The sequence below is a fragment of the Bacillus sp. LJBS17 genome, from assembly GCF_019334685.1.
Lineage (GTDB): Bacteria > Bacillota > Bacilli > Bacillales > Bacillaceae > Bacillus > Bacillus subtilis.
The window spans coordinates 4119366-4175577 of record NZ_CP079759.1 but is presented as its reverse complement, the minus strand read 5'-3'; the positions used below and the strand labels follow the sequence as shown (position 1 = coordinate 4175577).

Annotated in this window: 61 protein-coding genes, 4 tRNA genes and 4 pseudogenes (2 of these 69 only partly in view); 45 read left to right on the top strand and 24 right to left on the bottom strand. The window is 43.1% G+C overall.

Going from position 1 to position 56212, the window contains the following annotated elements:
* The 11 genes from KXZ66_RS21565 to KXZ66_RS21515 all read left to right on the top strand — a co-directional run.
* Nucleotides 1-970, top strand: the 3' portion of a protein-coding gene (locus tag KXZ66_RS21565; RefSeq protein ID WP_010886647.1) for a YkvI family membrane protein. It extends 47 nt beyond the left edge of the window; only the last 970 of its 1017 coding nucleotides appear in the window; the start codon falls outside the window, past its left edge; its stop codon occupies nt 968-970.
* 93 nt (nt 971-1063) lie between these two features.
* Entirely contained in the window at nt 1064-1270 is a 207-nt protein-coding gene (locus KXZ66_RS21560) for a DUF951 domain-containing protein (protein ID WP_003226838.1), read from the top strand.
* A gap of 50 nt (nt 1271-1320) precedes the next feature.
* On the top strand, nt 1321-3324 hold the full coding sequence (locus KXZ66_RS21555) for a molybdopterin-dependent oxidoreductase (RefSeq protein WP_015715077.1): 2004 nt from the start codon (nt 1321-1323) through the stop codon (nt 3322-3324).
* A 126-nt stretch (nt 3325-3450) separates the two neighbouring features.
* Nucleotides 3451-4551, top strand: coding sequence for a redox-regulated ATPase YchF (gene ychF, locus KXZ66_RS21550; RefSeq protein WP_003242727.1), 1101 nt, complete (start codon nt 3451-3453; stop codon nt 4549-4551).
* 110 nt (nt 4552-4661) lie between these two features.
* The gene (gene rpsF, locus KXZ66_RS21545) at nt 4662-4949 is read left to right on the top strand and encodes a 30S ribosomal protein S6 (RefSeq protein WP_003244064.1); all 288 of its coding nucleotides are present in this window, start codon (nt 4662-4664) and stop codon (nt 4947-4949) included.
* Between the two features lie 40 nt (nt 4950-4989).
* The gene (ssbA, locus tag KXZ66_RS21540; protein WP_003219228.1) at nt 4990-5508 is read left to right on the top strand and encodes a single-stranded DNA-binding protein SsbA; all 519 of its coding nucleotides are present in this window, start codon (nt 4990-4992) and stop codon (nt 5506-5508) included.
* Nucleotides 5509-5551: 43 nt separating this feature from the next.
* A complete protein-coding gene (rpsR, locus tag KXZ66_RS21535) occupies nt 5552-5791 on the top strand; it encodes a 30S ribosomal protein S18 (protein ID WP_003219224.1) in 240 nt (79 codons plus the stop codon).
* Nucleotides 5792-5855: 64 nt separating this feature from the next.
* A complete protein-coding gene (xth, locus tag KXZ66_RS21530; protein WP_064671669.1) occupies nt 5856-6614 on the top strand; it encodes an exodeoxyribonuclease III in 759 nt (252 codons plus the stop codon).
* A gap of 59 nt (nt 6615-6673) precedes the next feature.
* Complete coding sequence (ccpB, locus tag KXZ66_RS21525) at nt 6674-7609, top strand: transcriptional regulator CcpB (RefSeq protein ID WP_219144751.1); 936 nt, start codon at nt 6674-6676, stop codon at nt 7607-7609.
* A 55-nt stretch (nt 7610-7664) separates the two neighbouring features.
* Nucleotides 7665-8045 carry a VOC family protein gene (locus KXZ66_RS21520; protein ID WP_003244460.1) on the top strand — a complete coding sequence of 127 codons (381 nt, stop codon included), beginning with the start codon at nt 7665-7667 and terminating at the stop codon, nt 8043-8045.
* 15 nt (nt 8046-8060) lie between these two features.
* Nucleotides 8061-8615: a sugar O-acetyltransferase gene (locus tag KXZ66_RS21515; RefSeq protein ID WP_032722825.1), complete on the top strand. Its 555-nt coding sequence runs from the start codon at nt 8061-8063 to the stop codon at nt 8613-8615.
* 33 nt (nt 8616-8648) lie between these two features.
* Here the strand turns inward: KXZ66_RS21515 and KXZ66_RS21510 are convergent, their stop codons facing one another.
* Entirely contained in the window at nt 8649-10004 is a 1356-nt protein-coding gene (locus tag KXZ66_RS21510; protein ID WP_049140536.1) for an MFS transporter, read from the bottom strand.
* A gap of 225 nt (nt 10005-10229) precedes the next feature.
* Here KXZ66_RS21510 and KXZ66_RS21505 point away from each other — a divergent pair, with 225 nt between their 5' ends.
* Nucleotides 10230-11129: a CPBP family intramembrane glutamic endopeptidase gene (locus KXZ66_RS21505; protein WP_103803391.1), complete on the top strand. Its 900-nt coding sequence runs from the start codon at nt 10230-10232 to the stop codon at nt 11127-11129.
* Here the strand turns inward: KXZ66_RS21505 and KXZ66_RS21500 are convergent.
* The 5 genes from KXZ66_RS21500 to KXZ66_RS22735 form a co-directional block, all read right to left on the bottom strand.
* Complete coding sequence (locus tag KXZ66_RS21500) at nt 11126-13195, bottom strand: thioredoxin domain-containing protein (RefSeq protein ID WP_219144750.1); 2070 nt, start codon at nt 13193-13195, stop codon at nt 11126-11128. The genes KXZ66_RS21505 and KXZ66_RS21500 overlap by 4 nt on opposite strands.
* A 158-nt stretch (nt 13196-13353) precedes the next feature.
* A complete protein-coding gene (locus tag KXZ66_RS21495) occupies nt 13354-13962 on the bottom strand; it encodes a transglutaminase-like domain-containing protein (protein ID WP_103803381.1) in 609 nt (202 codons plus the stop codon).
* 261 nt (nt 13963-14223) lie between these two features.
* Nucleotides 14224-15096 carry a hypothetical protein gene (locus KXZ66_RS21490; protein WP_103803380.1) on the bottom strand — a complete coding sequence of 291 codons (873 nt, stop codon included), beginning with the start codon at nt 15094-15096 and terminating at the stop codon, nt 14224-14226.
* Between the two features lie 137 nt (nt 15097-15233).
* Complete coding sequence (locus KXZ66_RS22740) at nt 15234-15632, bottom strand: recombinase family protein (RefSeq protein WP_250622522.1); 399 nt, start codon at nt 15630-15632, stop codon at nt 15234-15236.
* A gap of 54 nt (nt 15633-15686) precedes the next feature.
* Nucleotides 15687-16094 (bottom strand): recombinase family protein, encoded by a 408-nt coding sequence (locus KXZ66_RS22735; protein ID WP_257475326.1) that lies wholly within the window; start codon nt 16092-16094, stop codon nt 15687-15689.
* Nucleotides 16095-16204: 110 nt separating this feature from the next.
* On the opposite strand from KXZ66_RS22735, the gene KXZ66_RS21480 reads away from it, so the two are divergent.
* Nucleotides 16205-16936, top strand: a complete 732-nt coding sequence (locus tag KXZ66_RS21480) for a hypothetical protein (RefSeq protein WP_153257174.1) — start codon at nt 16205-16207, stop codon at nt 16934-16936.
* A 71-nt stretch (nt 16937-17007) separates the two neighbouring features.
* Here the strand turns inward: KXZ66_RS21480 and KXZ66_RS21475 are convergent.
* From KXZ66_RS21475 to KXZ66_RS21465, 3 genes and pseudogenes are all read right to left on the bottom strand, one after another.
* Nucleotides 17008-17188, bottom strand: a pseudogene (locus tag KXZ66_RS21475) (DUF255 domain-containing protein); the annotation flags it as partial.
* Nucleotides 17189-17429: 241 nt separating this feature from the next.
* On the bottom strand, nt 17430-17996 hold the full coding sequence (locus KXZ66_RS21470) for a dihydrofolate reductase family protein (protein ID WP_219144749.1): 567 nt from the start codon (nt 17994-17996) through the stop codon (nt 17430-17432).
* A gap of 160 nt (nt 17997-18156) precedes the next feature.
* Nucleotides 18157-18513, bottom strand: coding sequence for an MmcQ/YjbR family DNA-binding protein (locus KXZ66_RS21465; protein WP_021481096.1), 357 nt, complete (start codon nt 18511-18513; stop codon nt 18157-18159).
* Nucleotides 18514-18910: 397 nt separating this feature from the next.
* On the opposite strand from KXZ66_RS21465, the gene satA reads away from it, so the two are divergent.
* Nucleotides 18911-19432 (top strand): streptothricin N-acetyltransferase SatA, encoded by a 522-nt coding sequence (gene satA / locus KXZ66_RS21460; protein WP_077670822.1) that lies wholly within the window; start codon nt 18911-18913, stop codon nt 19430-19432.
* 66 nt (nt 19433-19498) lie between these two features.
* On the opposite strand, the gene KXZ66_RS21455 is transcribed toward satA, so the two are convergent.
* Together KXZ66_RS21455 and KXZ66_RS21450 are read right to left on the bottom strand one after the other, a co-directional pair.
* A complete protein-coding gene (locus tag KXZ66_RS21455) occupies nt 19499-20101 on the bottom strand; it encodes a YczE/YyaS/YitT family protein (protein ID WP_072173947.1) in 603 nt (200 codons plus the stop codon).
* Nucleotide 20102: 1 nt separating this feature from the next.
* Nucleotides 20103-20543, bottom strand: coding sequence for a GNAT family N-acetyltransferase (locus tag KXZ66_RS21450; protein ID WP_125121021.1), 441 nt, complete (start codon nt 20541-20543; stop codon nt 20103-20105).
* Between the two features lie 119 nt (nt 20544-20662).
* Here KXZ66_RS21450 and KXZ66_RS21445 point away from each other — a divergent pair, with 119 nt between their 5' ends.
* The 3 genes and pseudogenes from KXZ66_RS21445 to KXZ66_RS22730 all read left to right on the top strand — a co-directional run.
* Nucleotides 20663-21115, top strand: coding sequence for a MarR family transcriptional regulator (locus tag KXZ66_RS21445; RefSeq protein ID WP_003226875.1), 453 nt, complete (start codon nt 20663-20665; stop codon nt 21113-21115).
* A 172-nt stretch (nt 21116-21287) separates the two neighbouring features.
* Nucleotides 21288-21950, top strand: a complete 663-nt coding sequence (locus KXZ66_RS21440; protein ID WP_125121022.1) for an MBL fold metallo-hydrolase — start codon at nt 21288-21290, stop codon at nt 21948-21950.
* Between the two features lie 7 nt (nt 21951-21957).
* Nucleotides 21958-22100: pseudogene (locus KXZ66_RS22730) on the top strand (LysR family transcriptional regulator); the annotation flags it as partial.
* Nucleotides 22101-22124: 24 nt separating this feature from the next.
* On the opposite strand, the gene KXZ66_RS21435 reads toward KXZ66_RS22730, so the two are convergent.
* From KXZ66_RS21435 to KXZ66_RS21425, 3 genes are all read right to left on the bottom strand, one after another.
* On the bottom strand, nt 22125-22604 hold the full coding sequence (locus tag KXZ66_RS21435; protein WP_219144748.1) for a DUF2798 domain-containing protein: 480 nt from the start codon (nt 22602-22604) through the stop codon (nt 22125-22127).
* An 82-nt stretch (nt 22605-22686) separates the two neighbouring features.
* Nucleotides 22687-23130: a GNAT family N-acetyltransferase gene (locus tag KXZ66_RS21430; protein WP_021481090.1), complete on the bottom strand. Its 444-nt coding sequence runs from the start codon at nt 23128-23130 to the stop codon at nt 22687-22689.
* A 13-nt stretch (nt 23131-23143) separates the two neighbouring features.
* On the bottom strand, nt 23144-24022 hold the full coding sequence (locus KXZ66_RS21425; RefSeq protein WP_161621085.1) for a LysR family transcriptional regulator: 879 nt from the start codon (nt 24020-24022) through the stop codon (nt 23144-23146).
* 187 nt (nt 24023-24209) lie between these two features.
* Here KXZ66_RS21425 and KXZ66_RS21420 point away from each other — a divergent pair, with 187 nt between their 5' ends.
* Nucleotides 24210-25424: an MFS transporter gene (locus KXZ66_RS21420; RefSeq protein WP_219144747.1), complete on the top strand. Its 1215-nt coding sequence runs from the start codon at nt 24210-24212 to the stop codon at nt 25422-25424.
* Between the two features lie 32 nt (nt 25425-25456).
* Here KXZ66_RS21420 and KXZ66_RS21415 read toward each other — a convergent pair whose 3' ends face one another.
* Nucleotides 25457-26296, bottom strand: coding sequence for a pentapeptide repeat-containing protein (locus KXZ66_RS21415; protein WP_041850277.1), 840 nt, complete (start codon nt 26294-26296; stop codon nt 25457-25459).
* Between the two features lie 145 nt (nt 26297-26441).
* Here KXZ66_RS21415 and KXZ66_RS21410 point away from each other — a divergent pair, with 145 nt between their 5' ends.
* Both KXZ66_RS21410 and KXZ66_RS21405 read left to right on the top strand, forming a co-directional pair.
* Nucleotides 26442-26831, top strand: a complete 390-nt coding sequence (locus tag KXZ66_RS21410; protein WP_015715064.1) for a YybH family protein — start codon at nt 26442-26444, stop codon at nt 26829-26831.
* A 67-nt stretch (nt 26832-26898) separates the two neighbouring features.
* Nucleotides 26899-27687, top strand: coding sequence for a hypothetical protein (locus KXZ66_RS21405; RefSeq protein WP_219144746.1), 789 nt, complete (start codon nt 26899-26901; stop codon nt 27685-27687).
* A 37-nt stretch (nt 27688-27724) separates the two neighbouring features.
* Here the strand turns inward: KXZ66_RS21405 and KXZ66_RS21400 are convergent.
* Nucleotides 27725-28461, bottom strand: a pseudogene (locus KXZ66_RS21400) (MerR family transcriptional regulator).
* Between the two features lie 160 nt (nt 28462-28621).
* Entirely contained in the window at nt 28622-29932 is a 1311-nt protein-coding gene (locus tag KXZ66_RS21395) for an MFS transporter (protein ID WP_032724981.1), read from the bottom strand.
* Between the two features lie 100 nt (nt 29933-30032).
* Here KXZ66_RS21395 and KXZ66_RS21390 point away from each other — a divergent pair, with 100 nt between their 5' ends.
* Both KXZ66_RS21390 and KXZ66_RS21385 read left to right on the top strand, forming a co-directional pair.
* Nucleotides 30033-30353, top strand: a complete 321-nt coding sequence (locus tag KXZ66_RS21390) for a hypothetical protein (protein ID WP_003226899.1) — start codon at nt 30033-30035, stop codon at nt 30351-30353.
* A gap of 11 nt (nt 30354-30364) precedes the next feature.
* The gene (locus KXZ66_RS21385) at nt 30365-30811 is read left to right on the top strand and encodes a DUF6376 family protein (protein WP_003226901.1); all 447 of its coding nucleotides are present in this window, start codon (nt 30365-30367) and stop codon (nt 30809-30811) included.
* A 32-nt stretch (nt 30812-30843) separates the two neighbouring features.
* On the opposite strand, the gene KXZ66_RS21380 is transcribed toward KXZ66_RS21385, so the two are convergent.
* On the bottom strand, nt 30844-31773 hold the full coding sequence (locus KXZ66_RS21380) for a manganese-dependent inorganic pyrophosphatase (RefSeq protein WP_014481484.1): 930 nt from the start codon (nt 31771-31773) through the stop codon (nt 30844-30846).
* Nucleotides 31774-31977: 204 nt separating this feature from the next.
* Here KXZ66_RS21380 and hypR point away from each other — a divergent pair, with 204 nt between their 5' ends.
* Nucleotides 31978-32355 (top strand): transcriptional regulator HypR, encoded by a 378-nt coding sequence (gene hypR, locus KXZ66_RS21375; RefSeq protein ID WP_003242487.1) that lies wholly within the window; start codon nt 31978-31980, stop codon nt 32353-32355.
* Between the two features lie 29 nt (nt 32356-32384).
* On the opposite strand, the gene cotF is transcribed toward hypR, so the two are convergent.
* The gene (gene cotF, locus KXZ66_RS21370) at nt 32385-32867 is read right to left on the bottom strand and encodes a spore coat protein CotF (protein WP_103803374.1); all 483 of its coding nucleotides are present in this window, start codon (nt 32865-32867) and stop codon (nt 32385-32387) included.
* Nucleotides 32868-33012: 145 nt separating this feature from the next.
* On the opposite strand from cotF, the gene KXZ66_RS21365 reads away from it, so the two are divergent.
* From KXZ66_RS21365 to rplI, 4 genes are all read left to right on the top strand, one after another.
* Complete coding sequence (locus tag KXZ66_RS21365) at nt 33013-33162, top strand: hypothetical protein (RefSeq protein WP_003226909.1); 150 nt, start codon at nt 33013-33015, stop codon at nt 33160-33162.
* Nucleotides 33163-33388: 226 nt separating this feature from the next.
* Nucleotides 33389-34318: a YybS family protein gene (locus KXZ66_RS21360; protein WP_003243969.1), complete on the top strand. Its 930-nt coding sequence runs from the start codon at nt 33389-33391 to the stop codon at nt 34316-34318.
* A 36-nt stretch (nt 34319-34354) separates the two neighbouring features.
* The gene (gene gdpP, locus KXZ66_RS21355; protein ID WP_003242517.1) at nt 34355-36334 is read left to right on the top strand and encodes a cyclic-di-AMP phosphodiesterase GdpP; all 1980 of its coding nucleotides are present in this window, start codon (nt 34355-34357) and stop codon (nt 36332-36334) included.
* A complete protein-coding gene (gene rplI / locus KXZ66_RS21350; protein ID WP_003226915.1) occupies nt 36331-36780 on the top strand; it encodes a 50S ribosomal protein L9 in 450 nt (149 codons plus the stop codon). The genes gdpP and rplI overlap by 4 nt, the downstream gene beginning before the upstream one ends.
* 36 nt (nt 36781-36816) lie before the next feature.
* On the opposite strand, the gene KXZ66_RS21345 is transcribed toward rplI, so the two are convergent.
* From KXZ66_RS21345 to KXZ66_RS21335, 3 genes are all read right to left on the bottom strand, one after another.
* Nucleotides 36817-38868 (bottom strand): ArnT family glycosyltransferase, encoded by a 2052-nt coding sequence (locus KXZ66_RS21345; protein WP_219144745.1) that lies wholly within the window; start codon nt 38866-38868, stop codon nt 36817-36819.
* 105 nt (nt 38869-38973) lie between these two features.
* On the bottom strand, nt 38974-40182 hold the full coding sequence (locus tag KXZ66_RS21340; protein WP_003226917.1) for a CynX/NimT family MFS transporter: 1209 nt from the start codon (nt 40180-40182) through the stop codon (nt 38974-38976).
* A 72-nt stretch (nt 40183-40254) separates the two neighbouring features.
* Entirely contained in the window at nt 40255-40395 is a 141-nt protein-coding gene (locus tag KXZ66_RS21335) for a YycC family protein (RefSeq protein WP_003242786.1), read from the bottom strand.
* A gap of 120 nt (nt 40396-40515) precedes the next feature.
* On the opposite strand from KXZ66_RS21335, the gene KXZ66_RS21330 reads away from it, so the two are divergent.
* Nucleotides 40516-40719 carry a hypothetical protein gene (locus KXZ66_RS21330; protein WP_003244312.1) on the top strand — a complete coding sequence of 68 codons (204 nt, stop codon included), beginning with the start codon at nt 40516-40518 and terminating at the stop codon, nt 40717-40719.
* 47 nt (nt 40720-40766) lie between these two features.
* On the opposite strand, the gene KXZ66_RS21325 is transcribed toward KXZ66_RS21330, so the two are convergent.
* Nucleotides 40767-40967, bottom strand: coding sequence for a DUF2188 domain-containing protein (locus KXZ66_RS21325; RefSeq protein ID WP_003226922.1), 201 nt, complete (start codon nt 40965-40967; stop codon nt 40767-40769).
* A 169-nt stretch (nt 40968-41136) separates the two neighbouring features.
* On the opposite strand from KXZ66_RS21325, the gene dnaB reads away from it, so the two are divergent.
* The 15 genes and pseudogenes from dnaB to KXZ66_RS21250 all read left to right on the top strand — a co-directional run.
* The gene (gene dnaB, locus KXZ66_RS21320; protein WP_003226923.1) at nt 41137-42501 is read left to right on the top strand and encodes a replicative DNA helicase; all 1365 of its coding nucleotides are present in this window, start codon (nt 41137-41139) and stop codon (nt 42499-42501) included.
* 120 nt (nt 42502-42621) lie between these two features.
* Entirely contained in the window at nt 42622-43041 is a 420-nt protein-coding gene (locus tag KXZ66_RS21315; RefSeq protein WP_070548306.1) for a VOC family protein, read from the top strand.
* Between the two features lie 205 nt (nt 43042-43246).
* Nucleotides 43247-44539 carry an adenylosuccinate synthase gene (gene purA, locus KXZ66_RS21310; RefSeq protein ID WP_003226929.1) on the top strand — a complete coding sequence of 431 codons (1293 nt, stop codon included), beginning with the start codon at nt 43247-43249 and terminating at the stop codon, nt 44537-44539.
* Nucleotides 44540-44763: 224 nt separating this feature from the next.
* A tRNA-Lys gene (locus KXZ66_RS21305) sits at nt 44764-44839 on the top strand.
* Between the two features lie 9 nt (nt 44840-44848).
* A tRNA-Glu gene (locus KXZ66_RS21300) sits at nt 44849-44920 on the top strand.
* Between the two features lie 81 nt (nt 44921-45001).
* Nucleotides 45002-45078, top strand: a tRNA-Asp gene (locus KXZ66_RS21295).
* 35 nt (nt 45079-45113) lie between these two features.
* Nucleotides 45114-45186, top strand: a tRNA-Phe gene (locus KXZ66_RS21290).
* A gap of 383 nt (nt 45187-45569) precedes the next feature.
* On the top strand, nt 45570-46277 hold the full coding sequence (walR, locus tag KXZ66_RS21285; protein ID WP_003244363.1) for a cell wall metabolism DNA-binding response regulator WalR: 708 nt from the start codon (nt 45570-45572) through the stop codon (nt 46275-46277).
* Nucleotides 46278-46284: 7 nt separating this feature from the next.
* Complete coding sequence (gene walK, locus KXZ66_RS21280; RefSeq protein WP_009968432.1) at nt 46285-48120, top strand: cell wall metabolism sensor histidine kinase WalK; 1836 nt, start codon at nt 46285-46287, stop codon at nt 48118-48120.
* The gene (gene walH, locus KXZ66_RS21275; protein ID WP_072175742.1) at nt 48110-49477 is read left to right on the top strand and encodes a WalRK two-component regulatory system regulator WalH; all 1368 of its coding nucleotides are present in this window, start codon (nt 48110-48112) and stop codon (nt 49475-49477) included. Before walK ends, walH begins: the two co-directional genes overlap by 11 nt.
* A complete protein-coding gene (gene walI, locus KXZ66_RS21270) occupies nt 49464-50306 on the top strand; it encodes a WalRK two-component regulatory system regulator WalI (RefSeq protein ID WP_003244037.1) in 843 nt (280 codons plus the stop codon). Before walH ends, walI begins: the two co-directional genes overlap by 14 nt.
* 21 nt (nt 50307-50327) lie before the next feature.
* The gene (locus KXZ66_RS21265; protein ID WP_003226939.1) at nt 50328-51122 is read left to right on the top strand and encodes an MBL fold metallo-hydrolase; all 795 of its coding nucleotides are present in this window, start codon (nt 50328-50330) and stop codon (nt 51120-51122) included.
* Nucleotides 51123-51203: 81 nt separating this feature from the next.
* On the top strand, nt 51204-52406 hold the full coding sequence (htrC, locus tag KXZ66_RS21260) for a serine protease HtrC (RefSeq protein WP_021481077.1): 1203 nt from the start codon (nt 51204-51206) through the stop codon (nt 52404-52406).
* A 19-nt stretch (nt 52407-52425) separates the two neighbouring features.
* On the top strand, nt 52426-52554 hold the full coding sequence (locus KXZ66_RS21255) for a hypothetical protein (RefSeq protein WP_003242634.1): 129 nt from the start codon (nt 52426-52428) through the stop codon (nt 52552-52554).
* Nucleotides 52555-52569: 15 nt separating this feature from the next.
* A pseudogene (locus KXZ66_RS21250) lies at nt 52570-52725 on the top strand (ATP-binding protein); the annotation flags it as partial.
* Here the strand turns inward: KXZ66_RS21250 and rocR are convergent.
* Nucleotides 52707-54092 carry an arginine utilization regulatory protein RocR gene (gene rocR / locus KXZ66_RS21245; RefSeq protein ID WP_219144744.1) on the bottom strand — a complete coding sequence of 462 codons (1386 nt, stop codon included), beginning with the start codon at nt 54090-54092 and terminating at the stop codon, nt 52707-52709. The pseudogene KXZ66_RS21250 and the gene rocR sit on opposite strands and share 19 nt — an antisense overlap.
* A gap of 240 nt (nt 54093-54332) precedes the next feature.
* Here rocR and rocD point away from each other — a divergent pair, with 240 nt between their 5' ends.
* Nucleotides 54333-55538 carry an ornithine aminotransferase gene (gene rocD, locus KXZ66_RS21240; RefSeq protein ID WP_219144743.1) on the top strand — a complete coding sequence of 402 codons (1206 nt, stop codon included), beginning with the start codon at nt 54333-54335 and terminating at the stop codon, nt 55536-55538.
* 222 nt (nt 55539-55760) lie between these two features.
* Nucleotides 55761-56212: the 5' end (the start) of an amino acid permease gene (locus KXZ66_RS21235; protein ID WP_133954122.1), read on the top strand. Its footprint extends 952 nt past the window's final position; the window shows 452 of its 1404 coding nt (coding positions 1-452); its start codon is at nt 55761-55763; its stop codon lies off the right edge, out of view.

The following is a 56212-nucleotide window of genomic DNA, read 5'->3' as shown; positions in this document are numbered from 1 at the left end:
CCTGATCGGGGCCGGATATGCGAGCGGTCAGGAGATATGGCAGTTTTTTGGGGCGGAAAGCGGACTTGCTATTGTGCTGTTTACAATTATGTTCATTTTCTCGTCTTATATTGTGATGAAAATCAGTTTTAAAGTTCAATCCACTCATTTTCTGCCGGTTCTGGAGCATTTAATGGGGCCATGGCTGGCGAAAATTTATGATGTCCTCATCATTTTTTATTTGTTTTCGACGACTATGGTGATGATTGCCGGAGGCGGTGTGACCCTGCAAATGTACAAGCTTCCTTTCTGGTGGGGAATCACGCTGATTTGCATCGTGACAGTGTGCTTGTTTTTGTGGGATGTGAAAGGAATATTATCTATAAATAGTATTTTGATTCCTGTGTTAGTAGCGGGGCTTTTATATGCGCTGATCTCCTTTCAGAGCACACATCACCATACGTGGACGATTGATTTGTCCCAGCAGTATAACTGGCCTGCGAGCATTACGTTTACCTCTTTAAACATCCTTTCAGTTGTTGCGATTTTATCCTCTGTTGGGAAAGAGATGAAAGGGCTCGGAGAAGCAAAAATCGCAAGTGTGGCAAGCGGTCTTATTTTTGGCGTGATCTCATTTGTTTATAATGAAACGTTGGTGGAGCTGGCGGGCTCCCTTTCTCAGTTTGAAATACCGCTGTTTGCCGTTCTGGAGGGTGCGCCTTATTTCCTTTTTTTATGTATGACGGCGGTGCTGTGCCTGGCGATTTACACGACGACGGTAGCAGGTTTGCTGGGGCTGTCCAGCCGGCTGATGGCGTTTATTCATATGCCTAGATGGATGATTGTGTTGATTTTGTTAGTGTTAATGGTACCTTTTACTTCTTTCGGATTTTCTGATTTGATCGCGTTCTTGTATCCGATATATGGGATGCTCAATTTGTATTTGTTAGTTTGTCTGCTCTTATATCCTATTTTGAGTAAATGGAAATAAGAGGATGGATTTCTTTTCGGGTATCTTGATTGCTCTTATGATCAGTTTTTTTGTACAATAGATACAGCAGTTTAGGAAAAGAGGTGAAGGGTCTTGGCGGATAAAGACTTTGGCCTGAATGATATCGTAGAAATGAAAAAACCGCATCCATGCGGAGCGAACAGCTGGAAAATTATACGCATGGGAATGGATATTCGAATTAAGTGTGAGGGATGCTCTCACAGTGTTATGATTCCGAGAAGAGAATTTGAAAGAAAACTAAAAAAAGTACTAGTCAAGCATGAGGAGCCTACTTCATAAATAGGCCGACACTCATGCTTTTTCATATAGAAGGTAAGGAGAAGACGGCGATGAGCAAAGTGCATCAGTCGGCATGTCCGCTGAATTGTTGGGACAGCTGCGGCTTTTTGGTGACTGTTGATGATGGAAAGGTAACAAAAGTGGACGGAGATCCAAACCATCCGATTACGGAAGGTAAAATCTGCGGCCGCGGCAGAATGCTTGAGACAAAAACAAATTCTCCTGATCGGCTTCGCTATCCAATGAAAAAACAAAATGGCGAGTTTGTGCGGATTTCTTGGGAGCAGGCACTTGATGAAATTGCCGATAAACTTCGGGAAATCAAGGAAACGTCGGAGACGACTGCTGTTTTGCACAGCCATGATTATGCGAATAACGGTCTGTTAAAAGCGCTTGATCAGCGTTTTTTTAATGGATATGGAGGCGTGACTGAAATCGTCGGAAGCATATGCTGGGGCTCCGGCATCGAGGCGCAAAGCTGGGATTTTGGCCGTTCGTACGGTCACGGCCCGCTTGATATTTACAACAGCAAGCATGTTGTTGTGTGGGGAAGAAATGTATCCAGAACAAATATGCACTTATACCATCACTTGCAGCAGGTGAAAAAGAAGGGCGCCACGATTACGGTGATTGATCCGATCTTCAACCCGACTGCTAAGCTTGCTGACCGCTATATCTCTGTAAAGCCTGGAATGGACGGCTGGCTTGCGGCAGCCGTTTTGAAGGTTCTGATTGAGACGGGAAGAACGGATGAAACGTTTATTTCTGAGCATTCTGTCGGTTTTGATGATGTGAAAGAGCTTTTGAAAACTGTTTCTCTGGAAGAGTTTATTGTGAAAACAGAAACTTCTATGGAGGATCTGGAGTATCTGGCCGGTTTGTATGCTGATGGTCCGGTGTCTACTTTTATGGGGCTTGGCATGCAGCGATATAAAAACGGCGGCGGAACGATTCGTTGGATTGATGCACTCGTTGCGGCAAGCGGAAATGTCGGAATTAAGGGCGGCGGCGCGAATTTCGGAAATGTCCAGATTGGCGAGAGCTTTGCAAAAACAAAGCTGACGCTGCCGGAATTAAAAACAACATCACGTTCTTTTTCAATGATGACGCAGGCTGAAGAAGTGTTGACCGCTGCTGATCCTGCGATTGAGATGATTATTGTGACGTGCGGAAATCCGCTGACTCAGGTGCCGAATACAAATAAGGTGAGACAAGCTTTTGAAAAGATTCCCATGACGGTTGCGATTGATTCCATTATGACAGATACCGCAAAGCTGTGTGATTATGTTTTGCCGACTGCCACTGTTTTTGAAGAAGAAGATATCTACTATTCCAGTATGTATCATCATTATGTTCAGTACGGGAAGAAGCTTGTGGAGCCGCAGGGTGAAGCGAAGTCGGACAGCTGGATCTGGTCAGAGCTTGCAAAACGCCTTGGATTTGGCGAGCTGTTTGAATACAGCACTCAAGAATTTTTAGAGATGGGGCTTTCTTCATTGGAAGCAGAGGGTGTGACACTCGAGCGTTTAAAAGAAAAAGGCCACCTCCCTCTTCCAGTAAAACAGGTGCCGTGGGATGATTATCAGTTTTTGACGCCGAGTGGAAAATTTGAATTTACTTCGTCGCTAGCTGAGCAAAAGGGATTTAGCGGCTCGCTTCAATTAAATGTGCCCGAAGAATCTGTTTTCCATAATGAGGAGTTAGCTGAAAAGTACCCTTATACGCTGTTATCCATTCATCCGCAGCGTTCCAACCATTCACAGCATGTGCCGTTTATTGAAAAGCTTCAGCACGTTCAGGTTGATATTTCTCCAGATATAGCGGCTGAGCAGAATCTTCAGGATGGAGACGAGGTTGTCATCTTTAATGACCGCGGACGCTTGAAGGGCAAGGTGAAAGTGATGAAGCAGGCTCATGCGAAGACGATTAATATAGATGAAGGCATGTGGGCGGCTTTTGGAGGGTCAGTCAATGCACTGACAAATGATACAAATTCTGATAATGGAATGGGAAGTACGCTTTTTGACTGTTTAGTAGGCTTGAAAAAAGCATAATCAAAGGGATTGGCAGGCTGAAAATGCTTTTTTGTCAGCTTGTCTTTTCCAGTGAACCTCCTTATAATTGCTCTAGGTTCAAAATACGCTCATACAATGACGGTTTTATATAGAGGAGATGAAAGAATGGCTTTAACAGCTGGAATTGTTGGTTTGCCGAACGTCGGAAAATCAACACTATTTAACGCAATTACACAGGCCGGTGCCGAATCAGCCAACTACCCGTTCTGTACAATTGATCCGAACGTGGGAATTGTAGAGGTGCCGGATGATCGTCTGCAAAAGCTGACTGAGCTGGTCAACCCGAAGAAGACTGTGCCGACTGCTTTTGAATTCACTGATATTGCAGGGATTGTAAAGGGCGCATCTAAAGGAGAAGGACTCGGCAACAAGTTCCTATCTCATATTCGCCAAGTTGACGCGATTTGCCACGTTGTCCGTGCTTTTTCCGATGACAACATTACACACGTTTCCGGAAAGGTTGATCCGATTGATGACATTGAAACGATCAACCTTGAGCTGATCCTCGCTGATATGGAAACGGTTGAAAAGCGGATTACACGCGTCAGCAAGCTTGCGAAGCAAAAAGATAAAGACGCTGTATTTGAGTTTGAGATTTTATCTAAACTGAAAGAAGCGTTTGAGAGTGAAAAGCCTGCTCGATCTGTAGAATTCACTGAAGAGCAGCAAAAGCTTGTGAAGCAGCTCCATTTACTGACTTCGAAGCCTATTTTGTACGTGGCCAACGTAAGTGAAGATGAAGTTGCTGATCCATCTGGCAATGAAAATGTAGCGAAGATTCGCGAGTACGCTGCCGGCGAAAACGCAGAAGTTATCGTTGTGTGTGCAAAAATCGAATCCGAAATCGCTGAGCTTGAAGGCGAAGAAAAGCAAATGTTCTTGGAAGAGCTGGGCATTCAAGAATCAGGTCTTGATCAGCTGATCAAAGCGTCTTACTCTCTTCTCGGCCTCGCAACATATTTCACAGCCGGAGAACAGGAAGTCAGAGCTTGGACATTCAAAAAAGGCATGAAAGCCCCTGAGTGTGCAGGAATTATTCATAGTGACTTTGAGCGGGGCTTCATTCGTGCTGAGACAGTTGCTTATGAGGATCTTCTTGCGGGCGGCGGTATGGCAGGAGCTAAAGAGGCAGGAAAAGTCCGCCTTGAAGGGAAAGAATATGTGGTCCAAGACGGAGATGTTATTCATTTCCGATTTAATGTATAGGATGCAGTTGTAAAGGGACAAGAGCTTTGGTATAATATAAAATTGTGAGTAATAGAATTATTGCTCCTTGCCCATTATGGGCCGCTTAGTCCAAAAGGAGGTGCAAACAGATGAGAAAGTACGAAGTTATGTACATTATCCGCCCAAACATTGACGAAGAGTCTAAAAAAGCAGTTATCGAGCGTTTCAACAACGTTCTGACTTCTAACGGTGCGGAGATCACTGGAACAAAGGATTGGGGTAAACGTCGTCTTGCTTACGAAATCAACGATTTCCGCGACGGTTTCTACCAAATCGTAAACGTTCAATCTGACGCTGCGGCAGTTCAAGAATTTGACCGTCTAGCTAAGATCAGTGACGATATCATTCGCCACATTGTTGTTAAAGAAGAAGAATAAGCAATTTTGAAATATATAATGGTAAAAGGTGGTCTTTCTTATGCTTAACCGAGTTGTATTAGTCGGAAGACTGACAAAAGACCCAGAGCTTCGTTATACGCCAAACGGTGCGGCTGTTGCTACGTTTACTCTTGCTGTGAATCGTACATTTACGAACCAGTCCGGAGAACGTGAGGCCGATTTCATTAATTGTGTCACTTGGAGAAGACAAGCCGAAAACGTTGCAAACTTCTTGAAAAAAGGAAGCCTTGCAGGCGTAGATGGCCGTTTACAAACAAGAAACTATGAAAACCAGCAAGGACAGCGTGTCTTCGTGACAGAGGTCCAAGCTGAAAGTGTTCAATTTCTTGAGCCGAAAAACGGCGGCGGTTCTGGTTCAGGTGGATACAACGAAGGAAACAGCGGCGGAGGCCAGTACTTTGGCGGAGGCCAAAATGATAATCCATTTGGGGGAAATCAAAACAACCAGAGACGCAATCAGGGGAACAGCTTTAATGATGACCCATTTGCCAACGACGGCAAACCGATTGACATCTCGGATGATGATCTTCCATTCTAATGTGATTATCGCCTAAAATGAAAAAGAAAGGAGGGAAATGACAATGGCAGGAGGACGCAGAGGCGGTCGTGCGAAACGCCGTAAAGTGTGTTATTTCACTTCTAACGGTATCACGCACATCGACTACAAAGATGTAGATCTTCTTAAAAAGTTTGTTTCTGAGCGCGGTAAAATTTTACCACGTCGTGTAACTGGAACAAACGCTAAATATCAACGTAAATTGACTGCAGCGATCAAACGCGCACGTCAAATGGCTTTACTTCCATACGTAAGCGGTGAGTAAGCTGATACGTAAAGAGCAAGGACCTTCGGGTTCTTGCTCTTTTTTATAGGGGGGAGGATGAAACATGAAGTTGATTTCATGGAATGTAAACGGCCTGCGGGCTGTGATGAGAAAAATGGATTTCCTCTCTTATTTGAAAGAAGAGGATGCAGATATTATATGTCTTCAGGAAACGAAGATACAGGACGGCCAGGTTGATCTCCAGCCTGAAGGCTATCATGTGTACTGGAATTATGCAGTGAAAAAAGGATATTCCGGCACAGCTGTTTTTTCTAAGCAAGAACCGCTGCAGGTCATCTACGGTATCGGAGTAGAAGAGCATGACCAAGAAGGCAGAGTGATTACGCTGGAATTTGAAAACGTGTTTGTGATGACTGTTTACACGCCCAATTCCAGAAGGGGGTTAGAGCGGATTGATTACCGCATGCAATGGGAAGAGGCTTTATTGTCTTATATTCTTGAATTGGATCAGAAAAAACCAGTGATTTTATGCGGTGATTTGAATGTAGCCCATCAGGAGATTGATTTGAAAAATCCAAAGGCGAACCGGAATAACGCTGGATTTTCAGATCAAGAAAGAGGGGCATTCACTCGTTTCTTAGAAGCTGGCTTTGTTGATTCTTTTCGTCATGTTTATCCTGATCTTGAAGGCGCTTATTCCTGGTGGTCGTATCGTGCCGGCGCCCGGGACAGAAATATTGGATGGCGGATTGATTATTTTGTTGTTTCTGAAAGCCTTAAGGAACAGATTGAAGATGCCAGCATATCAGCGGATGTCATGGGTTCCGACCATTGTCCTGTTGAACTTATCATCAATATATGATGAGATAGCAGTAAGGATTTTACACTTACTGCTTTTTTTATATGAAAAAGGAGAAAGAGATGGCAAATATAAAAGAGATCGCAAGACTGGCAAATGTATCTGTTTCGACTGTCTCGCGTGTATTGAATCATCATCCGTATGTGTCTGAAGAAAAGAGAAAGCTTGTTCAACAAGTCATGAAGGATTTGGATTATACACCAAATCGAACCGCAATCGATCTCATTCGCGGGAAAACCCATACGGTCGGTGTGATTCTGCTTTATAGCGATCATCCCTGCTTTGATAAAATCGTTAACGGAATCACTAAGGCGGCTTTTCAGCATGAGTATGCAACGACCCTTCTCCCCACCAATTATAACCCCGATATTGAAATCAAATATTTAGAGCTGTTAAGAACGAAGAAAATAGACGGTCTCATCATTACTTCCCGCGCCAATCATTGGGACAGCATTTTAGCTTATCAGGAATATGGGCCAGTCATCGCTTGTGAGGATACCGGAGACATTGATGTCCCTTGTGCTTTTAATGACAGAAAAGCTGCTTATGCAGAGAGCTTTCGCTATTTAAAGAGCCGCGGGCATGAGAATATTGCTTTTACGTGTGTCAGAGAAGCTGATAGGAGCCCGAGCACGGCTGATAAAGCTGCGGCCTATAAAGCTGTCTGCGGAAGGTTGGAAGACCGCCATATGCTGTCCGGATGCAACGATATGAATGATGGTGAGCTGGCAGCTGAACATTTTTATATGAGCGGGCGGGTTCCGACTGCTATTTATGCAAATAGTGATGAAGTGGCAGCTGGAATTCATCTATTTGCCAAAAAGAATAATTGGGATGTTGAAATCATAGGCGAGGGAAATACTTCTATCAGCCGTGTTCTTGGTTTTCCGTCGCTTGATTTGAATCTTGAGCAGCTCGGCATCGCAGCATTTTCTCTATTTTTGCAGGATGAACCCGCTGATATCAAAATTCAGCATAAATTTAAGAAAAAAGCTTGAACTGAAATGCATTTCATACCTTATAACTTCATTGAAGGCGAAGGAGGAGGAAGAAATGCAGATTGAACATACAGCGGTCTGGGTCAATGATTTAGAGCGAATGAAGTCTTTTTATGAATCGTATTTTAATGGCGAAGCGAATGATTTGTATCATAATGAGAAAAAAGATTTTAAGTCTTATTTTATTACGTTTGATTCCGGAGCAAGGCTGGAGATTATGAAAAAAGGGAATGTGACCGATCCGCCCTCACAAACAATGACAGGCTGGGCACATATTGCCTTTTCCGTTGGGAGCCGGGAGAAAGTTGACGAACTGACTGATCGATTGAAAGCGGATGGTTTCGCAGTAGTAAACGGCCCGAGGACAACAGGAGACGGCTACTATGAAAGTGTGATTGAGGATGATGAAGGAAATTTGATCGAGATTACAATCTGACATGGAGTGACTTAAATGCTGAGGACAGAAAAAGAAAAAATGGCAGCCGGAGAATTATACAATTCGGAAGATCAACAACTATTACTAGAACGCAAGCATGCAAGACAGCTGATTAGACAATATAACGAAACACCGGAAGATGATGCAGTGCGGACGGAGCTTTTGAAGGAGCTGCTCGGTTCGGTTGGGGATCAAGTCACGATTTTGCCGACATTCCGCTGTGATTATGGCTATCACATTCATATCGGAGATCATACATTTGTTAATTTTGACTGTGTCATTTTAGATGTGTGTGAGGTGCGTATCGGCCGTCATTGTTTGATTGCGCCAGGTGTACATATCTACACGGCCGGTCATCCTCTTGATCCGATCGAAAGGAAATCCGGGAAGGAGTTCGGTAAGCCTGTGACAATTGGAGATCAAGTTTGGATTGGAGGCCGGGCGGTGATTAACCCGGGAGTGACAATCGGTGATAACGCAGTGATTGCTTCTGGATCTGTTGTCACTAAGGATGTACCCGCTAATACTGTTGTAGGCGGAAACCCCGCAAGGATTTTGAAGCAATTGTAATGAGATCAGTGCGGCAGATCCGCACTGACTTTTTTAAATCTGTTTTGCATTCGTATTAGGACCGAAGAAGATTAACAGCAAGGAGCATGCGAGCCAGCAGCCCCCAATAAATAAGAAGACGCTGATATAGCCGAGCTGAACGGCAATAAATCCGACAAGCAATGAGCCAAAAATGTTTGAAAAACGGCCAAGACCATAGGCTAAACCGCTGCCAGACGAGCGGTATTCAGTCGGATAAGGTTCAGATGTATAGGCGTATAAGTTCGAGGTAAAGACCCGTTCTGTGATATTCACGATAAAACCAAATACAATGATCATGATGGGAATAAAAGTCATACCATATAAGAGCCCGGCGATGGCCGTCAGAAACGCACTCGCAGCTAAAATCCATTTTCTTTGAAATCTTTCGGAAATCATGGAGCCGAGCAGTGCGCCAAGTGGAGCGCCGACGGAATGCAATACGTTATACCATAATGTATTTTCCATGGTGACGCCATTGCTTTTTAGCAGGCTTGGAACCCATGAAGCAAATCCGTAAAACCCAAACGTTTCAAAAATCCATACAGCAGATAATACGATGGTGATTTTGAGGTTTCTGCCTTTCAATAAGCCTGCGTAACCTGCATGCTGCTTAACAGTTTCGCTTACTTTAGGCTGGGATGCTGCCGGAAGCGGGCCTTTCTCCTTTTCAACCTGTTCCTCAATTCGGTTGAGGATCGCATCGGCTTTCGCATATTCCCCGCGATTTTCGTGCCAGCGAGGTGACTCTTCCAGACGGCGGATGAAGAAAAAATAAATAAGGCCGACGGCACCCCATACAAATACTAGCCTCCATCCCCATGAACCAAGAGGAATGACAAAGGCAGACACAATGTTGGTGATCGGAACCCCGATCAATCCAATCATGGCACAAAAAGAAATATATTTTCCACGTACACTTGAAGGGAAAAATTCCGCCAAATAGCTATTCGTAATGACCATGGCGGCTGCAACGCCAAATCCGGTGAGGAAACGGAATGTCATTAAAGATGGAATGTCCCATGCCGCAGCATTGCATAGCGATGCGATTGAGAAAACAAAGACAAATAGATTTAAGGCTTTTTTGCGGCCGATTCGATCGGACAGCCGTCCGCCCAGTGAAGCGCCTAAAAACATGCCTAAAAACGAAGCAGCCGTTACGTTAGCAATAGTTGAAAGCGGGATGCCCCAATGCTCGATCAGCGCCGGCGCTACATTGCTGAGGGTAAATAAATCTGCGAGATCAAAGAAATAAACAATGCCGAGAGCGGTTAACACTTGGAAATGAACGCGTGAAATCGGAAGGCGGTCTAAACGATTCGCTGCGTTTGAGAAAGGATGTGTATTCTTTTGTTTGAAGATCGTATTCATAAAAAACCCCCTTTTGAGTAGTAAGAAAAGACTGAAAATTCCCTCTTGGGACTATTATAAGTATCTTGGTTCATTGGCAACAGAGTTCAAATCACTAGATGGAAGAACTAAATTCACACTTTATATTTTAATTTTGCTTAAAAGATTTCCAAAACAGTAGATTCATAGACCAATTTATGCAAATATATAGTAATATTCTCATTGAAAGGAAGAGACATAGAAGGAATGAATTCATTTATCCGTCCTATAGAAGGAAACAATACGTTGTGGAGATATTTTTTCGCTTTTTTGGTGATGGTAGGGTTATATGTATTCGGGAATATAGCTTACCTTTTCGCTATATTGTTCACGGTTATTGTGAATCCCAATATCACGTTTGATTTGGATGAAGCTGTGCTGAGTGATCCCCTCGTAGATCTTTATTTGTCCCATGTGATTTATTTATTCGCCATTCCGGGAGTTTGGCTGGCTGTGCGCTTTATTTTGAAGCGGCCTTTCCGAACTGTGATTACACCAAATTCAAAGATGAATTGGCGGAGAATTTCCTTTGGTTTTATTGCTTATTTCTTGCTGATGATCGCCGTACAATTGATTGATTTTGTGATTCATCCAGACAATTATTCAATGCAAGCCTTTGATGCATCACGATTTATCTGGCTGCTAGCGGCTGCCCTCATTTTGGTTCCGATTCAGACATCAGCTGAGGAACTGTTTTTCAGGGGATTTTTGCTTCAAGCTTTCGGGAGATTGACGAAAAATCCTCTATTTTTGACACTGATTGTCGGAGGATTGTTTGGCGTATTGCATTTTGCGAATCCAGAAATGAACAACGGCGCTGTCTGGGCAGGGATTGAGTATTTAACATTTGGTTTTGTGTGGACCTATTACACGATTAAAACTGGAAGCATCGAAATATCACTTGGCGCCCATGCCGCGAATAATATGTTTTTGTGTACGTTTATTACAGAAAAAAACAGTGTGTATGGAGGAATTCCTTCTCTGTTTACCGTTACGCGGGGGAACCCGATGTGGGAGGCTTTCTTTACGATAGCGGTCAACCTTGTGTTTGCGGGGATCGCTTTATGGTACCATAAGAAATCAAAAAGTAAGCAGCAAGGGTCTTAATCCCTGCTGCTTATTAATGTGTGGATCGCTTCTTCAATATTTGTTGTCGGCTGCTGGCAGGCGAAGTTTTCACAAATATACACGGTTGTTTTGCCGTCTATGATGCGGTAGTCTGCTGCAAATGGCGCAATGTCTTTGCATTGCTCGGGCTGCTCTGCCACCAGAATGGAGTCGTTGGGCTTAAAGGCTTTTTGAAGCTCCGCTATAATTTGTTTTCTGGCTGGATCGTCTGCGCTGCCAAAAATCACGATTTCTTTTTTAGGCATTAGATGCCTTAACACACTTTGCATAAAGAAAGCATGGCCGCTTGGATACGCGTCTATGTCTGGCTTGAACACGGAAAACATTGTTTCCGCTTTTTCGATCAGTGATAAGTCGCCTGTGACTTGCCCGAGACGCAGCAGCTGAACTGCTGCCACACTGTTTCCGGAAGGCACGGCGCCGTCGTACACTTCTTTTTCCCGTACGATTAAGGCTTCTGCATCGTGTCCGGTGAAGTAGAATCCGCCATGCTCCTCATCCCAAAATAAGCTGATCATATCGTCTGTCAGTTTCTTCGCTTTTTGTAAATAAGAAAGATCAAACGAAGCTTCATAGAGATCCAGATAAGCCCATAGGAGAAAAGCGTAATCGTCGATAAAGCCTTTGTTTTTCACTTCGCCATCACGATATCGGACCATCACACGGCCGTCGATGATTAATTTGTTTTCAATAAATGTGATGGCGTCTTTCGCTAGGCTGAGATATTTCGGCTCCTGGTATACCTTTGCCGCTTTCGCAAGACCCGCGATCATCAGCGCGTTCCATGAGGTCAGCACTTTATCATCGACATGCGGATAGGTTCTTTCCTCGCGTGTCTTCAAGAGCTGCTGTCTTGCGTCTTCGAGTTTGAGGCTGAGCTCTTTTTCGGTTAACCCGGCATCCTCTTTGATTTGTTCTCGCTTTGTGTGAATGAGGTTAGGAATATTTTTGCCTTCAAAGTTTCCTTCTTCAGTGATGTCATACACTTGGCAATACAGCGTTCCGAGATCGTCTCCGAGCGTTTTTAGAATCTCTTCCTTTGACCACACGTAGTACTTTCCTTCTTCTCCTTCTGTGTCCGCGTCCAAAGCCGAGAAAAAGCTTCCGTCTTCATGAGTCATTTCCCTCTGAATGAACGTAATGATCTGCTCACAAATCTCTTTATAGCGGCTGTTTTGCGTGACCTGATAGGCTTCTGTATAAGCGGTCAGCAGCAGCGCATTGTCGTACAGCATTTTTTCAAAGTGGGGAACGAGCCACTCGTCATCGGTCGAATAGCGGGCGAACCCATAGCCGATATGATCGTAAATGCCGCCATTCGCCATGCTGTCCAGCGTTTTCGTCACGTTGTATAGAGCGTTCTCCTGCCCCGTATTGTGATGATAACGAAGCAAATACATCAGCATATGGGGCATCGGAAATTTCGGTGCCTGCCCGAAACCGCCGTAGATCGTATCAAACCCGCTGGCAAGCTGCTGGAATGTCCGGTGAATCGCTGACTCGCTAAGGCCTTCGCCTGATTTGGCGGCTGTTTTGGTCTGCAAATGTTTAGCGGCGTTCTCCGCAATATCCTCGACATGCTCGCGGTCGTTCGCAAACGTCTCAGACAGATGCTCAAGCACATCAACAAAACCGGGACGATTGAATTTGCTCGTCTTTGGAAAATATGTACCCGCGTAAAACGGCTTTTGATCAGGCGTGATAAACACATTCAGCGGCCAGCCGCCCTGCCCGGTCATCAGCTGGCAGATTCTCATATAAACAGAATCCACATCCGGCCGCTCTTCCCGGTCGACTTTAATCGCCACAAACCGTTCATTGAGAAGACGCGCGATTTCTTCGTCTTCAAAGCTTTCGTGGGCCATCACGTGGCACCAATGACAAGTCGAATAACCGATGCTGACCAGAACCGGCTTGTTTTCGCGTGTTGCTTTTTCAAATGCTTCTTCTCCCCAAGGGTACCAGTCCACAGGGTTGTGGGCGTGTTGGAGGAGATATGGTGACTTCTCAGCGATTAATCTATTGGGCTTATTGTTAGTGGGCATGGGATCACCTTCTTTCATAAAACAAATGATCTTTTCGAATTTATTTTTCCATAATATGATGTATTTTATTCTTTTTTGATTTCGTGAAAGGCTTCATTAAGTATAGAAGAGGAATTCTTCAGGAATCTGAAGCCCTAAGGTCTTAATATAATAAACAATTATATTCTTTCGGGTAAATGATATTTATACATCTCGATGGCATCTTTATGTTCTTTTAAAACTGCAATTGTTTTTGGATGTGGTCTTACATAAATCAAAGGATAGTCAATTTCATCAAATTCTTGTCGAATTGGGAATGCTAATCTCTCTTTATCAAGTGAAAATTGAGCGTCAATTCCTATTTTATTACCGCGAGAATCTAATCTAATCCATTTATTAAGTGAATGAAAAAATACAGCATTTAATGCGTGAATACAATATCCTTTATCTGGCGTATTAAACAACATTAAACGCTGATAACAAAAGCCTGTCGGTATTCCTTCTGAGCGCAATAGGGCAGCTAATAGGTTTGACTTTGCATAGCAAATTCCCTCTTTAAAGGTTAATACTTCTGAAGCATTACAAGTTACTCGTTTTGATTGAGTATCCCAAGTATGGGAAATTTCATCTCGAACAAATTCATAGGCTATTCTTACTTTTTCTATTTCTGTCTGCAAAGGATTGAAAAGTTCATTTGCAAGTGCACAAATAATAGGATTAGAATAATCAACTTCATTTAGTTCAAGTAAATAATCATCAAAGTTTTTTGATTCACATGTCAAATTCATTTCTTCACTCCCCATATTGTAACGGATGATACTACAGTATAGAACATGATTGGAAATATATTAAGAAGAAAAAAAGAGATTACTAAAAAGCATAGTTTGAATATTTATAGAGTGCATTTAAAAAAGTGAAATACAAATTATGATTAGTTCTCTGCCTTAAAATATGTAATGACATCAATAGCTAGCTTGGGTAGTTACACGCACATGCTTCTTTCATTTTTATTAATTAGTGTAATGTCTAGTATACCTTTTTATACTTTTTTAATAACCTGTTTGATAATCTTTGTTAGTGTCTGATGTAGCATTTAAATTAGTTATGGGCTGAATCGCTTTAACAAATTTTACCCAAACCTCATATTCCCATTCATATAGATCAACAAAATCTTTGCCGATATCAATGAGTGTTTTACATGTTCTTATATTTAAATTATGACGGGCTTTCTTGGTTTTAACTTTTGAGTATTGTAGGTAGAGTTCCATAACCCTTATAAGATATTTATCTTTTTTATCAATACTAGATATTGCATTAAAAAACCAAGGTAAAAATTCCACAAACACTCTAGTACCACCAATTGCGGTGATTAGTGTTTCTAATCTGGATAATAGCAAGGATCCCTCAGTGGAAGTTTCCATTGTTTGTGAGTATACGCCGAGTTCTTTACTTAGGTTAATATAATCTGAAATAAATACACCGCAAAAATATAAATGAGTCCCACAATGACCTTCAAATGCTTCCGTTCTTTTAGCAATTGATAATGTTTCTTGATACTCCCTTATAAGTTCTAGACTTCCGTACTTTAAGTTCAAACCTACAATTTCTAAAATTTCTTTGAATTCTATGCTTGGGTTATATAATTCATCATCTTGATATCGCTCAATAAACTCTGTTTCGTCCAGTTCCTTGATAAACATAATGTTTTGTTTTTCTCTTTCTAACTCTAAATAATTCAATATTTTGAAAACTACAGGGGAGTATAGATTTTGAAAACTTTCTTTCTTTTGTTTAATTTCTTCCCTTTTTTGAGAGTAACGATGAGAAAAAACTTGTCCTAAAAAAGCGGCGGTGAGTGTGCCGGCAACTGTAAAAATGGTTCCCCATTGAATGCTCCAATCAAGCCCAACAAGCCAAATCATATTGAAATACACCCATTTCCTATTTTATGAATTAAGAACTATTAATTTGTTTTCGGTTAAATGCATTTCTGGTGATAAAAGATTCAAGTGTTTTACTTTATGCTCTACAACAAACAAAGGAAGTTGGAAAAAGGATGCTATTTGATTAAGTGACCAGCTTTGTTTGCTTTGTCCCATGTATCTTCGTCTATAATGCAGGGTTTAACAGCATCTTTAACAACAATCCACTGATCTTGTGGTCTTATTTTTCCGTTTGTTTTATTTCTTCCTTTCAACCGATTAGCAACAATCCATCCTTTATATATCTCGGATCGAATCATTCTGACAATGCTTTGACCGTGAAAAAACTTCCCATTGTTTGTTCTGTATCCCAATTTATTTAATTTTACTGCGATATTATCAGCACCTATGCAGTCAATAGTCATTTGAAATGCAAGCTTTACAGCTTTTGCTTTTTCTTCATCAATTTCCAATTTTCTTTCCAAACGGTTATAAATATATCCGTAGTTGGGTTTGCCATTTGACCAGCGCCCCATTTTTGCACTGTCCTTTTTTCCTTTTCTTAGTTGGGCTTTTATATTCTCGTACTCCTAATTGTTAACGAACCCTGTAAATTTTAATGCTTGCCAGTCCTCTTGTACTTCAAGATCATAAACTCTTTCACTATCAGTGACGAAGAGTATGTCATCTTGGCGTAAAAGGTTCATGAATTTAGGTGTTTCTGCATCATCCCTTGTAACTCGTGCTAAGTTAACTGACAAAACAGCGTCAAATATGCCATCTGTGAGTTTGTTAATCATCCTTTGGTATTCAGGTCGCATTTCATCCATTGAACTCCCAACTTCTTGGAATATTTCATACTGCCAATTGTTTTTATGAGCAATATCAAGAAGTCTTTTTCGATGTTTTGCCAAGGTTTCTTCTGTTTCTTCGCCCTCTTTATTTCGTGACTTTCTTAGATAAATGGCTACTCGCTTGATTTTGTTTTTTAGTTCCACAGCATATCACCCTATTATTCCTATAATGTCATATAATACTATAATAACGAATGATAAACTGTGTAGCTACACGAACTTGGCATAAGTGAATAATAATAGGAGGTATACAATTGATTGGTTATTGTGGAAAAGAAAACTTTGATTGGGTAGCATCTTTAATATCTTTATTAGCGGTAATTGTTGCAATCGCATCAATTTGGATTCAAATTCATCAATTTAAAAAACAACGAGAACCAGTAATTGCACCTGGAATTAAACCCCTTGACTTAAAATTACCTAGAATTACTTATGATTGGGTAGATGACAAGAGGCTAGATGACAAATTTGCAGATACGACTTTACCTATTTTCAACTATGGGAGTACATCAGCAATCAATATAATGTATAGTTATAAACTTATTGATAATGAAAAAGTTAGAGAAAAGCTAGAAGAGTTAATAGATGAGAAGAGAGAAATTCACCTTAAATTAACTGATAATCATTTAGACAAACATTTGGGAATTACTTATGATCTGTTGGATGTAAATGATGATGGCTCCTACAGTGGTTTTTTTCGAACGACACCATATATAAGGCGAAGTGATCTAATCTTGCCTGGCGAAAGTATAGGCATTAAATTACCAAGTTATTTCTTGATTATGATCAATTATTTAAGTCGCCTTGAGGAGCAAGACTGTTTTCCTGAGTTAGAATTAAAAATAACGTATAATGATACTAACTTTAAAACCTGGGAAACAAAATTTATTATTAAAGTTGATCAAATTAGTAAAATAGAGATTTCAAGTTTTTATAAGTTACAGACTTCATTGGTATATGAGTTTATCAGCAAAAATAAAAAATAACTGCAATTAATATCAAGACAAGATAATCAAATTTGAAGATTGTCTTGTCTATTTTTAAAGGTAGCTATACGAACATGACACCAATGACATGTCGAACTACCGATGCTGACCAGAACCGGCTTGTTTTCGCGTTTCGCTTTTTCATATGCTTCTTCTCCCCAAGGGAACCAGTCCACAGGGTTATGAGCATGTTGAAGTAAAATAAGTAGATTTCTCAGCGATTAATCTATTGGGTTTATTGTTAGTAGGCATTGGATCACCTTCTTTCGTTTTTTTATAAATACAAAACTTAGCCGATTACTTAAAAGAGGGAGAAGAAAATATACTATAATGCTTAATGATGTTAATTGAGGAGACATCGTCCTTTTCAATCCTCTTTTATTACAGAAAATTTGATATTGATAATTCCATAGTATATTAAGGGGAACCCATTATTTATGGATTCCCCTTTAGTTCAATAAGAAGGATTACTGTCGAGTGTTACTTTACAATGTTAGCCATTCCAATGAAAAACGATTTGCACAACGCCAGAGGAAAATGTTCTTGTATTCACCATTTTTAAATTTATCCTCTGTTTTACATCAATAAACAACGGTTTTCCTTCTCCCAAAACAACAGGGTGAATAGATAATCTAAATTCATCAACAAGCCCCAAATTTATAAAAGTTGTAATGAGACTCGCTCCACCATATAGCCAGATGTCTTTACCAGGATTTTTCTTCAATTTATTTACTTCTTCAAGGATATTATCATTTATAAATATGGCTTGATTATCAATCTCATTTTGTGTTCTGGAAAAAACATATTTCTTTTTACTATGAACCAATTTCCAAAGTTCCTTTTCTGTATCAGGGTCTTCATTTTTTGGGATATATTGTCCCCATAAATCGTAGCTTTTTCTGCCATATAAAATAGTATCAATTTGATTTAAAAAATCAGTAAACCCCATATCAGGGTCCATAATGCACCAATCAACTTCTCCATTTTTCCCTTCAATAAAACCATCTAAAGTAACTGCTAAATCTAAAATGATTCTTCTCTGTTTTAAGTTATTTGTCATAACTATTCATCCTTTTACTTAAGAAGTTGGTTGAAATTCTTCTCCCACTCTCGCACCAGATGAACTAAGTTGGCGTTTGTGGACAGAGTGAAGAACAGTATCCTAAAATGAAAGTGCCCACTACTCTTCGCAGCTTGATTAGCAGGAACACTCTTTATCTTCACTTGGTTAAATGAAAGCTCTGCTCGATTAAGTTATAGATTTCGCCTTCTGGATCTGTCCGTTCTAAAACAATTGAAATCCAATGTTCCTTATCCATATGATATCCGGGTAAGATATTTTCCCCGTTTCTTAAGCTATCACTTATTTCAGGGGGACATTTTAGATTTAGAATATCTATTTCGCCATGACCATCTAAGCCTAATTTTTCTGGGAGAACATTCATGATAAGACCGTACCATTTTTTGTTTGATGTATGTCTCAAAGAAGCATAGTTTGGGTATTTCTCCCACGGGTAATCAGGCGATGTACCGTATTTTTCTTTGACGTGTTTAAAGATATCTTCTCTTGTTAACATACTCAATCACTCCTTTATTCACTCTACTTTCTTCTTGAAAAAGTCAAAGAGCGATCCTTGGTTGTCCTTTGGATACTTCAATAGAGATGTCATCAATGGCAGAAGCTGTGTCAAAGCTTCCTCTCTCCACGGATACTAGTCAACAGGGTTGTGGGCGAGTTGAAGGAAGTATGATATTTCTCATTGAGTTTATTGTTAGTGGGCATAGGTTCATCTTCTTTTCTCTTGTTTCTATTCCTTTTTACTGTACCACAAGCCTCTGTTGAAATACCTCATTAAGATAGTGAAATATATAAGGTAATGGATGCCTTACCTAGTGCTGTTCTCTTTTGGAAGCTGTTATTGAATAGTATCGAAACGAGTTTACTAAATATTATCTCGATTGGCGGGGATTGATATGATCATTAAAATGACTAAATTGAATATGAAAGATTTCAATAAACCAAATGAACCTCTCGTTGTTTTTGGGAGAATGATACCTGCTTTTGAAAACGGTGTTTGGACATATACTGAGGAACGATTTTCTAAACCTTATTTTAAACAATATGAAGATGATGAAATGGCTGTTAGTTATGTTGAAGAAGAGGGAAAAGCGGTTTTTTTATATTATGTTGAAAACAACTGCATAGGCCGGATTAAGATTCGTTCTAACTGGAATGGGTATGCACTAATAGAGGACATTGCCGTTGCAAAAGACTATAGACAAAAAGGCGTTGGAACAGCATTATTACATAAAGCGATTGAGTGGGCAAAGGAGAATCGCTTTTGTGGTCTTATGCTTGAAACACAAGATATTAATGTTTCAGCTTGTCATTTTTATGCCAAACATCAATTTATAATAGGTGCAGTTGATACGATGCTTTATTCCAATCTTCCAACAGCAAATGAAATTGCGATTTTTTGGTACTATAAATTTTAATTTATCATAAAATTATTGAACGAAACGTAGCTTGTTTTGCGTTTCGTTTTTCAAAGAAGAGGTTTTTTAACCCCTTCTATTCTTTGATAAGAATTGTTTTTCCACAATAGGCATAAAAACGTGAAGGAGCATTCCTCCCAAACAGACGGTTAATAGGGTTCCGATGCCGATAGGGCCTTTAAAGACGATGGCTAATACTAAGAAAAGAGCGTATACCAATGTTCTTGAAAACAAGATTGTTCTTTTGGAGAGATCTCGGATAATGAGTGTTAAATGATCGATTGGTGTTGATGCGAATTTCGTCTGAAGATAGATGGCTGTTCCAAGACCGATGAGCACCAAACCAATTCCGAAACAAATCAGTTTGCTTAATAACGCGTTTAGATAGAGAGTGTTTTTTACAACAAACAACCATAGGTCAATGCCTATTCCAGTAATGAATGCTGTAATCAAGCCCAGCAGAATAGGTTTTTTTCTCGTTAATATAGCGTTACAGATTAAGAGGATCACAGAAATAAGGACCTCCCAGCTTCCTACGGTAAGACCGACTTCTTTTGACAGACCAACCAAAAGGGCATCGAAGGGTGATGTGCCCAGTCCTGATTGTATGGTTAAGGAAATGCCCAAACTTAATATAAGTATGCCTAATCCGTAAAAAATATATTTCATGTTAAATCCGCGATATTTCTTTTGTCATCAGGACGTGAGGGATGCCGTCTTCCATAAATTCCTGTGAAGAAATCTGGTAGCCCAGTTTTTGATAAAAGCCTGCTGCTTGTGTTTGACCATGCAGCTTACATGCAGTCAGTCCTTTTTCTTTTATGATTTCTTCTAACCCGCTTACGATGACTTTCCCCAATCCGTACTTACGGTAAGGTTTTAGGATGCAGATTCTTTCCAGCTTTGCTGTATGGCCAACGATGCGCACACGGCCCGTGCCGACAGGCTGATTCTCATGATATACCAAGACATGCTGGCATTGTTCCTGGAGCGTATCAAATTCATCAAACTCTTCGGATTCCGATACATGTTGCTCCTCAATGAAAACCGTCTTTCTAATATTCAAAGCTGCATGTAAATCAGCTTCAGTTGTTATTCTTTTTATATTCATTATGAATCAATCCTTTTCTGATATTAGTCTGGACTGTACAGCATGCATGTGGTCTTATAATAGTAAGGTTAAAACATTTTTGTTGTAATTGCAACAAAAATACGTGAGGGGTTTTAGGAATGAATGATATTTTGCGTGAGATCGGCATGATAGCAAGAGCGTTGGATTCCATAAGCAACATCGAATTTAAAGATTTGGACTTAACAAGAGGGCAGTATCTCTATCTCGTACGTATATACGAAAATCCGGGAATTATTCAAGAAAAATTGGCGGAAATGATAAAAGTGGATCGGACAACGGCCGCGCGGGCCATTAAGAAGCTGGAAATGCAGGGATTTATTCAAAAACTGCCGGATGAGCAAAATAAAAAAATAAAAAAACTGTTCCCGACTGAGAAAGGGAAAAAGGTATATCCATTGTTAAGAAGAGAAGGAGAACATTCCACGGAAGTGGCCTTGTCCGGTTTTACTTCAGAGGAAAAGGAAACCATTTCTGCACTCCTTCATAGAGTGAGGAAGAATATAGAACGTGATTGGGAATATGTGAAGAAGGGGAACAAAAGGGATTATTAATGGACAACGTTAACAAGTTGAGCTGATGCTGGCGAAAATCGGCGTCTCCTCCTCAAGAATTCCAGTCCGCTGGAGTGTGGGACAATTTTCAAGATAATCTGCCTTGAAAATCGGCCGTTCACTTCTGTTTTCTTTTGAACTATCAAAAAAATCTCCAAAGGGAGTGGTTTGCGTGAACTTGAGACAACTATCAGAACATGTCTATCAATGTGAATTTGAGCTTGATGTGCCTCTTCGTATTCCGGTTCATACTTGGTTTATCAAAGATGGTGATGATGTTTATATTGTTGATACGGGAATAGAACGTTTTGCTGATGCTCAAATTAGGGCAGCGTTAGCGATCGGCGATCCAAAAGCCATTTTGCTTACCCATGGCCACAGTGATCATATCGGAGGTGCATCAAAATGGTTAGAGAGATTTGATATTCCGATTTATGCCCACCAGAAAGAACTAAAGTACATCAATGGGGAAGAGCCATATCCGAACAAAAATGAAGTGGAGAACACAGGGGTAGCCCATATTGTCCAGTCGATGACGGAGCAAACGCTTGCTCACCTGCCTCTGAAATACCATTTAACACCTGGCCATTCGCCGGGGCATGTCGTGTATTATCATAAAATCGATCGTACGCTATTAACGGGCGACCTTTTTATCACAAGTAAGGAGGATTTACACCCACCTATAAGAAGATTCAGTGTTGATATAAATGAGAACATCGATAGCGGCTCAATCATAGATCAAATCAAACCAACGCTCATTTGCTCTTCACATGGCGAAGAAATCCTTTATAACGAAGAATTGTATAAAAACTATGTGGTAAGGTATAGGGATTAATGGAAGTGAAAAACATAAGCTGAAAAATCTCCAGCATGTTGAAGCCCTCGATCCGATTTACTCACACCCAAAAAGAAAAAATGGCAGCTGCCTGCTGCAGAGGCTTTTGCGGAGCTTGTTATACATTCGATTCATGAGCAAAAGGAGTGAGTGTCAGGCTCACTCCTATTCTATTTAAATTGCGGCTGTGAGCTTTGGTTTTACAAATTTCATGAAAATCCCTCTGACTAATGGGCCCATAATCAGTAATTGCAATGGATAGGCCAGGATGAAATTTTTCAACACAATCATAAGATAAGCACTGAAGAGGCTGTCCCTGTTCAGCCCATTTGCTAGAACCGCTGTCACTAAACCGAACACAGACATACAAAGTACCATGCCAATCACCATACAAGTTGACATGGCAAGGATGACATAAATTCTTTTAGTCTTGTCGAACGGCATGCGGAATGCAATCTTCTTGGCGAGGGGGCCCACTAACAGTAAATCGAACAGGAGGGCGACCATAAAACCGATGACCATTTCAAAAACGGTCACCAGTGAAAAATCATGAATGGCTCCGTTGATGATGGCATTGTAAATCGACATGACGCAGACCATTCCAAAACACATCATCACGCCAAATATAAGACCCTCTTTTTTATTTGCTGGCATACAATCATTCCTTCTCTCCATAATCGGTGATTAGTATACCAATGAACCGTTCATGCTCATAAGTGACAAATTTGTGAACAATCTATAAAGCAGAATCGTCTTGTTTTGTCATCAGCACATGCGGAATGCCGTCCAGCATAAATTCTTCTGATGCAGTCTGATAGCCGAGCTTTTCATAAAAGCCTGCCGCCTGTGTCTGGCCGTGCAGTTTGAAGGCAGAAATGCTTTGTTCTTTCACAATACGTTCTAATGCATCGACGATCACTTTTCCCAAACCGAATTTGCGGTAAGGCTTCAGAATGCAGATTCGTTCCAGTTTCCCCGTGTGGCCAACGATACGGACACGTGCAGTGCCCACAGGTACATTCTGATGATAAGCCAGGATGTGCTGGCAGTCACCGTGGAGTGTATCGAACTCATCGAATTCATCCGAAATGGGACAGCCTTGTTCCTCTACAAATACTGCCTTTCTGATTTCAAACGCTGTATGTAAATCCTGTTCTGACGTGATTTTTTTGATATTCATGCTTGAATCCTCCCTACTCAGAAAAATGGCTGATCACATATTGTTTAAAGGTCTCAGCAACCGGTGATAAAAACCTGCCTTTTATCCAGGCAATTCCTATGACACGCTGACATTCCGGCCAGCTGACGCGGATTTTGGTGATTTTGCTTTGGTCTAAGCCTTTCAGGTCTGGGAGAATAGATATGCCCAGACCGGCTGCCACAAAACCTGCGGCAGTAGCTGCTTCTTCTCCTTCAAACATAATGTTCGGCTGTATATTGGCCTTCTCAAACAGCTCATCGACCGTCATCCGAAGCGCGTAGCCTTTTTTCAATAAAATAAAACGCTCCCCGGAAATCTCATTCAGGGTAATGCTTTCGCGACTGGCTAATGGGTGATCATTTGGCACAAATACAAAGAGTTCTTCACTCCACAGCTTGATCCATTGGATCGGATCTTCAGGCTTAATCGAAGCGAGGAGACAGAGGTCCAGATCCCCGGATTTTAATCGTTCAAGCAGCCAATAAGAGTGGTTTTGCTTCAGCTGGAAGGCAATGTTGGGGTATTCCTGCTGAAAGGAGCCGATGAGATCGGGCACGAGCGTGGTGCCTAATGTATGTAAAAAACCGAGAGAGACTACGCCTTGGTCTGGCTTTAATAAGGCTTGGATTTCTTCTTTTCCTTCGGTGTACTCCTTCATCATCGCCTGAACCCGCCGCAAAAAAATGTGTCCGTATTGATTTAAGCTAATGGATCGTCCTTGCCTGTCAAATAGCGGCACACCCAAATGATTTTCCAGCCTGGCGATAGAGCGTGAAAGCGCAGGCTGTGTGATGGAGAGGCTTTTTGCGGCTTTCGTGACGTGCTGCATTCGGGCCAGTGTTTGAAAATATTCAAGTTGTTCCCATTCCAATTATCATCCCTCCTTTATTACATATAAGCATGAAAATGATATTTTATATGCATTATACAACATATATCAACGGTGCTAAGATAGTAATATAAACAGACTCGAGGATGTTTGAATTCGGAAGAAATAAAGGATGGTTGTTTATGAATGGCAGTGCTCCACAACATGATGAGGGACCGATAAAGTCCCGATGACATACATTCAAAAAGGCACACCGGTTTTTCGAAAAATTACGTTTGCTTTCTTCGCTGCGGGTTTCAATACATTTGCGATTCTATATTGCGTACAGCCGCTCATGGAGGAATTCACGCGGGAATTTGATGTAACGCCTACTGCGGCGAGTCTTTCTTTATCTGTTACCACAATGCTGTTAGCTGTGAGCATGCTTGTCTTTGGTTCATTATCCGAGGTGTGGGGGCGCAAGCCGATTATGGGTATTTCCATGCTGGCCGCATCGGTTCTCTGTCTGGCATCGGCCTTTAGTCCGAACTTTCATACGCTGCTCGTATTGAGAACCATTCAAGGCGTTGCGCTCGCAGGCCTTCCGTCGATTGCGATGGCTTATCTCGGGGAAGAAATTGAACCCGGAAGTCTTGGGTCGGCGATGGGGCTGTATATCAGCGGAAATGCAATCGGCGCCGTTTTCGGAAGGATCGTTTCCGGGCTCCTGAGCGAGTACTTGAATTGGCATATGGCGATGGGATCAATTGGTGTCATTAGTTTGATTGCTAGTGCTATATTTTTTATAAATTTGCCGCCATCCAGGCATTTTACGCCAAGAAAATTGAAGCTCGGGAAATTGGGAATGTCTCTGATCGGCCACTTGAGGGACCGTAAACTATTCAGCTTGTTTCTCATTGGTTTTTTGCTGCTTGGAAGCAATGTTGCCTTGTTTAATTACATTGTGTATGTGCTGTTGGGCCCGCCGTATTCGCTTAATAAAGCATTTTCCAGCTGGATATTTATTGTGATGATTGTAGGCATTTTCAGCTCGTCTTTCATTGGAAGAATGGTTGATCAATATGGCTATCCAAAAATATTGGTGATGAATATTTTCATCGTCATTGCAGGTGCGTTATTTACGATAAACAATATGCTGGCAGTGAAAATTCTGGGGATTGCCCTCTTTACATTCGGTTTTTTCGGAGGGCATTCAGTTGCCAGCAGCTGGGTGGGCAGGAGAGCCCTTCTCAACAAAGCACAGGCTTCATCGCTGTATTTGTTCTTTTATTACGCCGGTTCAAGTGTTTTCGGAACAATCGGAGGGCTATTCTGGTCTGCTTTTCACTGGCTGGGCGTTGTCGGTATGATCACCTTCATGCTGCTGGTTGCGTTATGGCTGTCGGGATACTTGGCAAGAAGTGTGAAAATGCCGGATAAAAGGAACGAAAAAGGATTGAATTGATCAGTAAAAAAGGACCGTTAACGGGTCCTTTTTTATTCCCAATGGGCAGGGATTCGTAAAGACAGCGGCAGCTTTGTGTTCGAATCGCCGTTGGCGGCGTTCACCTGTGCCTGTGTCAGAAAGATGCTCCCGGTCAGGTCGGCGCCGCTGAGATCAGCGTCTCTCATATCTGCACCGATAAAGTCTGTCATTCTCAAATCGGCATTTCTCAGATCGGCGGCTATGAGCAGCGCCCCTCTTAGATTTGCCCCTCGCAGATCAAGCCCTTTCAGTTTCGCGCCGATCAGGACACTTCCCCGGCTGACTTTTTTCGGGAGTTTTGGATGGCGGACTTGGGCACGCACCAGCTCACTCGTTTTTAACAGCCATTCATTGACCTCAGCACGATGCTCGTCCACCTGCAGTGTCAGCAGGCGTTCTTTGCTGAGTCTGGTGAGCTTTTCTATTTTTTCGAAACTGGTTCTCAGTTCGGGATGAATCGGCTTGGCTATATCTATAGAAAGAGCTTCATGTAAATACCAGAGCATTTCGTGCAGCTGCTGCATGATAGGAAAAACGTCAAACATCTGGTTGGCCGTTTCGGGGCTGCTTCGCCAATCCTTTCCCTCATAAGTGATTTGGGATACTTTTTGGCCGGCGCCAAAGCATTCATATGCAGAGCAGCCTCGAAATCCTTTTTCTCTGAGATCTTTATGTATAGAACATTGATAGTTTGATTGTAAGTTGCGGCAAGGCGTGCCCCCGTCTTTATCAAAAGCAAAATCTGCCGACTTCGCATAAGGCAAGGCGACACAGCACAGGCCAAAACAGTGCTGGCAATCCGCACTTAAATCATGATGTATATTGTCATGTAACGTTACTTCCGCAGACAATAATGTTCACCCCTTCACTTGGGTACTTTGTTAAATATATCTATTTGATTATATAGGAAAAAAGGATACTTTTCATTTTGTTTTCACGGTTTCAGTGGTCTAGCAATGTATAATATATCCAATCATGATGATTGGGGGAATTCATTTGGAACAGCAATTGAAAGACATCATCTCTGCGTGTGATTTGGCAATCCAAAATGAAGATTTTGATACACTGATGAATTATTATTCGGAAGATGCCGTGTTAGTTGTGAAGCCGGGCATGATCGCGCGAGGCAAAGAAGAAATCAAAAAAGCGTTTATCACGATTGCGAACTATTTCAATCATCATATTGTCCCGACACAAGGGGAAATGATCATGCTGGAAGCAGGTGACACGGTACTCGTCCTTTCTCAGACACTGCTTGATTCGGATAAAAAGGACTCCGAGTATGCGATGGAAAGAAGGGCGACCTATGTATTTAAGAAGAATGCGCAAGGCGAGTGGCTTTGTGTAATCGATAACTCATATGGTACGGATTTAATTGGTGTGTAAGATATGTCTTTGATGTGCCATTCCTGCATATAATGATTCATTCAGCTGATTAGGGAGGGTGACACAATTGAATGTGTATGACATCAGAATGGCTCCTTATTGGTTTTATGAAGGCAGAGGACTTGTTCAACATCCATACGTATTTCGGCAGCCTGTCTCCTCACGTGCAATCATTGTATCTACCCGCGGCGATGTAACGGGAGACGGCGTTATTGACGAGGTCTTTCTAACTGGAAATCAAATGCCCGGCAGCCCGTTATGGAGAAATATCACATTGGTGATCCGTGATGGCAGAACCCATCAGGAGCAGCGGATTCAGCTTCAAAACAATATGGGATACAATCCGTCACTTTTTCTGGGGGATATGACAGGCGACAAGATTGAGGATGTGGCAGTAGTAATGGACACAGGGGGAAGCGGCGGAGCTATTTATGCATATGTGTTTGCCTATCTAAACAGGCAGTTTCGGCGAATTTTCAATTCAGATGTATTGAATGATGAATTAAAGTACAGTGTGAGGTATCAAAATCAATATAAAGCGAGCGTCATCAGTCATCAGCAAAACGAAATGTATATCCTCGACCTTACTTACAAAGGCAGGGAATATTTGAATGAGATTTATAACAGCCAAGGTGTGTTAAAAATGCCGATAGAAGGATGGGTGAATCCTTTATCGGGCTTGTATCCGGTTGATTTTGACAGAGACGGCGTATACGAATTTTTGGCGTACCAGCGGATAGCGGGAAGGTATAACGCCGACTCATTGGGATATGTTCAAACCGTATTAAAATGGAACGGACGGCGTTTTGCCGTTGACCGGCAGAATGTTTCGATTGTTGGCGGTGCTGTCTCGTAATCCTGATGGCTGTCACCCTATAAAGGGTGACAAAACACTACAGGTGTTCTGCAACGACAACCCAATAATAAGATAAACCGGCTTGCTGCTCTTCTAACATTCCTCTATGGAAATCATCTTGCATAAAAAAACGTGTTTGTTTTACGTAATCTTCTTTACTTGTCGGATGCCCGTTCTGATTTAGGAACTTAAGATGATTCATGACATGCTCTTGCACGGAAGGGTCATGATACGTTACACCATTTCTTAAAAATCAGCCATCCTATCAAGAAAATGTTTAGCCTCTATTGCCATTTTGTTCATTTCATCGACATTGATTGTATGTGTATCCAATTCAAAATCGTAACGCTCTTTTAAATACCCATTTTGTTCTGCTAAAGATTGTTTCCATTCTTCAGCGCTTTCAAATCCTTTAAACATTACCTTATGATCCATGTTTTCGCCTTTTCTCGTGTATTCTAAAGATGTGTTGACTGTTTGAATGAGACGCTGATACTTTTCAATTTTCTTTTCAAACAGCTTTTTTTGTTTTTCTAATGTACTTGTTCTTTCAGCATCCTCTTTTAGTAATGTTTTGATTTCTGACAAAGGAATATCTAATTCTTTGTAAAAAAGGATTTCCTGCAGTCTTTTTAGTTCTTCAGCACCATAGTACCGATATCCTGCTTCGCTTATTTCCTTTGGGGCTAGCAAGCCGATTTTGTGGTAATGATAAAGCGTTTTGATTGTGACATTCGCAATATTGGATAGTTCTTTTACTGTTAATTTCACCATCCGACTCCTCCTTTCTTCTTTCACTATGAGGCCTTACCTTTGGTTGGAGTCAAGGATAAAATGGTGGTGGTTTTCGTCCGAAGACAGCCTAGTGAATGTGGGAGAAAGAAAATAACACCTGGCGGATTCAAAGAAAAGAGTGCTTTTCAGTAAGCACTCTTCATTCCAGTTTAATTCGTTTTACATCCCCTAATACAAACACATAAAAAACCAATCCCAGCAAAAGCACAAAACCAGCTACCAGAAAGCTGAGCGTAAAGGAGCCTGTCACATCAAACAAATACCCTGTCAGTGACGCAGCAATAATGCCTCCGAACAGGTTGTTTGCGAGATTCACCATGGAGCTCAGCATGGATACGGAACCGATCGGCGCGAGTTCTGCGGAGATGGACCAGCCGACCGGAGCGGTTGCGGAAATTCCGGCGAGTCCGATGGAAATGCAAATAATGGCTACGGTAATATTGTTCGTCAGAATGGATCCTAAAAAGAAAAAGCCAAAGCTCATTCCGACTATGATTACGGTTCGGTACACCTTGGTGTTAGGATAGCCTTTCTTAATAAAATAATCGACGAGCCAGCCGCCGACGGCAATTCCGGAAATGGTTGAGATCAGCCACGGCACTGCTGTAAATAAACCGGACGACATGAGATCCATACCGTATGTATGTTTAAAGAAAGTCGGAAGCCAGGTGAGCAGCAGGTTGAATGTATACCCGTACCCTGTAAATCCGATCATTAAGCCCCATACTTTCCGATTGGTGAAAAGCTTTTTTAAAAGCGGGCCCGTTTTGTAAGGGATTTGCTCTGTTGTAATGGCATTGTGTTTTTGAATATAGTTTAGTTCACTTTTAGAAATGCGTTTGTGCCGTTCAGGCTGTTCATAATACTGCCAGAAAAAGATCGTAAACAGCACATTGATGCATCCAATCGTCAAAAAAGCGACACGCCAGTCAAATGTTGTGACAAGAAAGGCGACCAATGGCGCGCCGATTACATTTGAAAACTTGGCGGCCGAATCGAACAGTGAGTTTGCCAATCCCCGCTCACTTGGAGGAAACCAGAGAGCGGTTGCTTTAGAGGCAGCAGGGAACGCAGAGGCGCTCGTCAGCCCAATGAGAAACCGGAACAGATACAACAGCAATTTTCCTTGCAAAAAAGCAAAAAGGATCGTTAAAAAGCTCCATATTGTCATTCCAACCCTCGTGACCCATGCGACCCCAAAACGGTCCAGCAAACTTCCGACAGGCAGCTGCATCAGTGTATAGGAATAGGTGTAAATGGAAAACACGATGCCGAGTTCAGTTGCAGTAAGGTGAAACGAATCTTGTATCGCAGGGGCCGCTACCGAGATGGCCACTCGGTCAAAATAATTAAGAATAATAATGCCGCTAAGTAACGAAGATATGTACCATCTGGTATGCCCAGGCCGTTTCACGCGCTCTTGACTCATGATGAAAACCTCCTCTGTCATAGCATGATCTCCTGATAGAAAAACCATTCAAATTTTAAATACCACAGCGCGCTTTTATATAAACGGCAGGAATTTGACTGGAACAGATCGGTGCTTTAGAATGAAAGTAATAAAAATGAACACTCCAAAGGGGAGTAGCTTTCACAGTAAAGTCGTCATTACGGGACAAGGTGTCCTCGGCTTTGCTGGCAATCTCATTGTTAGCGAGACCTTTGCCAAATCTGATTTGGTGAAGGTCTTTTTGTTTCAGGAACTTCACCAAATTGGTGGAGTTTTTTCATTTTTATCAAAAAGGGAGAGGAGCATCAGAATGTCTAAGCTGAAAAAGTGGCTGAAGCGTGAATTGGTGAGGAAAGGGCTGCCGTTAGCGAAAGAGAAATTGATTCCGATCTTAAAAGAAAAAATGAAAAAGAAACGATGAGGGGGCTGAAGATGAAGATTATTTTGACAGTACTTGCCGGAGTGGGACTTTTGAGTGCAGGCGGATGCGGCATGCTTGATCAGGTGAACGACGGATTGAACTATACGAGTGAAGCAGCTGGTTATGTGGAGAAGGTGAAGACATTTGCAGAGGAAGCGCCTGAATTGGCTGAGAAAGCTGTAAATGACACCGAGGCGAAAGAAAAACTTGAAGCGCAGCTTGAGTCGATTCAGAAGGCTGCCGCTGATTTTAATGAATTAACGCCGCCTGATGCCGCAGCGGAGATTCATCAAACCATTCAGGAACATAACAAAACCTTGCAGAAAAGCGCTGAAGATGTGTTGAAACAAGCCGAGGAAGGCAAGGTATCGCTTAAAGAATTGGAGCAGTCAGACCTGGTCCAAAACGCAAAGCAAATTACTGATGTGATGGGACAAATTGAGAAGCTGGGTGAATAAGAAAAAGCATCCCGACGCGGGATGCTTTTTGCTTATTCAGCCATTGCGTCTGTTAAGACAGGAACGACTTGTTTTTTACGGGAAACAACGCCTTTTAAGAGGGCTGTGTTGTTTTCTAATGTAACGTTGAACGCTTTTTCCACTTTCGCTGCTTCGTTACCGATTGCAAGAGCAAGTGAATCATTTTCTAAGATATCTGTGATAACGAGAAGGAACAGATCAAGATTCTTCTCAGCCACAACTTTTGAGATCACAGCTTCTAATTCAGCTTGGCGTTTTTTTACATCTTCAATGTCCACTGTGTTTACTTGTGCGATTTCGACTTTCTTGCTGCCGAGTGTAAATTCTTTCGCATCAAGAGAAATGAGCTCTTCCACTGTTTTTTTGCTTAGATCAGCGCCTGCTTTCAACATGTTCAAGCCGTATTCTTCAGCATTTACTCCAGCGATCTCCGCAAGCTCTTTTGCTGCTGCTACGTCTTGGTCCGTGCAAGTTGGAGATTTAAATAACAGGGAATCAGAAATGATCGCAGACAGCATAAGGCCGGCAATTTCTTTCTCGATTTTCACGTTATTCTCTTTGTACATTTTGTTTAAGATGGTAGCCGTACAGCCTACAGGCTCAGCACGATAGTAAAGCGGCTCAGCTGTTTCAAAGTTAGCGATGCGGTGATGGTCGATAACCTCTAAAACCTGAACCTCTTCAATGTCTTTGATGCTTTGCTGGCGTTCGTTATGGTCAACCAGGATAACGCCGTTTACTTCGTTTGCAGCTGTTTCAACAAGACGCGGGCTTTCTTGTTTGAAATAGTCAAGCGCGTATTGTGTTTCGCCGTTGACTTGTCCGAGGCGGACAGGCTCAGCATTGAAGCCGAGTTTGTTTTTCAAATCAGCATAAGCAATCGCAGAACAAATCGTATCTGTATCTGGGTTTTGGTGTCCGAAAATAAGTATCTTTTCCATGATAGCTCCTATCCTTTTTTAAGTAGTGTAATCTTTATATAGTTTAACACGTCTTGCTGCAGGTGTAATCATGCAAACCCTTAAAAATTGATGTGAATAAGAAGCATTTTCTTTGAGCTAAGGAGAAAAGGTGTGTAAAATACTGGGTAGCTTAGTTGCAAAATGTAATGTAGTATCAAAAAAGGTACTATTGGAGGGTCAAGAATGAGTGAAAAAAAGAATATATATCCGAACAAAGAAGGCTGTCCAGTTGAATTCACTCTAGATGTCATTGGCGGAAAGTGGAAAGGAATTCTTTTTTATCACATGATAGATGGCAAGAAACGATTTAATGAGTTTCGGCGAATCTGCCCGAGTATTACTCAAAGGATGCTTACTCTCCAGCTGAGGGAGCTGGAAGCGGACGGCATCGTGCACCGTGAGGTTTATCACCAGGTGCCGCCCAAGGTAGAGTACTCTCTGACGGAATTTGGGCGCACGCTTGAACCGATTGTTTTGCAAATGAAAGAATGGGGAGAATCCAACAGAGACGTGCTGGAATCTTATCGTTCGAACGGCTTAGTGAAGGATCAGCAGAAATAGCAGCAAAGGGAACTCCTTTGCTGCTTGTTTTATTTCATTGAAATGGCTCTGTTGGCGTTTCTGACATCGTTTTTCAACAGTTCAGAAAGGTTGTAAGACGGATAATATCCATGCTGATACATGTATCGATAAACTTGGGCGTGCAGCTGGATGGCAGCATTCAGCTGTTTGACCAGTACGTTTCTTAATTGAGGTGTTGCTGTTTCTGTAATTGCGATGGCATAGCTGCGGACAGATGTTTTGGCAAAACCGAGCAGGTCACCGCTGTAAAATGGGTTATCTGCGCGTTCTTCTTCTTCATCCTCTCTGTGCGGAGCCTGTGGAAAGAACGGAAGAAGCTCTCTTAAATTTTGCTCAACGCCCTGAATAGACACGGTATAAAGCTGTCTGAGCTGAGGGTCTTTTACTTCTCTTATCATTTTCTTCAGTTTAATGAGTCCGTTTGATTGAAAAGCAACCAGCTCGTGCATTTCTAATGTTTCATGCCAAGCCAATGTTCTGCGTTCATCCATGTGAAAATTCTCCTTTATCGATCAGATTCCATATCAGCATATGCCCAACGCTCAATGTTGTTCATGATGTTTTGAAGTTTTTAAAAAGGGAAATTCACCTTATATAGGATACGGGTTGAGAACATGCACAAAGAGGTGAAACACAATGTGGGACATGATAAAGAACTTTTTCTTGTTTAGCAGCGGCGTTCTGCAAGCGACAACCCTTTTACTGGTGATCTTAATTTTTATGTATGTCAGAAAAACGAAAAAGAAAAACAAGGAATCTTCTGGCTTTATGGATGATAAACATTAATTGTGATGGGCATTCTTTTCAAAGAATGTCTTTTCCTTTTTCATGTTTCACATGAAACATTAGCGTCATTTTACTTGCGATTTGGACTTATGTTAAAATATAAAAGTAAAATTTAGAGATGATATAAAAACATTCGGTGCAAAGCATGTTGCAGCGATGAAAAAAAGAGCAGTCGTTTATGCTGCTCTTTTCTATTCGTATGTTCAGGATGATACGAGGTGACTAAGTGAAACAAACGAGAGCTTTAATGGAAGGTGCTATTTTAATCAGTCTGTTTGCGATCATTACGCTTCTGGTCGTTTATGTTCCTGTGATTGGAACAATTCTGTTATTTGCACTGCCGCTGCCAATGATCTTGTATACGATCAGACATGGATTGAAGCTAGGGATATGGATGGGCGCTGTCAGTCTTCCGGTTGTTTTTATTGTCGGGTCCTTTAACGGGCTTATTGTAGCTTTTATGTCAGCTTGCGCCGGCATTGCCATGGGACATTTTTTCAAAAGGAAAGAGCCCGGGCACGCCATTATTTCGGGCGCTCTTATTTATATGCTTAGTATTGTCTTCTATTTTGTGATAAGCATTCAGTTTTTGGGTATCAATATCATTGATGAGGCAATGACACAATACCGGCAATCTCTTGATATTGTAGAAACTGTAGCGAAGCAGTCGGGCAATGCTGGGCAGTTTGAGAAGCAATTAAAACTGATGGAAGAACAATTGGGTATCGTTCAATATCTTTTTCCAACAGCTATTGTGATGGTAGGAGTTATTTTTTCTTTCCTCAGTTACCTTATCGCTAAGCCGCTCTTAAGGCGATTCTCCCCCGATATTCCTAATCTAAAGCCTTTTAGAGAGTTGAAGTTTCCGCAAAGTGTTGTAGTACTGTATTTGATTATTGTCATGCTTTCATTTTTGCCTTTAGAAAAAGGCCAAATGCTGTACTCTATCGCTTTAAATGGGGAGTTTATACTCGGGTTTCTGATTTTCATCCAAGGTTTATCATTTATCTTTTTCTATTGCCATAAGAAACAATATCCAAAGGCTGCGGCTGTGATTGCTGTCATACTTGGGTTTGTGCATCCGGTCTTCATGGCAGCCATTCGCATTTTAGGCGTTTTAGATATGGGCTTTCATATAAGGAATAAGGTGAAGTGAACATGAGTTTTACTCACATGGTGGGGAGTGATAGAAATGCCAAGCTTTTATGAAAAACCGCTGTTTCGGTATCCCATCTATGCATTGATTGCTCTGTCAATTATTACAATCCTCATCAGCTTTTATTTTAACTGGATATTAGGAACCGTCGAAGTGCTGCTGCTGGCAGTTATTTTGTTTTTTATTAAGCGTGCTGATTCTCTTATTCGACAAGAGATTGATGCTTATATTTCTACGTTGTCCTACAGGTTGAAAAAAGTCGGTGAAGAGGCATTGATGGAAATGCCGATTGGAATCATGCTTTTTAATGACCAATATTATATAGAATGGGCAAATCCGTTTCTGTCCTCTTGCTTTAATGAAAGCACTTTAGTGGGGAGATCACTTTACGATACTTGTGAATCGGTAGTGCCGCTTATCAAACAAGAGGTGGAGTCGGAAACGGTTACATTGAATGACCGCAAGTTTAGGGTTGTCATCAAACGGGATGAGCGTCTCTTATATTTCTTTGATGTAACAGAACAAATTCAGATTGAAAAGCTATATGAAAACGAAAGAACCGTCTTGGCATATATTTTCCTTGATAACTATGATGATGTGACACAAGGATTGGATGACCAGACGAGAAGCACGATGAACAGCCAGGTGACATCTTTGCTGAACGCTTGGGCGCAGGAGTACGGGATCTTCTTGAAAAGGACGTCTTCAGAACGCTTTATCGCTGTACTTAATGAACACATCTTAACTGAACTCGAAAATTCGAAGTTTTCGATTCTTGATGAAGTGCGGGAAAAAACCTCATTTGACGGTGTAGCGCTGACGTTAAGCGTTGGTGTCGGGGCTTCAGTCTCTTCCCTGAAAGAACTTGGCGATTTGGCGCAATCCAGCTTGGACTTAGCACTGGGACGCGGCGGAGACCAGGTAGCCATTAAGCTGCCAAACGGCAAGGTGAAGTTTTACGGCGGTAAAACAAACCCAATGGAGAAACGAACAAGGGTGCGGGCCCGCGTGATTTCTCACGCCTTAAAGGAAATCGTCACCGAAAGCAGCAATGTGATTATCATGGGGCATAAATTCCCTGACATGGATTCTATCGGCGCAGCGATCGGGATTTTAAAGGTGGCTCAGGCAAATAACAAAGATGGTTTTATCGTGATTGACCCAAATCAAATCGGATCAAGTGTGCAGCGTTTGATTGGGGAAATCAAAAAATATGAAGAACTGTGGTCAAGATTTATTACGCCTGAAGAAGCAATGGAAATTTCCAATGATGACACACTGCTTGTGATCGTTGATACACATAAGCCGTCACTCGTCATGGAGGAACGGCTGGTCAATAAAATTGAACATATCGTGGTCATCGACCATCACCGCAGAGGTGAGGAGTTTATCAGAGATCCGCTGCTCGTTTATATGGAACCATACGCTTCTTCCACAGCGGAATTGGTGACAGAGCTGCTTGAATATCAGCCGAAGCGCTTAAAAATCAATATGATTGAAGCAACAGCCCTATTAGCTGGTATAATAGTGGATACAAAGAGCTTTTCTCTCCGCACGGGCTCGCGGACTTTTGATGCGGCTTCTTATTTAAGGGCAAAAGGCGCCGACACGGTGCTGGTGCAGAAGTTCCTGAAAGAAACCGTTGATTCCTATATTAAACGGGCGAAGCTGATCCAGCATACGGTCCTCTATAAAGATAACATTGCGATTGCTTCTCTTCCTGAAAATGAAGAGGAATACTTCGATCAAGTGCTGATTGCGCAGGCTGCCGATTCGCTGCTATCGATGAGTGAGGTTGAGGCTTCATTTGCGGTAGCGAGACGGGATGAACAAACGGTTTGTATCAGTGCGCGGTCGCTTGGCGAGGTAAATGTTCAGATCATCATGGAGGCCCTGGAAGGCGGAGGGCATTTAACAAATGCGGCGACTCAGTTGTCCGGCATTTCAGTTTCTGAAGCGCTGGAACGGCTGAAGCACGCCATAGATGAGTATTTTGAGGGAGGCGTACAGAGATGAAGGTTATTTTCTTACAAGATGTAAAAGGAAAAGGAAAAAAAGGCGAAGTCAAAAACGTAGCAGACGGTTATGCGCATAACTTTCTAATTAAAAAAGGCCTCGCGGTTGAAGCGAACGCGTCAAACATCAGCGCGTTAAACGGACAAAAGCAGAAAGAGAAAAAAGAAGCCATTGCTGAGCTTGAGCAGGCTAAGAGCTTGAAAGAGACATTAGAAAAACTGACTGTTGAGCTTAGCGCAAAATCAGGTGAGGGCGGCCGTTTATTTGGTTCAGTGACAAGCAAGCAAATCACTGAACAGCTCCAAAAAGACCATAACATTAAAGTAGATAAGCGGAAGCTTGAACTGCCGGACGGCATTCGTGCATTAGGATATACAAACGTGCCTGTGAAGCTGCATCCTGAAGTGCAGGCTGTGTTAAAGGTACATGTAAAAGAAGAAGCTTAATAGAAAAGAGGCTTGGATTCATCCAAGCCTCTTTTTTTATTCCACGAGATAAAGAGTTTGCTGGCTTTCTCCGCCAGGTCCTCTTCGCATTCCCTGCACGCTGTTTGTGCTGCTGGAGGAACCGCTGTACCCGTCAGATGTTATTTCTTTTCCGTTTTTCTTAATCCAGGAAACAAGTTCGCTGTTGCCTGAGTTGTTTTCTGACAGAAGGAAGTATTTCACTTTGCCTTCTTTGATCAGTTTTTTCAGTTCCGACACAGTCAGAATGGGATCCGTGCCGTTAAACCCGCCCATTGCCATAACAGATTCATTTTCGTAAATGATGTATGGCGCAGCTGTTACGGTTGTCAAAGTAGCAAATAAATATTCTTCGCCGGTATTGTGTTTTCTCAGATAGGACAGGAGCCCGCTGTCGACCTCTGAAGAGAACATGTTCCCGCCGTTTGCTGAGCCTTTGAGCTGCGGGCCGGATTCAGGAAGGACGCTGTTGCCACCGTATAGAAGCGGCGTTGCTGACCAGTAAACTGGTGTGAGAAGCAGAACGCACAAGCTGATGATGGTCAGCAGCTTACTGAACGGATGGCTGCGTTTAAGCATCAGAAGTGCAAGGGTGATGCCCAGTCCTAAGAGCCCCAGGACATACATCCATACACTGCCGATTTGGCTTGTATAAGCGCTCAGAATATACATCTGAAACACGGCTGTGATCAAGACGGCTGCCGGCAGAAGATAGCTGGACCAGTCTTTATTATTTTTGTATAAGCGGTGCATCGTATACCATCCGATACCAGAAAGGGCGGCAATCGGCGGTGCCAGCATAATCAAATAATACTGGTGGAAGAATCCTGCGATGCTGAAGAAACCAGCCACGGGAACAAGCCAAGCCGCCCAGAATAGCGTTTCTTTCATTTTAGCAGCATGTCCGCGGCGATCACGGTACCAGCTGACGATTGCGCCCAGTAATCCGATCAATGAGAATGGAAGCATCCAGCTGATTTGGCCGGAAAGTGCTGATTGGAAAAGACGAAGCGGGCCAGGATCACCGGTGCCGAACATATTCATGCTTTTTCCGCCGCCAGGCCCTCCATTTCCAGGCCCGTTGCCACCTGTGGGAGGTGTGCCTCCGCCTCCATTGAGAGCGCCGGTTTGTCCGTTAGGCGGCTGAGGCGCCTGTGAATGGTTTCCGAATGATTGATTTCCGTTCTGAGAAAAAGATGAACCGTTGCCATTTGGCGCTTGCATGTTGTCTTGATTCTGCATGTTCCCTCCGCCAGCAGCATTCATATCACCCTTTGCAAGGCCCGTAGTTTGCCCAAGCAGACGCTCTGTGCCGTTGTAGCCAAAGGCCAGTTCTAGCACTGAGTTAGTCTGGCTGCTTCCTACATAAGGCCGGCTTGAGGAAGAGGCTGAATCCACTGCAATCGCCCATGAGAGTGAAAGGCCTGTCAGAAGGACAAGAGACAGAAGCAGGGACCCGATTTTTTTCTTTAGAGAAACCCGAGATGCAACTAGGTAGAATAACACAAATGCAGGCAATACCATAAACGCTTGCATCATCTTCATATTAAAGGCGAGCCCAATTAGGGCAAATGCCATCAGCAGCCAAACCAGCTTGCCTTGTTTTACTGCCCTAAGCAGACAAGCTGAACCGAGCAATAAGGTAAAAACAAGCATGCTGTCGATATTGTTTGTCCGGCTGACAGCTACTGCGATAGGGGTCAGTGCCATGACAAGTGCGGCAATGCGGGCCGCTCCAATTCCAAAAGTCGGCTTAATCATTCTGTAGAGAAGGAATACAGACCCAACTCCGGCAAGAGCCTGGGGAATGATGACACTCCACGTGTGAACACCGAAAATCAGTGCGAAAATCGTTTGAATCCATAACACGACAGGAGGCTTATCTACTGTCACAAATCCAGAAGGGTCAAATGACGCATAAAAGAAATTATGGAAGCTTTGCGTCATGCTTTTTACAGCCGCCAAATAGTACTGGTTCGCTGTGTCCTCCTGCCAAATGTGATACGTATTCAAAAAAGCTGCTCCCAGCAAAATAAAAATAAGGGCTGCGTCGAATCGTTTGGTTTTCATCGTTTTTCACCTCTTTATGGTGTCTAATTGTAAAAAACAAATATGAAAAACTTATGAATAAACCATAAATATTCAAAGAAAAAAGCGGAGATATTTTCCCCGCTTTTATGCTGAATTTCTTTGTTTTTCTGACTGAAAAATGTATCGATCTCGTCCGGCTCCCTGTCCAGCTGCTCCCATTACGATCAGGGCAGCAATGAGAAGCACAATCGGCATCGTCCAAGAATGCGTCTGGTCAAAGAGATAGCCGACAAAGATTGGCCCGACTGCTGCCAGCAGGTAGCCGAATGACTGAGACATGCCTGACAGCGCAGCGGCCTGTTGGGCATTTTCACTGCGGAGACCAATCAAAGTAAGGGCCAGACTAATGCTGGAGCCTTGCCCGATACCGATAATGATCATCCAGATGGCAAGCAATGTATGGCTTCCGCCCGCTAATAATCCGCAGAGGCCGATCAGATAAACTGAGGCCAGCGCCGCAACGATACCGCGCTGCTGTTTCACACGGTCAGCTAAAACTGGCGTCAGAAAAGTGGAAGGCAGACTCGCAAATTGCATGAGTGATACCATCCATCCGGCTGTTGCCGTATCAATCCCGTGTGAACGGAGAATTTCAGGAAACCAAGCGATGCTGCTGTAAAATAAAAACGATTGCAGGCCCATAAAGATGGTGACATACCATGCCATTTTGGAAGCCCAAATGGAACTGGATTGCAGCTTCATTGTCTGGTTTGCCGTATCTCGATGGCGCAGCTGAGGTATCCAGATCAGCAATGCAAGCAAAGCCAGCCCGCCCCATAAGAGAAAGGCTTGTTTCCATCCGCCATTCATCTGGGTCGCTAAAGGAACGCTGACACCCGATGCTAAAGCTGCGAATATATTCATTGATGTCGTATACAGGCTGATCATGATCCCTGGCTTTTCAGGGTATTTATGTTTGATTAAGCTTGGCAAAAGTACGTTACCAATCGCAATCCCGACGCCGATAAGTGCCGTTCCGAAAAACAAAGCGGCAGTATAGCCGGTAGAACGAGTCAGAACACCGATCAGCAGTATCACGAGACCTAGCCATAAAGTTCGCTCATTACCGAGGCGCTGTCCAAGCTTAGGTGCAAGTGGAGAAAGAACTGCAAACGAAAGCAGCGGCAGTGCGGTCAAAAAACCGGCTGCCCCATTGGACATGTGCAGCTCTGCCCGGATAGAGCTAATGACCGGACCGACTGAAGTGATCGCGGGCCGTAAGTTAAAGGCGATAAAGATAATGCCGGTGATCAGCCAAAATGATTGGATTTTTTTATTATGTGGATGTGGCAAAGCAGTTACTCCTCTTTTCTAACATATACATGATATTATCCCGAAACAGGTAAGCAAGTATGTGAATGAAGGCTATGATTTGTCCTCTTTTTGCAGTTCAGCCATTTTGGCAAGCAGAATATGCTGAGGCATATGCATGATCTGTTCAAGCGGCAGATTCAAGGACTCTGCAAGCTTTTGTGCAGTTTCGGCAGAAATTTGCAAAGGTCTCACAAAAGATCCCTCCTCTCTTCTGTCCATTGTACAAGAATCAGATGTGAAATGTAAGAAGATGTCACAAAGGAATAGAGCAATCGGAAAATGACCGTTATAAAAGAGGTAAGGAGGGTTCTTATGCACGCACCGTTATCCTTATTAAAACAAATGCTGAAGGAACACCAAATAGACACTGAAAAAGCTGTCACTTTCGAAGAATATATAGCAATGAGGTTAAAGCTTCAGGAGCTGATGGGGAAATTTGCTTCGATCGGGGAGTGGGATCTGTATCAAAAAGCGGCAGATTTGATGATGCACATAGGCATCCAATGGATGAAATAAACCGATAACCGCTAAAAAACCCTCGCTGCAGCGAAGGCTTTCATTCATTAAAATGAGTGTTCTTCTTCCACATTTTTAAACTGGTCATAAATTACAAGCTTAGACGGACTGTTTTCCTTAGCCACCTGTTTGGCCTTTTCAATAGCGGCGTCTTTAGACGTATACAAAGCTGTCGGCGCTACATTCTCCACCTCAATAAACCAGCCGTCCGCATCAACATTAGGCGTAATCGCATATTTCTTTATCATCTTTCATTCCTCCCTCATGTTTTATTGCATTTTTCCCGCCTTGTTACTGTCCGAAACGATCCAATCTGCTAACTGAAAAAAACAGGAAACAGACAATTTTTCTATTTTTTTTCTGTAGAAATGGTAGAATGGAGGTTGGAGATTTTTTAATGAGAGGACGGTGCTTAGCATGACAGACCTTCTGAATGACCGGCTTCCTCCGCAAAATATAGAAGCCGAACAAGCCGTGTTAGGCGCTATTTTTTTACAGCCGTCTGCTTTAACACTGGCTTCAGAAGTATTGATTCCAGATGATTTCTATAGAATGTCCCACCAAAAAATCTATAATGCGATGCTGGTGCTCGGTGACCGAGGTGAACCGGTTGATCTGGTGACAGTCACATCAGAGCTTGCGAACACAGACCTGCTGGAAGAAGTAGGCGGCATTTCATATTTGACAGATATCGCAAACTCGGTGCCGACAGCGGCTAACATAGAATATTACGCGAAAATCGTTGAGGAAAAATCGATTCTTCGCCGATTAATCAGAACTGCGACAACGATTGCTCAAGACGGGTATACCCGTGAGGATGAGGTCGAGGATTTACTCAGTGAAGCGGAAAAAACGATTATGGAAGTGGCACAGCGCAAAAACACGAGTGCCTTCCAAAATATTAAGGACGTCCTTGTCCAGACCTATGATAATATCGAACAGCTTCACAATCGAAAAGGTGATATCACGGGAATTCCAACAGGGTTTACGGAGCTTGACCGGATGACTGCGGGTTTCCAGCGCAACGACTTGATCATTGTGGCTGCCCGTCCTTCAGTAGGGAAAACAGCCTTTGCCCTGAACATCGCACAAAACGTGGCGACGAAGACCGATGAGAGCGTAGCGATTTTCAGTCTTGAGATGGGTGCCGAGCAGCTCGTTATGCGTATGCTCTGTGCCGAGGGAAATATCAATGCCCAGAATCTCCGTACAGGTAACCTGACCGAAGAGGATTGGGGCAAGCTGACGATGGCAATGGGAAGCCTATCGAACAGCGGGATTTACATCGATGATACACCGGGTATTCGAGTGAGTGAAATCCGTGCCAAGTGCCGCCGCTTGAAGCAGGAAAGCGGGCTGGGCATGATTTTGATCGATTACCTGCAATTGATTCAGGGAAGCGGTCGTTCAAAGGACAACCGTCAGCAGGAAGTATCTGAAATTTCCCGTGAACTGAAGTCGATTGCGAGGGAGCTGCAAGTCCCTGTTATCGCGCTTTCTCAGCTTTCCAGGGGTGTTGAGCAGCGTCAGGATAAACGTCCGATGATGTCTGATATCCGGGAATCAGGAAGTATCGAGCAGGACGCGGATATTGTCGCGTTCCTTTATCGTGATGACTACTATGACAAAGAAACCGAGAATAAAAATATTATCGAAATTATTATCGCCAAACAGCGTAACGGCCCGGTAGGAACCGTGTCTCTTGCGTTCGTAAAAGAATACAACAAATTCGTCAACCTGGAACGGCGTTTTGATGACGCAGGCGTTCCGCCCGGCGCATAAGCCCCAAGAGCTGCTCTTGGGGTTTTTTTCATTCGAAAGATGGAAGAAATGACGTTCGCTCAGCGGATGAAAATTTGAAAGCGTTTTAATAAAATGGTGCAAAAAGGAGATGGTAACAATATGGGAAAGCGTTTTTCGTCTTTTCACGCAGCACAAATCCGAATTGCGCGTCCTACGGGCCAGCTTGATGAGATTATTCGTTTTTACGAAGAGGGACTGTGTTTGAAACGAATAGGAGAATTTTCACAGCATAACGGGTATGACGGTGTCATGTTCGGCCTTCCTCATGCCGATTATCATTTGGAATTCACCCAGTATGAAGGGGGAAGCACTGCCCCCGTTCCCCATCCCGACAGCCTTCTTGTTTTTTATGTGCCGAATGCAGTTGAACTGGCAGCGATCACTTCAAAGCTAAAGCACATGGGCTATCAAGAGGTCGAATCAGAGAACCCGTACTGGAGCAATGGGGGCGTGACGATAGAGGACCCGGACGGCTGGCGGGTCGTTTTTATGAATTCAAAAGGGATATCAGGCAAGTGATTCTTTCTTATGCTAAAGGATGAAAGTTTCGCAAGCTTTTTATGACAAAACCGTGAGAAAACGCTTATAAAACGAATGGAAGCGAACGAATATAGATTTACAATAATTTAATGTTCGGATTTACAATTGACTTTCTGTTTCTTCACTGATAAACTTGATTTGTTTGAATAGAATCGTTTTGAAAGGTTAACGGAGGTGCACGGACATGTCTTCAGTAGTTGTAGTAGGTACGCAATGGGGCGATGAAGGAAAAGGTAAAATTACAGATTTCCTATCAGAAAATGCAGAAGTGATCGCCCGTTATCAAGGCGGAAATAACGCAGGGCATACAATCAAGTTTGACGGAATCACATATAAGCTTCACTTAATCCCGTCTGGAATTTTCTATAAGGATAAAACGTGTGTAATCGGAAACGGAATGGTTGTAGATCCGAAAGCATTAGTCACAGAGCTTGCGTATCTTCATGAGCGCAACGTGAGTACAGATAACCTGAGAATCAGCAACAGAGCTCACGTCATTCTGCCGTATCATTTGAAATTGGATGAAGTGGAAGAAGAGCGTAAAGGGGCTAACAAGATCGGCACAACGAAAAAAGGAATCGGCCCTGCTTACATGGATAAAGCAGCCCGAATCGGAATTCGCATCGCGGATCTGTTAGACCGTGACGCGTTTGCGGAAAAGCTTGAGCGCAATCTTGAAGAAAAAAACCGTCTTCTCGAGAAAATGTACGAGACAGAAGGGTTTAAACTTGAGGATATCTTAGACGAATATTATGAGTACGGCCAGCAGATTAAAAAATATGTTTGCGATACATCTGTTGTCTTGAACGATGCTCTTGATGAAGGGCGCCGTGTATTATTTGAAGGCGCACAAGGGGTTATGCTCGATATCGACCAAGGAACATACCCGTTTGTTACGTCATCTAACCCGGTTGCCGGCGGTGTCACGATCGGTTCTGGTGTCGGCCCGACCAAAATCAAGCACGTTGTCGGTGTATCAAAAGCATATACGACTCGTGTCGGCGACGGTCCTTTCCCGACTGAGCTGAAAGATGAAATCGGCGATCAAATCCGTGAAGTCGGACGTGAATATGGAACAACAACAGGCCGCCCGCGCCGTGTCGGCTGGTTTGACAGCGTTGTTGTCCGCCACGCCCGCCGTGTGAGCGGAATTACAGATCTTTCTCTGAACTCAATTGACGTCCTAACAGGAATTGAAACGTTGAAAATCTGTGTGGCGTACCGCTACAAAGGCGAAATCATTGAAGAATTCCCAGCAAGTCTTAAGGCACTTGCTGAATGTGAGCCGGTATATGAAGAAATGCCGGGCTGGACTGAGGATATTACAGGTGCGAAGAGCTTGAGCGAGCTTCCGGAAAATGCGCGCCATTATCTTGAGCGTGTGTCTCAGCTGACAGGCATTCCGCTTTCTATTTTCTCTGTCGGTCCAGACCGCTCACAAACAAATGTCCTTCGCAGTGTGTACCGTGCGAACTAAATAGAATATGTCTGCAAGCCCCTATTTAAGGGGCTTGTTTTTTGTTTGAAAGCCGCATATAAGTTGGTCTGAGAAAAAAATATGAAAAAAAACCAAAAAAGTTATTGCCACTTCTATTTGTTCGTGATATTATAAATCTCGTTGTTACGGAAACTGCTTCAATAGAGTACAAGATGAGAACTAGATTTAAGTCGTTTGCTCTATAGAAATTCCGACATCTTTAAGAGCCATTAGCTCAGTTGGTAGAGCATCTGACTTTTAATCAGAGGGTCGAAGGTTCGAGTCCTTCATGGCTCACCATTTCGTGAAGGCCCGTTGGTCAAGCGGTTAAGACACCGCCCTTTCACGGCGGTAACACGGGTTCGAATCCCGTACGGGTCATTGATTTACTTTAGCGTTATTGCTAAATTCCTTATTTGTCTGTGAGAGCTGACACGACAGCTCTCCGGGCAATTACTGTAAGGTCCGGTAGTTCAGTTGGTTAGAATGCCTGCCTGTCACGCAGGAGGTCGCGGGTTCGAGTCCCGTCCGGACCGCCATTTTACTTTACTTAGTAGAGAAAAATAAATTATTTGGCTCGGTAGCTCAGTTGGTAGAGCAACGGACTGAAAATCCGTGTGTCGGCGGTTCGATTCCGTCCCGAGCCACTTACCAAACGCATCTGCAATCGTAGGTGCGTTTTTTCTTTTAGGAAAAAGGCAAACATGAGGAGTGTTATAATAGAAGAAAAAGGGAGAACCGGCCCTGCGGCCGGTTCAAAGAAGAAGACGTCATTGATAAAGACGCACTCCGGTGAGGGGAGGTTTCAATAAAGTTATCTTTTTTAAAAAAAGTTGACCAGCATGACAATAGATAAACAACTGGCGATAAAGGTGAAACATGTGTTTTTTTTCTAAACCTTTATTTTTTTTATCTTTTGACCTTAAACCGTTATAATAGACAAGGACCCATTCTTTACATGGGCCATAAGTGATGAAACGAATGTTATATAGATGAAATGAAGTCATTCGGCAGGAGGAAAATCAAAATGATGGATAAAAAGATCCTTGTAGTAGATGATGAAAAACCGATTGCAGATATATTGGAATTTAACTTAAGAAAAGAAGGCTATGAAGTGCACTGTGCCCACGACGGAAACGAAGCCGTTGAAATGGTAGAAGAGCTTCAGCCTGATTTAATTCTTTTAGATATTATGCTTCCGAATAAAGACGGCGTTGAAGTATGCCGTGAAGTCAGAAAGAAATACGATATGCCAATCATTATGCTGACGGCTAAGGATTCAGAAATTGACAAGGTTATCGGGCTTGAAATCGGTGCTGATGACTATGTCACAAAACCATTCAGCACACGCGAGCTCTTGGCGCGTGTAAAAGCGAACCTGCGTCGCCAGCTGACGACAGCGCCTGCGGAGGAAGAGCCTTCCTCTAACGAGATTCATATCGGCTCTCTCGTCATCTTCCCTGACGCGTACGTTGTATCAAAACGAGACGAAACAATCGAATTGACTCATCGTGAGTTCGAATTGCTTCATTATTTAGCAAAACATATCGGACAAGTGATGACCCGTGAACATTTGCTTCAAACCGTTTGGGGCTATGATTACTTCGGCGATGTCAGAACGGTTGACGTAACAGTCCGTCGGCTTCGTGAAAAAATCGAGGACAACCCGAGCCATCCAAATTGGATCGTCACACGCCGCGGTGTAGGTTATTACTTGAGAAACCCAGAACAGGACTAATGCCCATATGAATAAGGTTGGTTTTTTTCGGTCGATCCAATTTAAGATTACCTTGATTTATGTGCTTTTGATTATCATTGCCATGCAAATCATTGGTGTGTATTTTGTCAATCAGGTAGAGAAGTCGCTGATCAGCTCTTATGAACAATCGCTGAATCAGCGAATCGACAACCTTTCTTATTATATCGAACAAGAATATAAGAGCGATAACGACAGCACCGTCATAAAGGATGACGTCAGCCGTATTTTGAATGACTTCACGAAAAGTGATGAGGTTCGGGAAATTAGCTTTGTAGATAAAAGCTATGAAGTGGTCGGTTCTTCAAAGCCGTACGGTGAGGAAGTGGCTGGGAAACAAACGACCGATCTGATTTTCAAAAGAATTTTCTCTACCAAACAGTCGTATTTAAGAAAATATTATGACCCGAAAAGCAAAATCAGAGTTCTTATTTCCGCGAAGCCCGTCATGACTGAAAATCAAGAGGTTGTCGGCGCGATCTATGTTGTCGCGAGTATGGAAGATGTCTTTAATCAAATGAAGACGATCAACACGATACTGGCGTCCGGCACAGGTTTGGCACTTGTTTTGACGGCTCTTCTCGGTATTTTTCTGGCAAGAACCATTACCCACCCGCTTTCAGATATGCGAAAGCAGGCGATGGAGCTTGCGAAAGGGAATTTCTCGAGGAAGGTTAAAAAGTACGGGCATGATGAAATTGGGCAGCTGGCCACAACGTTTAACCACTTAACAAGAGAGCTTGAAGATGCCCAGGCGATGACTGAAGGAGAACGCAGAAAGCTAGCCTCTGTCATTGCCTATATGACAGACGGCGTAATCGCCACAAACCGAAACGGAGCGATTATTCTCTTAAACAGCCCGGCGCTGGAGCTGTTGAACGTTTCACGTGAAACAGCCTTAGAAATGCCGATTACGAGTTTGCTGGGGCTTCAAGAGAATTATACTTTTGAAGATTTAGTGGAGCAGCAGGATTCTATGCTGCTTGAAATAGAGCGCGATGATGAATTAACGGTGCTTCGCGTGAATTTCTCTGTGATTCAAAGGGAACACGGCAAAATTGATGGTTTAATCGCTGTCATTTACGATGTAACCGAACAAGAGAAAATGGATCAGGAACGCAGAGAATTCGTTGCGAATGTATCACATGAGCTGCGGACGCCGCTTACGACAATGCGCAGCTATTTAGAAGCGTTAGCTGAAGGCGCGTGGGAAAATAAAGACATTGCTCCGCGCTTCTTAATGGTGACGCAAAATGAAACAGAGCGTATGATCCGGCTTGTCAATGATCTGCTTCAGCTGTCGAAATTTGACAGTAAAGATTATCAATTTAACCGGGAATGGATTCAGATTGTCCGGTTTATGTCGCTTATTATTGACCGTTTTGAAATGACAAAAGAGCAGCATGTGGAGTTTATCCGCAATCTGCCGGACAGAGATCTGTACGTCGAGATTGACCAGGATAAAATAACGCAGGTGCTCGATAATATTATTTCTAACGCTTTAAAATATTCACCGGAAGGCGGACATGTCACGTTCTCGATTGATGTCAATGAAGAGGAAGAACTTCTCTATATCAGCGTGAAGGATGAAGGGATCGGCATTCCGAAAAAAGATGTCGAAAAAGTCTTTGACCGCTTCTATAGGGTGGATAAAGCGAGAACGAGAAAGCTTGGCGGCACCGGTCTGGGATTGGCGATTGCCAAGGAAATGGTACAGGCGCACGGTGGAGATATTTGGGCGGACAGCATAGAAGGAAAAGGCACGACGATTACATTTACTCTTCCATATAAAGAGGAACAAGAGGATGATTGGGATGAAGCGTGAAAATATAAAAACGATATTACTTACGGTACTCGTCGTCATCAGTCTTGTTTTTACATGGGGGATATGGACGTTCCAGCCAAACTTTTCTGAAGGCTCATCCTCAACAGAGTCTACTGTTCGTGTGAAACATAAAATCGAAAAAACCACCCAAAAGCTGTCTGAAACGGTAAGGCCAAGGGACATGTTTATCCATGATGACGGCGCTCATTACAAAGTGGATGACAATGCCCTCTATGAAGAAATTTGGTCTGACTTGCCGCATTGGGATGTGAAAGGAATTAAAGATATTTCGGATCAGTATGACAAGGCTGGATTCAAAAGCTGGTTTTATGGAATAGGCGGTTCTGAAGCCAAGCTTGACTTGCAATTCAGCGATACGATTCCGATTGATATTTTCCAAACGTTGTTTAAATGGTCTAATCAGTCGTTTGAATACAGTTCGTTTGACCATATTCTGATCCCGTTCAATGAAACAAAAGCGAACAAGAAAATCTATTTGGTGTCATACAGCAAGCAGCTCATTCTTGAAGTGACGGTTGAATCAGCAAACTACCGGAACATTATGAACGACTTGAAAAACAGGCAATCAAATATGCCGGCGTTCAGTTTGTTCTCCATTGGCTCAAAGAAAGAGTTCTTGCTGCCGAACAAACCGCTTACGATGGACAAAAAAGAATTTGTCACAGAATCGATTAAAACAAATACCTTTAAGCAGGCTTTGTTTAGTGATCCGAGCATTGTAAGAGAAGATTCGAATTACAACAACAGAAATGTGCTGACAGATGGGATCAGCCGGTTAGATGTGAATCTAAGCCAGAGACAGGTGCAATTCCAGCAGCGCAATTTGGTGCAGAGCACATCCTATCAAACAGGTGAATTAATCAAAAAGAGCCAAAAATACCTTGAGGATACCGGAAGCTGGACGGATCACTATCAATTTTTCAATATCAATGACAGCCAGCAGTTGAGCTTCTATATCTTTATGGATCAGATCCCGGTCATTAACAGCACCGCCAAACCTTTCGGGGCGACATCGGCGATTTCGGTGCAATGGGCGAATGATGATATTCTCAGCTATAAGCGGCCGAATTACAGTCTCGGAACGAATCCGATTAAAACAAGTGAAACAGAGCTCATGAGCGGCAGCGAAGTGAGGATGCTGCTTTCGAAACAAACCGCTTATGATACGGACAAAATTGATCAGATCTTCCTTGCTTATCAATTGGTATCAACATCAACCAACGACGATCCTCTCGTTGAACTGGAACCGGTTTGGGCGATGAAAGTAAATGGAAAAATTGTGCCGATTACAAAGGATTTATTGAGGAAGGAGGGGGCTAACAGTGGAGTGGAATAAGACAAAATCAATCTTCATCGTTGCCTTCCTCATTTTAGATATTTTCTTAGGCTATCAGTTTTTTCAAAAATGGCAGGCTACCGGCAAAGAATATGAAGTCATTAAAAATGATGTCGAGCATGACATGAAGGCCGATCATATCACGTATGAAGGTTTGAATAAGGAAGCGACAGAAGGTTATCGGATCACGGCAAATCAAAAGTCTTTCTCCAAGGAGGAAATTGAGGCGCTGAAGGATCAAAAGCCTTTGATGGACATGCCTAGTGATGATCATAAAGTAACGAGCCTGAAAATGAAGTTTGCAAATCCAATCGCACTATCAAAGAAGGATATCGAGGACGATGCTCAGGCACTTGTTTCTTCGAAAATTCAAGATGGCGAAAAATATAAGCTTTGGAAGGTTGATAAATCGAAGAAAGAAATTATTTTCTTCCAAACGTACGAAGGTCATTATATTTACCAAAAGACCGACAATCCCTCTAATATGATCGGGCAAGTGGTGCTGCACTTAAACGGTAAAAACGAGGTTGTGTCATACGACCAGACTACGCTTGAGACCTTCAAGCAAATCCAGAAAGAAAGCTTAATTACTGAAATGGATGCGGTTGAGCTATTGTACTATCAAAATCAATTAAAAGAATACAGCACTGTGAAGAGCTGTAAATTCGGCTATGTAGCACAATATCCGCTGACAAGTACGCAGGTGCTGGCGCCGGTATGGAGAATTACGGTCGAGTACGAGAAAAAAGTGAACGGTGAGAAAAAGACAGTACAAGAGTATTTTACTGTGAATGCTTTGGAGAGTACGATTTTAGATACAGATCAATGAAAATAATGGAGTGAGACAAACATGAGCTTGCAATTTAGCGTACTTGCGAGCGGGAGTACGGGAAATGCGTTTTACCTCGAAACAGAGGATCACGCATTTTTAGTGGACGCCGGTTTGAGCGGAAAAGCCATGGATGGGCTGATGGCGCAGATCGGGCGTAAGCTGGATGATGTAGACGGCATTTTTGTGACGCATGAGCATAGTGACCATATTAAGGGCCTTGGTGTCGTCGCCAGAAAGTACAAGCTTCCGATCTATGCGAATGAGAAGACTTGGAAAGCGATGGAGAATCAAATCGGCAAAATTGACACCGATCAAAAGTTTGTATTTCCGATGGAGACAGTGAAGTCGTTTGGCGGACTTGATGTTGAATCGTTTGGCGTCTCCCACGATGCGGCGGAACCGATGTTTTATGTATTCCATTATAACGGCCGAAAGCTCGCATTAATGACAGATACGGGATATGTCAGCGACCGGATGAAAGGCATTATCCGTTCAGCGAATGTGTTTGTGTTTGAAAGCAATCACGATGTCGGTATGCTGCAAATGGGGAGATACCCATGGAGCATTAAGCGGCGGATTTTAAGTGACGTCGGGCACGTGTCAAATGAAGATGCTGCCTTGGCGATGACGGATGTCATTGGCGATGAGACGTCTCGTATTTACCTGGCGCATTTGAGCCAGGACAACAACATGAAGGAGCTGGCAAGAATGTCTGTACAGCAGACATTGGCTTCTAAAGGATTTGTGACGGGTGAGACATTTGACTTATACGACACCGATCCGAAGAAGGCCACTCCGCTTTGCGCTGTATAATTTTTCTATGTAAATCATGACTATTCTAGGAGCTTCTAACCCACAATATAACCATATTAACGTTCTTGGAAAGGATGGAATATGGTGGATTACGAACGTGAGGAAGAACATACTACTCCTGAACAGCCAAAGAGAAGCAAAAAAGGATATTTTCTTTCGAGTCTGATTGGCGTGATTGTCGGTGCCGTATTAATGGCGTTTATCATGCCGTACCTTTCAAATGAAGGGCTGGATACAGGCGCCTTAGATCAGCAGCAAAACAACAATGGCCGGGAATCAATCAGGACGGTAAATGTCAGTGTCAACAATGCCGTCACCAAGATTGTCAGCAATGTGTCGCCCGCCGTTGTCGGTGTTGTGAACATCCAAAAATCAGATATTTGGGGAGAGAGCGGCGAGGCTGGGAGCGGCTCTGGCGTCATCTATAAGAAAAATGACCATTCCGCTTATGTCGTGACCAACCATCATGTCATCGAAGGCGCTTCCCAAATTGAAATCAGCTTGAAAGACGGCTCACGTGTATCAGCTGATCTTGTCGGCAGCGACCAGCTGATGGACCTTGCCGTTTTACGGGTGAAAAGCGATAAGATTAAAGCAGTCGCCGATTTCGGAAATTCAGATAAAGTGAAGTCTGGGGAGCCGGTTATTGCGATCGGGAACCCGTTAGGCCTTGAGTTTGCAGGCTCTGTCACACAAGGCGTCATCTCAGGTACGGAGAGGGCGATTCCAGTGGATTCAAACGGTGATGGACAGCCTGACTGGAACGCAGAAGTCCTGCAAACAGATGCGGCCATTAACCCTGGGAACAGCGGCGGTGCTTTGTTAAATATGGATGGGAAGGTCATTGGCATCAATTCAATGAAAATTGCCGAGTCGGCGGTTGAAGGGATTGGCCTGTCGATTCCCTCTAAGCTCGTGATCCCTGTGATAGAGGATTTAGAGAGATACGGAAAGGTCAAACGCCCGTTCCTTGGCATTGAGATGAAATCGCTAAGTGACATCGCAAGCTATCATTGGGATGAAACATTAAAGCTTCCTAAGAACGTCACCAATGGAGCGGTTGTGATGGGTGTAGACGCCTTTTCACCTGCCGGAAAAGCGGGGCTGAAGGAACTGGATGTCATCACGGAATTTGACGGATACAAAGTAAATGATATTGTTGACCTGCGAAAACGGCTTTATCAGAAAAAAGTCGGTGACCGGGTGAAGGTGAAGTTTTATCGCGGCGGAAAAGAAAAATCTGTTGATATCAAGCTGTCCTCCGCAGACCAATTAGGCAGTTAATAAAAGCAGTCTGGCATCGTTGCCAGGCTGTTTTGATATGCAAAAAAAACTGAACAGGGGTCACGCCCGTTCAGTTGAAAAAGGATATATCGAATATGAAGAAAAATACAAGATGGATGTTACACGTGAAACAGCAAATGGCAGTTAGCAAATACCTTCATTTTCAGCATTCTCCCGAAAATATGGAGGTTCGGGATTAGGCCTTGCCAAATCGATTATCGTTAGCCACAATGGGACGATTGAAGTGAAAAGTGAAATCGGCAGAGGCACTGTTTTTCTGATCAGGCTTCCTGCCCCGGATTATTCGTTAGACGAGTGAGAAAATTTCTTCAGCCGATATTGGAGGCTTTGTCTGCTGATGCCAAGCTCCTGAGCAGCTTTCGAGATGTTATGGCTGTGTTTTCTTAACACGTTCTCTATCACATATTTTTCGAAGCTTTCCATTTTTTCTTTTAAGTCCGCGGCCGGCTGGTGTCTTGGTGTTTCAGGCTCTGGGATGTCAGCCGGCTTGATTTTCATGCGATATTGATAGGGCAGATGGGAAGCCGTAATCGTTTTCTCGTCCGTCATGAAATTCATGGCGCCTTCAATCATATGCTCAAGCTCGCGAATATTTCCCGGCCAGTCATAAGAAAGGAAAAATTGCTTCACGTCTTCGCTAATGTGTTCAACATTCATTTGGAACAGATGGTTGTTTTTCTGGATGAATTCCGATGCGAGAAGCAAAATGTCTTCTTTTCGTTCCCGAAGCGGTGGGATGATCAGCGTCACGACACTCAGCCTGTAATACAAGTCCTTCCGCATTCGTTCGCCGGCAATCGCGTCAATTGGATCTTCATTCATCGTGGCAATAATACGTACGTCAATCGGTGTATCCTTTGTTGACCCGATGCGCCTGATTTTCCGTTCTTGAAGGGCGCGTAGCAGCTTTGCCTGAAGGCTGAGATTCAGCGAGTTGATTTCATCTAACAGCAGCGTCCCGCCGTGGGCTTGTTCAAACAGGCCGGGCTGGTCGACAGCGCCGGTAAACGCGCCTTTTTTCGTCCCAAACAAAATGCTTTCCACAAGGCTGTCTGGCAGTGCCGCACAGTTTTGCGAAATAAACGGGCCGCCAGAACGATCGCTTCCATTATGGATACTTTGCGCGAACAGTTCTTTTCCTGTGCCGGTTTCGCCTGCGAGAAGGACAGATGATGACGTACGGGTTGCCCGCTTGGCGTTTTCGATGACGTCTTGAATGGCCGGACTGGTGCCGAGAATACTGTCAAACGTATAGGTTGTGCTGCCTTTTTTGTTCATATTCTCCCTGATCAGCCGTTCCAGCTTTGTCACATCCTTGGCAATTTCAACGGCGCCCCTGATTTTGCCGTCTTGGACAATGGGATATGTATGATTGATCGTCGTAATTTCCTGGCCTTTATTATTGAAATAGCTCTGTTTGACGTTTTTAATCGTCTTGCCTTCCTGAAGAGCCTGTACCAGTGTGCTGTCCTGCTGCTTTGAAAACATAAACACATCCATCAGGTTTTTATTCAGGACGTCATGCTTCTCCATATCTTCAATCTGCATCATTTTATTGTTATAAACGATTGTGTTTCCATGCTCGTCTACCACGTGCAGGCCAACATCGATTTCATCTAAAATGCTCTGAAAAACCAATGTGAGGAATTCGCTGTCTTTGACCACTGTATGAACCTCCCCCAATTATTTTCTTAATATTGCTTCTATTTTATAAAAAAATGGAGAGGATATGCAAAAGAATTTTGCACTTGCTGGAATTTTTGCTCGAAATATCAGAATGTTTTTGCACCTTGTCCTCGAAAATTGTAGAAAACACACGAATTCTTGATTTGGCACAGAACTTGCATTTATATAAAGGGAAAGCAGGATAACATGTTGAAACAGAAAACAAGGGGGAATTCAAATATGTCAGCTTTATCTAAATCCAAAGAAATTATTGATCAGACGTCTCATTATGGAGCCAACAATTATCATCCGCTCCCGATTGTTATTTCTGAAGCGCTGGGTGCTTGGGTAAAGGACCCGGAAGGCAATGAATATATGGATATGCTGAGTGCTTACTCTGCGGTAAACCAGGGGCACAGACACCCGAAAATCATTCAGGCATTAAAGGATCAGGCTGATAAAATCACCCTCACGTCACGCGCGTTTCATAACGATCAGCTTGGGCCGTTTTACGAAAAAACAGCTAAACTGACAGGCAAAGAGATGATTCTGCCGATGAATACAGGAGCCGAAGCGGTTGAATCCGCGGTGAAAGCGGCGAGACGCTGGGCGTATGAAGTGAAGGGCGTAGCTGACAATCAAGCGGAAATTATCGCATGTGTCGGGAACTTCCACGGCCGCACGATGCTGGCGGTATCTCTCTCTTCTGAAGAGGAATATAAACGAGGATTCGGCCCGATGCTTCCGGGAATCAAACTCATTCCTTACGGCGATGTGGAAGCGCTTCGACAGGCCATTACGCCGAATACAGCGGCATTCTTGTTTGAACCGATTCAAGGCGAAGCGGGCATTGTGATTCCGCCTGAAGGATTTTTACAGGAAGCGGCGGCGATTTGTAAGGAAGAGAATGTCTTGTTTATTGCGGATGAAATTCAAACGGGTCTCGGACGTACAGGCAAGACGTTTGCCTGTGACTGGGACGGCATTGTCCCTGATATGTATATTTTGGGCAAAGCGCTTGGCGGCGGTGTGTTCCCGATCTCATGCATTGCGGCGGACCGCGAGATCCTAGGCGTGTTTAACCCTGGCTCACACGGCTCAACATTTGGCGGAAACCCGCTTGCATGTGCAGTGTCTATCGCTTCATTAAAAGTGCTGGAGGATGAAAAGCTGGCGGATCGTTCTCTTGAGCTTGGCGAATACTTTAAAAGCGAGCTTGAGAGCATTGACAACCCGGTTATTAAAGAAGTCCGCGGCAGAGGGCTGTTTATCGGTGTGGAATTGACGGAAGCGGCACGTCCGTATTGTGAGCGTTTGAAGGAAGAGGGACTTTTATGCAAGGAAACGCATGATACAGTCATTCGTTTTGCACCGCCATTAATCATTTCGAAAGAGGATTTGGATTGGGCGATAGAGAAAATTAAGCACGTGCTGCAAAACGCATAAATCCGCACCATGGCGGGATATTCACTTCGTTTGTATAAATTTACAACAGAAAAATCAGCACTCCCTATTTGCTCAGCTACAGTATTTTAGTATAATGTATCTTTATGAGAAGAAGTGAATTTTATATTAAATAGATAGAGACTCTTTGGACAGCAAACTGGGATAGCACCATGCAGATGTTCCAGCTTAGATCCAATACAAGTTGCTGAAGGGGTGCAGAATGTGAATACAAACCAAGATAACGGAAATCAGCTCCAGCGGACAATGAAATCACGCCATTTGTTCATGATTTCATTGGGCGGAGTGATCGGAACCGGTTTCTTCCTTGGAACCGGGTTTACCATTAACCAAGCGGGACCGCTCGGCGCGGTTCTGTCCTATTTAGTGGGCGGCTTTATCATGTTTTTGACCATGCTCTGCTTAGGAGAGCTGGCAGTCGCCTTTCCTGTGTCGGGGTCCTTCCAGACCTATGCCACGAAATTTATCAGCCCGGCCTTCGGGTTTGCGTTCGGCTGGCTGTACTGGCTCGGCTGGGCGGTTACATGCGCCATTGAATTTTTATCAGCGGGGCAGCTGATGCAACGCTGGTTTCCGCATATAGACGTGTGGATCTGGTGTCTGGTCTTTGCGGCACTGATGTTTATTTTAAATGCGATCACCACAAAAGCCTTTGC

Coding starts and splice junctions, on each gene's coding strand:
- xth (WP_064671669.1), top strand. CDS start 5,856: ATGAAGTTGATTTCATGGAATGTAAACGGCCTGCGGGCTGTGATGAGA.
- KXZ66_RS21470 (WP_219144749.1), bottom strand. CDS start 17,996: ATGACAAATAACTTAAAACAGAGAAGAATCATTTTAGATTTAGCAGTT.
- rplI (WP_003226915.1), top strand. CDS start 36,331: ATGAAGGTTATTTTCTTACAAGATGTAAAAGGAAAAGGAAAAAAAGGC.
- walK (WP_009968432.1), top strand. CDS start 46,285: ATGAATAAGGTTGGTTTTTTTCGGTCGATCCAATTTAAGATTACCTTG.
- KXZ66_RS21385 (WP_003226901.1), top strand. CDS start 30,365: ATGAAGATTATTTTGACAGTACTTGCCGGAGTGGGACTTTTGAGTGCA.
- KXZ66_RS22740 (WP_250622522.1), bottom strand. CDS start 15,632: ATGGGGCGCTGGTCAAATGGCAAACCCAACTACGGATATATTTATAAC.
- KXZ66_RS21515 (WP_032722825.1), top strand. CDS start 8,061: ATGCTGAGGACAGAAAAAGAAAAAATGGCAGCCGGAGAATTATACAAT.
- KXZ66_RS21495 (WP_103803381.1), bottom strand. CDS start 13,962: ATGAATTTGACATGTGAATCAAAAAACTTTGATGATTATTTACTTGAA.
- rpsF (WP_003244064.1), top strand. CDS start 4,662: ATGAGAAAGTACGAAGTTATGTACATTATCCGCCCAAACATTGACGAA.
- htrC (WP_021481077.1), top strand. CDS start 51,204: ATGGTGGATTACGAACGTGAGGAAGAACATACTACTCCTGAACAGCCA.
- KXZ66_RS21315 (WP_070548306.1), top strand. CDS start 42,622: ATGGGAAAGCGTTTTTCGTCTTTTCACGCAGCACAAATCCGAATTGCG.
- KXZ66_RS21490 (WP_103803380.1), bottom strand. CDS start 15,096: ATGATTTGGCTTGTTGGGCTTGATTGGAGCATTCAATGGGGAACCATT.
- KXZ66_RS21395 (WP_032724981.1), bottom strand. CDS start 29,932: ATGACAGAGGAGGTTTTCATCATGAGTCAAGAGCGCGTGAAACGGCCT.
- KXZ66_RS21365 (WP_003226909.1), top strand. CDS start 33,013: ATGTGGGACATGATAAAGAACTTTTTCTTGTTTAGCAGCGGCGTTCTG.
- walH (WP_072175742.1), top strand. CDS start 48,110: ATGAAGCGTGAAAATATAAAAACGATATTACTTACGGTACTCGTCGTC.
- KXZ66_RS21465 (WP_021481096.1), bottom strand. CDS start 18,513: ATGTTAACAAGAGAAGATATCTTTAAACACGTCAAAGAAAAATACGGT.
- hypR (WP_003242487.1), top strand. CDS start 31,978: ATGAGTGAAAAAAAGAATATATATCCGAACAAAGAAGGCTGTCCAGTT.
- KXZ66_RS21430 (WP_021481090.1), bottom strand. CDS start 23,130: ATGAATATCAAAAAAATCACGTCAGAACAGGATTTACATACAGCGTTT.
- KXZ66_RS21435 (WP_219144748.1), bottom strand. CDS start 22,604: ATGCCAGCAAATAAAAAAGAGGGTCTTATATTTGGCGTGATGATGTGT.
- walR (WP_003244363.1), top strand. CDS start 45,570: ATGGATAAAAAGATCCTTGTAGTAGATGATGAAAAACCGATTGCAGAT.
- KXZ66_RS21450 (WP_125121021.1), bottom strand. CDS start 20,543: ATGAATATAAAAAGAATAACAACTGAAGCTGATTTACATGCAGCTTTG.
- dnaB (WP_003226923.1), top strand. CDS start 41,137: ATGACAGACCTTCTGAATGACCGGCTTCCTCCGCAAAATATAGAAGCC.
- ychF (WP_003242727.1), top strand. CDS start 3,451: ATGGCTTTAACAGCTGGAATTGTTGGTTTGCCGAACGTCGGAAAATCA.
- KXZ66_RS21505 (WP_103803391.1), top strand. CDS start 10,230: ATGAATTCATTTATCCGTCCTATAGAAGGAAACAATACGTTGTGGAGA.
- gdpP (WP_003242517.1), top strand. CDS start 34,355: ATGCCAAGCTTTTATGAAAAACCGCTGTTTCGGTATCCCATCTATGCA.
- KXZ66_RS21380 (WP_014481484.1), bottom strand. CDS start 31,773: ATGGAAAAGATACTTATTTTCGGACACCAAAACCCAGATACAGATACG.
- rocD (WP_219144743.1), top strand. CDS start 54,333: ATGTCAGCTTTATCTAAATCCAAAGAAATTATTGATCAGACGTCTCAT.
- KXZ66_RS21510 (WP_049140536.1), bottom strand. CDS start 10,004: ATGAATACGATCTTCAAACAAAAGAATACACATCCTTTCTCAAACGCA.
- KXZ66_RS21445 (WP_003226875.1), top strand. CDS start 20,663: ATGAATGATATTTTGCGTGAGATCGGCATGATAGCAAGAGCGTTGGAT.
- KXZ66_RS21345 (WP_219144745.1), bottom strand. CDS start 38,868: ATGAAAACCAAACGATTCGACGCAGCCCTTATTTTTATTTTGCTGGGA.
- purA (WP_003226929.1), top strand. CDS start 43,247: ATGTCTTCAGTAGTTGTAGTAGGTACGCAATGGGGCGATGAAGGAAAA.
- KXZ66_RS21265 (WP_003226939.1), top strand. CDS start 50,328: ATGAGCTTGCAATTTAGCGTACTTGCGAGCGGGAGTACGGGAAATGCG.
- satA (WP_077670822.1), top strand. CDS start 18,911: ATGATCATTAAAATGACTAAATTGAATATGAAAGATTTCAATAAACCA.
- rpsR (WP_003219224.1), top strand. CDS start 5,552: ATGGCAGGAGGACGCAGAGGCGGTCGTGCGAAACGCCGTAAAGTGTGT.
- KXZ66_RS21390 (WP_003226899.1), top strand. CDS start 30,033: ATGAAAGTAATAAAAATGAACACTCCAAAGGGGAGTAGCTTTCACAGT.
- KXZ66_RS21420 (WP_219144747.1), top strand. CDS start 24,210: ATGACATACATTCAAAAAGGCACACCGGTTTTTCGAAAAATTACGTTT.
- cotF (WP_103803374.1), bottom strand. CDS start 32,867: ATGGATGAACGCAGAACATTGGCTTGGCATGAAACATTAGAAATGCAC.
- KXZ66_RS21555 (WP_015715077.1), top strand. CDS start 1,321: ATGAGCAAAGTGCATCAGTCGGCATGTCCGCTGAATTGTTGGGACAGC.
- KXZ66_RS21520 (WP_003244460.1), top strand. CDS start 7,665: ATGCAGATTGAACATACAGCGGTCTGGGTCAATGATTTAGAGCGAATG.
- KXZ66_RS21330 (WP_003244312.1), top strand. CDS start 40,516: ATGCACGCACCGTTATCCTTATTAAAACAAATGCTGAAGGAACACCAA.
- KXZ66_RS21455 (WP_072173947.1), bottom strand. CDS start 20,101: ATGAAATATATTTTTTACGGATTAGGCATACTTATATTAAGTTTGGGC.
- ccpB (WP_219144751.1), top strand. CDS start 6,674: ATGGCAAATATAAAAGAGATCGCAAGACTGGCAAATGTATCTGTTTCG.
- KXZ66_RS21500 (WP_219144750.1), bottom strand. CDS start 13,195: ATGCCCACTAACAATAAGCCCAATAGATTAATCGCTGAGAAGTCACCA.
- ssbA (WP_003219228.1), top strand. CDS start 4,990: ATGCTTAACCGAGTTGTATTAGTCGGAAGACTGACAAAAGACCCAGAG.
- KXZ66_RS21325 (WP_003226922.1), bottom strand. CDS start 40,967: ATGATAAAGAAATATGCGATTACGCCTAATGTTGATGCGGACGGCTGG.